58 protein-coding genes, 1 pseudogene and 1 riboswitch are annotated in these 47,906 nt (G+C 40.5%); of the genes and pseudogenes, 27 read left to right on the plus strand and 32 right to left on the minus strand.

What is annotated here, in order from left to right:
• The first annotated feature begins 284 nt into the window (after positions 1-284).
• The 6 genes from H2C83_RS15335 to H2C83_RS17475 all read left to right on the plus strand — a co-directional run bounded on the left by H2C83_RS15335 (position 285) and on the right by H2C83_RS17475 (position 5,689).
• Complete coding sequence (locus tag H2C83_RS15335; RefSeq protein ID WP_181742061.1) at positions 285-824, plus strand: stage II sporulation protein M; 540 nt, start codon at positions 285-287, stop codon at positions 822-824.
• Between the two features lie 14 nt (positions 825-838).
• Positions 839-1,585, plus strand: a complete 747-nt coding sequence (locus tag H2C83_RS15340) for a YIP1 family protein (protein ID WP_181742062.1) — start codon at positions 839-841, stop codon at positions 1,583-1,585.
• Positions 1,586-1,659: 74 nt separating this feature from the next.
• Positions 1,660-2,931, plus strand: a complete 1,272-nt coding sequence (locus tag H2C83_RS15345; protein WP_181742063.1) for an efflux RND transporter periplasmic adaptor subunit — start codon at positions 1,660-1,662, stop codon at positions 2,929-2,931.
• Positions 2,928-3,608: an ABC transporter ATP-binding protein gene (locus H2C83_RS15350; protein ID WP_181742064.1), complete on the plus strand. Its 681-nt coding sequence runs from the start codon at positions 2,928-2,930 to the stop codon at positions 3,606-3,608. Before H2C83_RS15345 ends, H2C83_RS15350 begins: the two co-directional genes overlap by 4 nt.
• Positions 3,605-4,795: an ABC transporter permease gene (locus tag H2C83_RS15355; protein WP_181742065.1), complete on the plus strand. Its 1,191-nt coding sequence runs from the start codon at positions 3,605-3,607 to the stop codon at positions 4,793-4,795. Before H2C83_RS15350 ends, H2C83_RS15355 begins: the two co-directional genes overlap by 4 nt.
• A gap of 738 nt (positions 4,796-5,533) precedes the next feature.
• Positions 5,534-5,689, plus strand: coding sequence for a hypothetical protein (locus tag H2C83_RS17475; RefSeq protein ID WP_220184215.1), 156 nt, complete (start codon positions 5,534-5,536; stop codon positions 5,687-5,689).
• A gap of 213 nt (positions 5,690-5,902) precedes the next feature.
• On the opposite strand, the gene H2C83_RS17930 is transcribed toward H2C83_RS17475, so the two are convergent.
• The 5 genes from H2C83_RS17930 to H2C83_RS15380 form a co-directional block, all read right to left on the minus strand.
• A complete protein-coding gene (locus H2C83_RS17930) occupies positions 5,903-6,067 on the minus strand; it encodes a hypothetical protein (RefSeq protein WP_246333963.1) in 165 nt (54 codons plus the stop codon).
• A 262-nt stretch (positions 6,068-6,329) separates the two neighbouring features.
• On the minus strand, positions 6,330-7,661 hold the full coding sequence (locus H2C83_RS15365) for a 6-phospho-beta-glucosidase (RefSeq protein WP_181742066.1): 1,332 nt from the start codon (positions 7,659-7,661) through the stop codon (positions 6,330-6,332).
• The gene (locus H2C83_RS15370; protein WP_181742067.1) at positions 7,654-7,959 is read right to left on the minus strand and encodes a hypothetical protein; all 306 of its coding nucleotides are present in this window, start codon (positions 7,957-7,959) and stop codon (positions 7,654-7,656) included. The genes H2C83_RS15365 and H2C83_RS15370 overlap by 8 nt, the downstream gene beginning before the upstream one ends.
• 72 nt (positions 7,960-8,031) lie before the next feature.
• On the minus strand, positions 8,032-9,297 hold the full coding sequence (locus tag H2C83_RS15375) for a PTS sugar transporter subunit IIC (protein ID WP_181742105.1): 1,266 nt from the start codon (positions 9,295-9,297) through the stop codon (positions 8,032-8,034).
• A gap of 26 nt (positions 9,298-9,323) precedes the next feature.
• On the minus strand, positions 9,324-9,629 hold the full coding sequence (locus H2C83_RS15380) for a PTS sugar transporter subunit IIB (RefSeq protein WP_181742068.1): 306 nt from the start codon (positions 9,627-9,629) through the stop codon (positions 9,324-9,326).
• Between the two features lie 157 nt (positions 9,630-9,786).
• On the opposite strand from H2C83_RS15380, the gene H2C83_RS15385 reads away from it, so the two are divergent.
• From H2C83_RS15385 to H2C83_RS15395, 3 genes are read left to right on the plus strand one after another with little or no spacing between them, the layout of a single operon-like run.
• Positions 9,787-10,125, plus strand: a complete 339-nt coding sequence (locus tag H2C83_RS15385) for a PTS lactose/cellobiose transporter subunit IIA (protein WP_181742069.1) — start codon at positions 9,787-9,789, stop codon at positions 10,123-10,125.
• Positions 10,126-10,127: 2 nt separating this feature from the next.
• Positions 10,128-11,216 (plus strand): DUF871 domain-containing protein, encoded by a 1,089-nt coding sequence (locus H2C83_RS15390; protein ID WP_181742106.1) that lies wholly within the window; start codon positions 10,128-10,130, stop codon positions 11,214-11,216.
• Between the two features lie 8 nt (positions 11,217-11,224).
• Positions 11,225-12,127: an N-acetylglucosamine kinase gene (locus H2C83_RS15395; protein ID WP_181742070.1), complete on the plus strand. Its 903-nt coding sequence runs from the start codon at positions 11,225-11,227 to the stop codon at positions 12,125-12,127.
• Positions 12,128-12,188: 61 nt separating this feature from the next.
• Here the strand turns inward: H2C83_RS15395 and H2C83_RS15400 are convergent, their stop codons facing one another.
• The 4 genes from H2C83_RS15400 to H2C83_RS15415 all read right to left on the minus strand — a co-directional run bounded on the left by H2C83_RS15400 (position 12,189) and on the right by H2C83_RS15415 (position 14,735).
• Entirely contained in the window at positions 12,189-12,848 is a 660-nt protein-coding gene (locus H2C83_RS15400; RefSeq protein WP_181742071.1) for a hypothetical protein, read from the minus strand.
• 1 nt (position 12,849) lies between these two features.
• Positions 12,850-13,722 carry an ATP-binding cassette domain-containing protein gene (locus tag H2C83_RS15405; protein ID WP_181742072.1) on the minus strand — a complete coding sequence of 291 codons (873 nt, stop codon included), beginning with the start codon at positions 13,720-13,722 and terminating at the stop codon, positions 12,850-12,852.
• Entirely contained in the window at positions 13,719-14,096 is a 378-nt protein-coding gene (locus H2C83_RS15410; protein WP_181742107.1) for a GntR family transcriptional regulator, read from the minus strand. Before H2C83_RS15410 ends, H2C83_RS15405 begins: the two co-directional genes overlap by 4 nt.
• Before the next feature lie 297 nt (positions 14,097-14,393).
• On the minus strand, positions 14,394-14,735 hold the full coding sequence (locus H2C83_RS15415) for a hypothetical protein (RefSeq protein WP_181742073.1): 342 nt from the start codon (positions 14,733-14,735) through the stop codon (positions 14,394-14,396).
• A 426-nt stretch (positions 14,736-15,161) separates the two neighbouring features.
• Here H2C83_RS15415 and H2C83_RS15420 point away from each other — a divergent pair, with 426 nt between their 5' ends.
• A complete protein-coding gene (locus H2C83_RS15420) occupies positions 15,162-15,860 on the plus strand; it encodes a TetR/AcrR family transcriptional regulator (protein ID WP_181742074.1) in 699 nt (232 codons plus the stop codon).
• A gap of 381 nt (positions 15,861-16,241) precedes the next feature.
• Here H2C83_RS15420 and H2C83_RS15425 read toward each other — a convergent pair whose 3' ends face one another.
• Positions 16,242-16,694, minus strand: coding sequence for a DUF4234 domain-containing protein (locus H2C83_RS15425; RefSeq protein WP_181742075.1), 453 nt, complete (start codon positions 16,692-16,694; stop codon positions 16,242-16,244).
• Between the two features lie 382 nt (positions 16,695-17,076).
• On the opposite strand from H2C83_RS15425, the gene H2C83_RS15430 reads away from it, so the two are divergent.
• Positions 17,077-17,700 (plus strand): LysE family translocator, encoded by a 624-nt coding sequence (locus H2C83_RS15430; protein WP_181742076.1) that lies wholly within the window; start codon positions 17,077-17,079, stop codon positions 17,698-17,700.
• Between the two features lie 37 nt (positions 17,701-17,737).
• Here H2C83_RS15430 and asnB read toward each other — a convergent pair whose 3' ends face one another.
• Complete coding sequence (gene asnB / locus H2C83_RS15435; protein WP_181742077.1) at positions 17,738-19,561, minus strand: asparagine synthase (glutamine-hydrolyzing); 1,824 nt, start codon at positions 19,559-19,561, stop codon at positions 17,738-17,740.
• 178 nt (positions 19,562-19,739) lie between these two features.
• Here asnB and H2C83_RS15440 point away from each other — a divergent pair, with 178 nt between their 5' ends.
• Together H2C83_RS15440 and H2C83_RS15445 are read left to right on the plus strand one after the other, a co-directional pair.
• A complete protein-coding gene (locus tag H2C83_RS15440; RefSeq protein ID WP_446697288.1) occupies positions 19,740-20,399 on the plus strand; it encodes a YhbD family protein in 660 nt (219 codons plus the stop codon).
• A complete protein-coding gene (locus H2C83_RS15445; protein ID WP_181742078.1) occupies positions 20,392-21,111 on the plus strand; it encodes a polymer-forming cytoskeletal protein in 720 nt (239 codons plus the stop codon). The genes H2C83_RS15440 and H2C83_RS15445 overlap by 8 nt, the downstream gene beginning before the upstream one ends.
• Positions 21,112-21,148: 37 nt before the next feature.
• On the opposite strand, the gene H2C83_RS15450 is transcribed toward H2C83_RS15445, so the two are convergent.
• On the minus strand, positions 21,149-21,706 hold the full coding sequence (locus H2C83_RS15450; RefSeq protein ID WP_181742079.1) for a thioredoxin family protein: 558 nt from the start codon (positions 21,704-21,706) through the stop codon (positions 21,149-21,151).
• Between the two features lie 207 nt (positions 21,707-21,913).
• Between H2C83_RS15450 and H2C83_RS15455 the strand changes: the two genes are divergently transcribed.
• Positions 21,914-22,399 carry a thermonuclease family protein gene (locus H2C83_RS15455; RefSeq protein ID WP_181742080.1) on the plus strand — a complete coding sequence of 162 codons (486 nt, stop codon included), beginning with the start codon at positions 21,914-21,916 and terminating at the stop codon, positions 22,397-22,399.
• 324 nt (positions 22,400-22,723) lie between these two features.
• Here the strand turns inward: H2C83_RS15455 and H2C83_RS15460 are convergent, their stop codons facing one another.
• The 4 genes from H2C83_RS15460 to H2C83_RS15475 form a co-directional block, all read right to left on the minus strand.
• Complete coding sequence (locus tag H2C83_RS15460; RefSeq protein WP_181742081.1) at positions 22,724-23,350, minus strand: spore coat protein; 627 nt, start codon at positions 23,348-23,350, stop codon at positions 22,724-22,726.
• 97 nt (positions 23,351-23,447) lie between these two features.
• Positions 23,448-23,801, minus strand: a complete 354-nt coding sequence (locus H2C83_RS15465; RefSeq protein WP_181742082.1) for a hypothetical protein — start codon at positions 23,799-23,801, stop codon at positions 23,448-23,450.
• Between the two features lie 161 nt (positions 23,802-23,962).
• Positions 23,963-24,181, minus strand: a complete 219-nt coding sequence (locus tag H2C83_RS15470) for a hypothetical protein (protein ID WP_181742083.1) — start codon at positions 24,179-24,181, stop codon at positions 23,963-23,965.
• 79 nt (positions 24,182-24,260) lie between these two features.
• The gene (locus H2C83_RS15475) at positions 24,261-25,541 is read right to left on the minus strand and encodes an ArsB/NhaD family transporter (RefSeq protein ID WP_181742084.1); all 1,281 of its coding nucleotides are present in this window, start codon (positions 25,539-25,541) and stop codon (positions 24,261-24,263) included.
• Between the two features lie 319 nt (positions 25,542-25,860).
• Between H2C83_RS15475 and H2C83_RS15480 the strand changes: the two genes are divergently transcribed.
• The gene (locus H2C83_RS15480) at positions 25,861-26,637 is read left to right on the plus strand and encodes a MerR family transcriptional regulator (protein WP_181742085.1); all 777 of its coding nucleotides are present in this window, start codon (positions 25,861-25,863) and stop codon (positions 26,635-26,637) included.
• A gap of 209 nt (positions 26,638-26,846) precedes the next feature.
• On the plus strand, positions 26,847-27,575 hold the full coding sequence (gpmA, locus tag H2C83_RS15485; protein WP_181742086.1) for a 2,3-diphosphoglycerate-dependent phosphoglycerate mutase: 729 nt from the start codon (positions 26,847-26,849) through the stop codon (positions 27,573-27,575).
• 180 nt (positions 27,576-27,755) lie between these two features.
• On the opposite strand, the gene lysA is transcribed toward gpmA, so the two are convergent.
• The 3 genes from lysA to H2C83_RS15500 form a co-directional block, all read right to left on the minus strand.
• Entirely contained in the window at positions 27,756-29,069 is a 1,314-nt protein-coding gene (lysA, locus tag H2C83_RS15490) for a diaminopimelate decarboxylase (RefSeq protein WP_181742087.1), read from the minus strand.
• A gap of 94 nt (positions 29,070-29,163) precedes the next feature.
• Positions 29,164-29,355, minus strand: a riboswitch (Lysine riboswitch).
• Between the two features lie 123 nt (positions 29,356-29,478).
• On the minus strand, positions 29,479-30,339 hold the full coding sequence (locus tag H2C83_RS15495; RefSeq protein WP_181742088.1) for a DMT family transporter: 861 nt from the start codon (positions 30,337-30,339) through the stop codon (positions 29,479-29,481).
• Between the two features lie 247 nt (positions 30,340-30,586).
• Positions 30,587-30,769 (minus strand): DUF896 domain-containing protein, encoded by a 183-nt coding sequence (locus tag H2C83_RS15500; RefSeq protein ID WP_181742089.1) that lies wholly within the window; start codon positions 30,767-30,769, stop codon positions 30,587-30,589.
• Positions 30,770-30,852: 83 nt separating this feature from the next.
• On the opposite strand from H2C83_RS15500, the gene H2C83_RS15505 reads away from it, so the two are divergent.
• The 3 genes from H2C83_RS15505 (at position 30,853) to H2C83_RS15515 (ending at position 33,682) form a co-directional block, all read left to right on the plus strand.
• Positions 30,853-31,509 (plus strand): YneB family resolvase-like protein, encoded by a 657-nt coding sequence (locus H2C83_RS15505; protein ID WP_181742090.1) that lies wholly within the window; start codon positions 30,853-30,855, stop codon positions 31,507-31,509.
• Between the two features lie 2 nt (positions 31,510-31,511).
• Positions 31,512-32,582, plus strand: a complete 1,071-nt coding sequence (locus H2C83_RS15510) for a M42 family metallopeptidase (protein ID WP_181742091.1) — start codon at positions 31,512-31,514, stop codon at positions 32,580-32,582.
• Positions 32,583-32,761: 179 nt separating this feature from the next.
• The gene (locus H2C83_RS15515; RefSeq protein WP_181742092.1) at positions 32,762-33,682 is read left to right on the plus strand and encodes a S66 peptidase family protein; all 921 of its coding nucleotides are present in this window, start codon (positions 32,762-32,764) and stop codon (positions 33,680-33,682) included.
• A gap of 1 nt (position 33,683) precedes the next feature.
• Here the strand turns inward: H2C83_RS15515 and H2C83_RS15520 are convergent, their stop codons facing one another.
• The gene (locus H2C83_RS15520) at positions 33,684-34,442 is read right to left on the minus strand and encodes an arylamine N-acetyltransferase family protein (protein ID WP_181742093.1); all 759 of its coding nucleotides are present in this window, start codon (positions 34,440-34,442) and stop codon (positions 33,684-33,686) included.
• A gap of 98 nt (positions 34,443-34,540) precedes the next feature.
• Between H2C83_RS15520 and H2C83_RS15525 the strand changes: the two genes are divergently transcribed.
• The gene (locus H2C83_RS15525) at positions 34,541-35,536 is read left to right on the plus strand and encodes an MDR family oxidoreductase (RefSeq protein WP_181742094.1); all 996 of its coding nucleotides are present in this window, start codon (positions 34,541-34,543) and stop codon (positions 35,534-35,536) included.
• Between the two features lie 140 nt (positions 35,537-35,676).
• Positions 35,677-35,889, plus strand: coding sequence for a hypothetical protein (locus tag H2C83_RS15530; protein WP_181742095.1), 213 nt, complete (start codon positions 35,677-35,679; stop codon positions 35,887-35,889).
• Between the two features lie 293 nt (positions 35,890-36,182).
• Here H2C83_RS15530 and H2C83_RS15535 read toward each other — a convergent pair whose 3' ends face one another.
• From H2C83_RS15535 to H2C83_RS15565, 10 genes and pseudogenes are all read right to left on the minus strand, one after another.
• The gene (locus H2C83_RS15535) at positions 36,183-36,578 is read right to left on the minus strand and encodes a FadR/GntR family transcriptional regulator (protein ID WP_312853940.1); all 396 of its coding nucleotides are present in this window, start codon (positions 36,576-36,578) and stop codon (positions 36,183-36,185) included.
• A gap of 45 nt (positions 36,579-36,623) precedes the next feature.
• Positions 36,624-36,740: pseudogene (locus H2C83_RS18255) on the minus strand (GntR family transcriptional regulator); the annotation flags it as partial.
• Positions 36,741-36,849: 109 nt separating this feature from the next.
• Positions 36,850-37,599 carry a (Fe-S)-binding protein gene (locus tag H2C83_RS17480; protein WP_220184217.1) on the minus strand — a complete coding sequence of 250 codons (750 nt, stop codon included), beginning with the start codon at positions 37,597-37,599 and terminating at the stop codon, positions 36,850-36,852.
• Positions 37,592-37,822 carry a hypothetical protein gene (locus tag H2C83_RS17485; protein WP_220184218.1) on the minus strand — a complete coding sequence of 77 codons (231 nt, stop codon included), beginning with the start codon at positions 37,820-37,822 and terminating at the stop codon, positions 37,592-37,594. Before H2C83_RS17485 ends, H2C83_RS17480 begins: the two co-directional genes overlap by 8 nt.
• Positions 37,819-38,070 carry a hypothetical protein gene (locus H2C83_RS17490; RefSeq protein WP_312853941.1) on the minus strand — a complete coding sequence of 84 codons (252 nt, stop codon included), beginning with the start codon at positions 38,068-38,070 and terminating at the stop codon, positions 37,819-37,821. Before H2C83_RS17490 ends, H2C83_RS17485 begins: the two co-directional genes overlap by 4 nt.
• A gap of 85 nt (positions 38,071-38,155) precedes the next feature.
• The gene (locus H2C83_RS15545; protein WP_312853939.1) at positions 38,156-38,329 is read right to left on the minus strand and encodes an FAD-linked oxidase C-terminal domain-containing protein; all 174 of its coding nucleotides are present in this window, start codon (positions 38,327-38,329) and stop codon (positions 38,156-38,158) included.
• 13 nt (positions 38,330-38,342) lie between these two features.
• Positions 38,343-38,492, minus strand: a complete 150-nt coding sequence (locus H2C83_RS15550) for a hypothetical protein (protein ID WP_181742112.1) — start codon at positions 38,490-38,492, stop codon at positions 38,343-38,345.
• Between the two features lie 577 nt (positions 38,493-39,069).
• A complete protein-coding gene (arsC, locus tag H2C83_RS15555) occupies positions 39,070-39,492 on the minus strand; it encodes an arsenate reductase (thioredoxin) (RefSeq protein ID WP_181742096.1) in 423 nt (140 codons plus the stop codon).
• 44 nt (positions 39,493-39,536) lie between these two features.
• Positions 39,537-40,565, minus strand: coding sequence for an ACR3 family arsenite efflux transporter (arsB, locus tag H2C83_RS15560; protein ID WP_181742110.1), 1,029 nt, complete (start codon positions 40,563-40,565; stop codon positions 39,537-39,539).
• A gap of 41 nt (positions 40,566-40,606) precedes the next feature.
• Complete coding sequence (locus tag H2C83_RS15565) at positions 40,607-40,936, minus strand: ArsR/SmtB family transcription factor (RefSeq protein WP_246333964.1); 330 nt, start codon at positions 40,934-40,936, stop codon at positions 40,607-40,609.
• A 168-nt stretch (positions 40,937-41,104) separates the two neighbouring features.
• Between H2C83_RS15565 and H2C83_RS15570 the strand changes: the two genes are divergently transcribed.
• The 5 genes from H2C83_RS15570 to H2C83_RS15590 all read left to right on the plus strand — a co-directional run bounded on the left by H2C83_RS15570 (position 41,105) and on the right by H2C83_RS15590 (position 43,668).
• Positions 41,105-41,305, plus strand: a complete 201-nt coding sequence (locus H2C83_RS15570) for a thioredoxin family protein (RefSeq protein WP_181742097.1) — start codon at positions 41,105-41,107, stop codon at positions 41,303-41,305.
• Between the two features lie 357 nt (positions 41,306-41,662).
• The gene (locus H2C83_RS15575) at positions 41,663-42,631 is read left to right on the plus strand and encodes a GAF domain-containing protein (protein WP_181742098.1); all 969 of its coding nucleotides are present in this window, start codon (positions 41,663-41,665) and stop codon (positions 42,629-42,631) included.
• On the plus strand, positions 42,615-42,812 hold the full coding sequence (locus H2C83_RS15580) for a hypothetical protein (protein WP_181742099.1): 198 nt from the start codon (positions 42,615-42,617) through the stop codon (positions 42,810-42,812). The genes H2C83_RS15575 and H2C83_RS15580 overlap by 17 nt, the downstream gene beginning before the upstream one ends.
• A gap of 127 nt (positions 42,813-42,939) precedes the next feature.
• On the plus strand, positions 42,940-43,167 hold the full coding sequence (locus H2C83_RS15585) for a sulfurtransferase TusA family protein (protein WP_181742100.1): 228 nt from the start codon (positions 42,940-42,942) through the stop codon (positions 43,165-43,167).
• Positions 43,168-43,185: 18 nt separating this feature from the next.
• The gene (locus H2C83_RS15590; protein WP_181742101.1) at positions 43,186-43,668 is read left to right on the plus strand and encodes a DsrE/DsrF/DrsH-like family protein; all 483 of its coding nucleotides are present in this window, start codon (positions 43,186-43,188) and stop codon (positions 43,666-43,668) included.
• A gap of 635 nt (positions 43,669-44,303) precedes the next feature.
• Here the strand turns inward: H2C83_RS15590 and H2C83_RS15595 are convergent.
• On the minus strand, positions 44,304-44,681 hold the full coding sequence (locus tag H2C83_RS15595) for a hypothetical protein (protein ID WP_181742102.1): 378 nt from the start codon (positions 44,679-44,681) through the stop codon (positions 44,304-44,306).
• A gap of 114 nt (positions 44,682-44,795) precedes the next feature.
• Between H2C83_RS15595 and H2C83_RS15600 the strand changes: the two genes are divergently transcribed.
• On the plus strand, positions 44,796-45,749 hold the full coding sequence (locus H2C83_RS15600; RefSeq protein ID WP_181742103.1) for a DUF2332 domain-containing protein: 954 nt from the start codon (positions 44,796-44,798) through the stop codon (positions 45,747-45,749).
• 429 nt (positions 45,750-46,178) lie between these two features.
• On the opposite strand, the gene H2C83_RS15605 is transcribed toward H2C83_RS15600, so the two are convergent.
• On the minus strand, positions 46,179-47,906 hold a 1,728-nt coding region (locus H2C83_RS15605; RefSeq protein ID WP_181742104.1), incomplete at its 5' end, for a PEP-utilizing enzyme.

The raw sequence follows: 47,906 nt of genomic DNA on the forward strand, positions 1-47,906 counted from the left end.
GGTCTTGCCTAATTCAATCCCACGAAAGTCTACAGCCCTTGCAATGTGCTTGTGTTTAGCAATATCTGCGCCTATGATTAAAGTCGATTCGTTGATTTGCTCAATTTTACGATTTTGCTTATACTTCAATTTGGGTACCTCCTTCGCTATTTAAGGGTCCACTGGCCAGTGGGACACCTCGTATGTTAGCAGGAGGTACTTTTCTTTTTCAACCCCCTTTGTTTTTCAAATACAGGAATGCTCTCTTTATATTTTGAATAAATTTCCGGACTGAAGGTGAGGTTATGGGTTTTTTTTGTTGGATTAAAACTGTACAAATTACCAAGGTTATTTTTTCCATATGTGTATTAATCTATGCTATTTCCTTTCTAGTGGGCTTTGCTTTAGCACCAGAAATTACTGTTATCCCAGATGAAAAAACTGAAATTGAGGTGGATTTTCTAAATATATTTTTTCAAAATACCAAGGTTTCTTTTTTGCTTATCGTACTAACACCCTTAACTTTCGGATTGAATATTCCTATTATATTGGGAATGAATGGAGTGATATTAGGCACTGCCGTAGGTAGTACCCAAAATGTTTCTCAACTAATGGGATTAATTCCTCATGGAATAATAGAAGTTCCATTACATTTATTTTCTGCCGTAGTTGGATTGAAGGTTCTAAAACACTTGATTTTAATGGCCATAAAAAATGAAAAGAAGATAAATTATCTTCTCATAAATAGGCTTATATCTAGTATGTTTGTAATTATTACAGGCTTATTTTTTGCTGCTCTTATCGAAGCTTATATTACACCAGTCATATTCAACTGGTGTAGATAAAGGAGATGGTTATAATGAGTCTAAAACTCAAACAAGAGGAACATACCAAGCTGGACCAAAAAAATGTTCATTCTGATTCAATGTGGAAAAAGATTAGTGGAATTATTGTATCACCTGTGCAAGTATTTTCAAGTTTTTCTAGCAAAAAAGAACCTTTTGTTAAATTATTACTTCTCATTGCTATCCTCAATGTTGTGTTTTCAGTTTTTATAACATTTGAACTCGAATTAGACAAAACCATTATACAATCGCAACAATTGTCATCTGATGAAGTTGAATTAGCTTTAAAATATGCAAAAATTGGAACCTTAATTAGCTCTGTAGTCATGGGTTTTTTTGCTCCCATTATATCTATACTATTTCAAGCATTACTTCTTACACTAATTATGCTATTCGCTTCAAAGGAATCTGGTTCATATAGACAAGTATTAGCTGTAACCACTTATAGCTATATGCCAATATTGATCAATAGCATTCTTAATATGGTAATAATTGGTTTCGGAATAATTGATGCTAATATGTTACTTCAAGAATTTAGCGGCAAATTAGTTAGTTTGCAAATATTATTTGATGATCTAGCTCCAGTTTATTCTCAGATACTATCTAACATTGAACTGTTTTCTATATGGTCTGTCGTCCTTATAGGGTTAGGTTTATCAAAAGTTTATAATATGAAAACCAAAAAAGGATTGTTGATATCTGGATTCCTGTGGTTAGTAACTACAATTGTGTCTGCAGGATTTACTCTAATTGTTACTTAATAAATATTCGTAAAAAAGGGGACAGGGATTCTTTGGGGTTATTCCTTTAATTTGGATGGAGGAAAGTGCACATAATGAACTATAAAAAGATACTGATTATCGTGGGAATTGGATTGGCTATTTGTAGTACAGTTCTAATTGCTGTTTACCGTACTACTAAGGTAAAATTATCTGTTAACACTGTGACCATGCAGAAGACTAATTTTCATGAATCAATCCTAGTCTCGGGTAATCTGGAATCAAGTAATGTTCAAAACGTTTATAAGCCAGTGGCAGGAAATGAAGTTGAGCGTATATATGTGAAACCAGGTGATGCAGTCCAAAAAGGTGAGCCGCTTGTGAAATTTAAACCCTCTAATAAAGAAAATTTTGAGCAGGTAAAATTGGAAGTGGAAAGGGCGCAATTAAACCTTAAAGTCCTAAAGAACCAGCTTAATGCATTGCGTTATAATAATTCCAAAAGCAGAACACAACCGCCCGCTAAAAATGATGATGGCAAAACAGATACACCACAAATACCACCGCCCGCTGAAAATGATGATGGTAAAACAGATACACCAGAAACACTAACCCCTGTTGAACAAGAAGAATATAAACAGCAGACAAACATAAATAAATTAACGTCTTCTCCCTCTAGCATTCAGGAGATTAGTTATAATCCAGCTATGGAACAATCAGAAACTGAGTTGATTGGTCAAATCCAAATGGCCGAGTTGGAATTAAAACAGGCAAAGGAAAAGCTAAAACAGACCAAGTCATTACTAAAAGATTTAACTATACGTAGTGAACAATCCGGTGTTGTTATATTTGTAAATTCCTTAGCACAAAAAGAAGAGGAAACTGATCCGCTTATTACTGTTGCTGACCTCAAAAATTTAATTGTAACTGCACAAGTATCGGAATACGATATCTTGAAAGTTAAGGAAAATCAGAGAGCTATCGTGCGTTCTGATGCCTTACCCGACAAAAAATGGGTTGGCAAGGTAAACGAAATAGGGTTTATTCCAAGAGAAGCTAATACAATAGAGGATTCGCAAAAAATTACTTATCCAATTAAAATTCTCCTTGATGAACCGCCAACTATTAAGTTGAGATCACGACTATTGGTGGAAATTATTTTATCTGAGAAAAATGTACTTTCCCTCCCCGATGAAGCAGTAGTAAAAGAAGGGAAGAAGGATTATGTTTTTATTATTCGAGGAAACAGAGCCTTCAAACGTGAAGTGATCGTGGGGAAAAGGAGGAAAGGGCGGATTGAAATTATTTCCGGTTTGAATATAGATGAAAAGGTAATTGCAGATCCTCCTGCAAATTTAAAGGACGGAGTGGAAGTGACGTTCAGGTGATACAAGTTCATAATCTCTATAAATCATACGGCCTGGGCAAGCTGAGTTTAAAAGTTCTTAGAGCAATTGACCTAGTAGTAGATAAAGGCGAATATGTAGCTATTATGGGGCCTTCTGGTTCAGGAAAATCTACACTCATGAATATATTGGGTTGTTTAGACCGCCCGACAAAAGGCAAGTACTATCTGAAAGGCCTTGATGTTTCTAAAATGAAGGAACCAGAATTAGCTCAAATCCGCAATCGAACAATCGGTTTTATATTTCAGCAATTTCAATTAATCTCTTTCATGAGTGCTAAAAAAAATGTGGAACTCCCTTTAATTTACTCCGACAAACCTGCTAAAGAAATTCACAGACGTGCAATCTCTTCCTTAGAGAGGGTAGGATTAGCCAACTATTTAAATCATAAACCATTTGAATTGTCGGGAGGTCAACAACAAAGAGTTGCAATAGCACGTGCTCTTGTGAACAATCCGGAACTTTTATTGGCTGATGAACCAACTGGATCCTTAGACACAGCATCGGGTCAAGTAGTTCTTGACCTTTTCGATGAATTACATCGGGAAGGAAAAACTATAATCATGATTACTCATGACTTTGAAATAGCTAAGCGAGCGGAGCGTCAAGTTTACATTCGAGACGGACGAATCCTTACAAAGGAGGGATTTGTCCGGTGATTTTTTGGGAGAATATTAGAATGGCCCTCGATGCTATTTTTGCTCATAAAATGCGATCCATCTTAACTATTTTGGGTATTGTTATCGGTGTATCTTCAGTTATTGTTATTGTTGCTATCGGCCAAGGTGGAGCTGCAAAACTGTCTAAATCTTTTACGGGGCGGAGCAATTCTATCATCATTATTCCAAGTAGCGAGATGTTAAAAAAATCAGGTGGAGTTATTTCTCCAGACTTTTTTACACAAGAAGATATTCAAGAATTACAACACATCGATGATGTTGAAAGCGTAGTGATAAAGTATTTCGAAACAGCAACTGTATTTTATCAAAAACAGAATGCAGAAGGGATTATGGTAGTTGGAATTAACAGTAATGATACTCTGGAAGAGGAAAATATTGAGGTGGTAAGGGGCCGGTCCTTTGAAACTTCAGATTATGGAGGTAACTGCGTTGCCTTGATGAGTCTAGAAATGGAAAAACAGCTTTTTAAAGAAAGAAATGGGATTGAAAAAATAATTAGGATTAAAAACCAACCTATAGAAGTGATCGGAATTGTAGAAAAAAAAGATGATTCCTTAATGATGAATACAGCAGGTGTTTACATGCCAGATAAGGCTTGGACAAAAGTCTTTGGTAAATCAAACATTTCCCAACTTACACTAAGAATTAAAAAACCAGATGCGATTAAACGGGCTGGTAATAAAGCCATAGAGATTTTAAATAAGAATCATAACACCCAAGGGGATTACGAAGTACAAAATTTAGAAGAGATTGAAAAGGGTATTGAAGTAGTGACCAATACAATGACAATTGTTATTGGAAGCATTGCTGGTATCTCGCTTTTGGTGGGTGGTGTGGGAATTATGAATATAATGCTAGTTTCTGTAACTGAACGAACCCAAGAGATCGGTATTCGTCTTGCGTTGGGAGCAACTCGCTCGAATATATTAATACAATTTCTAACTGAAGCAATTACCCTATCTCTATTAGGAGGAATAGTCGGTTTACTGATTGGAACCGGAGTTTCCAACTTAATAAATTTGTTCACACCATTTCCAACTCTTGTTTCGTTTCCAGTTGCTGTGGGTACCCTTTTATTTTCAGTGATACTTGGTATTGTATTTGGAATTCTACCTGCAGAAAAAGCTTCTAAATTGGATCCAATTCAATGCTTAAACAGAAACTGAAAATATTTTTATAAATTATACCTTTTCCTGTAACTGTGTTATTACAATATAGTGAGGATACAGCTAGCTGTTTTGAAGACCCAATCCGGGACGTTTTTTTCTGTCGTTCGGGATTTATTCGGTTGAATCCCCTTGCTGACCTCATCGAGTAAGTCACCGATTATAGAATAGAAAGTGGTGACGATCCAAGAAGGAAAGGGTAAAGACTACCGAGTTGAACTCATGAATTCGGACTAAGGCTGTCGAAGAAATGTCATCGGTTTCGGTTATAATTAGATTGACCATCAAAGCGGATGTGCGCAAGCGGAGAATCGCTTTGATGAAAATTAAGTAAGCGAAAATAAAATCCACCTATTCGATGATGGTGAGCTGAAATATGCTACTGCATTAAATACACGACAAGTAAGGGGGATCGAAGGAGACAAAGGAAAGAATGGATCCAGCTCCTTCGGATCTTTCAGATTTTTTAGTCGGTCATTTTCTCAAGAGCCAGGTGAGATAGGCAAAGGGTTTCTTTGGCTGTTTCTACTGTTTCAATTCGGTAGATCTCCCTTCACTAACTTTTTCTTTCAATACCACAGTTGATGCTGGGGTATTCCCTGCCTTTTGCACCACTCTGATCCGTTCCAAAATCGCCCTTGTTTGATATTTCAGGAGGATTGTTTCATGCTTGGAAAGGATTCCTATGTGGAAACAATTTGACACTTACGAAAAACACCAACAGGAACATTTTATAATGTGCAATGCCGGATTATTTATACCGATGTTGGAAGATTATCCTTTATGATAGCAACCGTCACATTAAAAAGATCACTAAGAAAAAGCTGGACAAAATTAACCGAAGAGATGGAAAAAGAGTATGCAATGAGAAAAAATCAGGAGATGGCCATTTGAATAAAAAAGACTTGAGTTCCTTGCAGTTCTCAAGTCTTTTTTACTCCTACTATCCGCTAAAAAATGCAATGACTCCAATTACTGGAAGGATGAAGGCCCAATACTCCATTTTAATTCAAACAGGCTGTGTTGCCGGTTTATTATTACCTCTTCACCTGTTTCTTTATCAATAAATACATTACCTTCAGATCGATTCAAATATTTTCCCAGTTGTCATATCACCAGGGCAGCAGCTAAAAATCCAGCCATGGTAAAAATTCTTCTTGTCATTATACCATCAGCGTCAGTATTCAGCATCTCTATGACCAGTTGTACTAATGCCTGGAACAATGCCGCGATGATAATTACTAAAATGCCCCATCCTCTCCAAACAATCATATGATTTCCTCCTGCTTTATTAAATAAGTATATTTAATAGAGATATACGGGGTATAGGGGCAGAAAGTCAGAAATAAAAATGAAAACCCACTTCTTGTACACGAATCCCCAATTTATTTTTGATTAAGTATTTCTTCCACTGCCAAGAAATTGACTTGAAGTTATCACATGTGTTTTGCCTAGGACTCCGTAGATTCCTGAAGATCATGAGCTTTTCCGTGATGCTGAAAGTGCATGAGCAACAAACACAAACCTTCGAGTTCTATAAACTTTCCTGTTTGAAAAATTGCGGTAAAAATTCTTTATGTGCTTCCAGCATTTCGTCCAAAATGATTTTAGCTTTTTTGTCACTTGTAATAAGTGGATTTATACAAAGAGCTAATAATGCTTTTTCATATGAACCGGTAACAGCAGCTTCAATTGCTGCCAATTCAAAAGACTTGATCTGCTGGATCAGTCCATTTACCGAGTAGGGAAGTTCACCAATCGGAAGCGGAACAGGCCCTTGTCTTGTAACGATACAGTTAATTTCAACGACCGTATCGTGCGGAAGAGAGGTAATGGCTCCTTCATTGCGAGTGTTCAGGGTTTGAACATCACCTTTATCATTGTATATGGAAGAAATTAAATTACAAGCAGCATCACTGTAATAGGCTCCTCCGCGTTTTTCCAGCTGCGGTGGTTTGATATCAAGATCAGGATTTTTATACAGTTCAAATAACTCATCTTCCAATTGTTTCACAACTTCAGCACGGGTCCTGCCATGTTTGAATTCTTCCAATTCGTTTTCAAGTATTTCACTGGTTTTATAATAATAGCGATGATAAGGACTTGGTATTAGCCTTAAAGCTTTAATAAATTCTTTTTCCCAGGGGAGCGGAATAATATTTTTCATAGTTACCTGGTTGTCGGGATCGGCTAATAATTCTATTACCTCCTCCAGTCTTGACTCACCACTTACGTGAACATCAAGTCCATACGACATATGATTTAATCCGCCAAAAATAATTGTTAGCTGATCATATGGAACATCTAATAATTTGGCAACAGTCATCTTCATGTTAATTGGCACATTGCAGACACCGATTACTTTTTTGTGCCGACTGTATTTCATGACAGCTTCAGTTACCATCCCTGCAGGATTTGTAAAATTGATTAACCATGAATCGGGGCATAACTCCGTCATTTCTTCTGCAATATCCAATAATACCGGAATTGTTCGAAGGGCTTTGAACAGACCACCTGCTCCATTTGTCTCTTGACCAATCATGCCATGTTTTAAAGGTATCCGTTCATCTTTAATCCTTGCTTCCAGTAAGCCTACACGCATTTGAGTTGTGATGAAATCTGCATCCTTTAGAGCTTCTTTTCGGTCCAGTGTCATATGGATTTCTATAGGTAAATTGGCCCTTTTTACCATTCGTTTTGCCAAATTCCCGACAATGTTCAGTTTTTCTTTTCCTGCTTCTGTATCAACCAACCATAGTTCCCTGACCGGAAGTTCCTTATATCTTTTTATTAATCCTTCGACAAACTCCGGTGTATAACTTGATCCTCCGCCAATTGTGGCTATTTTAATTCCGTATTTACTCAAGGATATCTCCTCCAAATACAAAAGTCATTAAAGCGCTTGTAGCAAAACCGACCACTATTGATAGCAGTATTCTTTTTTTTAACAACAGCCTGTCATTTGTTTTTCCATCGATTTTTGACAGGACGATGCTCATCCCTATTGAAGAAGATATTCCTGCGGCCAAAAAATAACTCATTGTTTCAGACAGATGAATGTACTTGAGAGGGGCAGGAATAAATAAAATACCTGAAAATAGAATCGTAACAAATACAAAAACACCTTTAAAACTAATGCGCGGTAATATTCTTGGTCGGTTCATAATGACAAACCTCCTGTGCTGAAGAAAAAAGGGGAATCATTGGATTCCCTGATTATTATGATCGTTTATCATTTATGCATTTTCTTGCTCCATAGCAAGCATTTTTTTGTCATATAGTTTTAAGAATGGTAGATAGATAACCATCGATATAGCAATGTTTACAAAAACGAGAATAATAGAACGCCAATCTCCGCCGGTTGCCAAAAATGCGCCAATCGGTGCAGGCAATGTCCACGGTGCCTTGACAAATGTTGGTGTTACCAGTCCGATTGAAGTAGAGATATAGGCGACTGTGGCTGTTACTAATGGTGTAATTATAAACGGTATTATTAAAATTGGGTTTAAAACGATCGGCAGACCAAAAATAACCGGTTCATTAATATTAAAGATGCTTGGTGTAATAACCGTCTTGCCAAGGTTTTTCAAGTATTTTGATCTTGCAAAAATCAACATTACAATAACAAGACCCAGAGTGGCACCAGAACCACCGATCCATATAAACCATTGGTATAAAGGTTCAGGAGCAATATGAGGAAGCTTGCTTGCACCTGAAGCTACAGCCTCGCCATTTTTCAACAAGTAAACTTCCCATAAAGGACGGGCCACAGAACCAACAACCGACACACCGTGAATACCGAAAGACCAGAAGAAAGTAATTAAAAATACAGGCACCAATACTCCGAATAAACTGTCTCCGGCTGTAACAAGTGGTGTTACCAGTTTTTCAACAAGAGCATGTAAATTTATTCCCATTATTACAGTAATAATGGTCATTAAAATCATTACAATTGCAACAGGGATAAGCGCTTCAAAAGATCTGCTGACAGAGGCAGGTACTGCATCAGGAAGTGTGATCGTGATTTCTTTTTGCTTACAAATCCTGAATATTTCTACAGAAAGGATGGATACAATTATTGCCACAAAAAGTCCATTCCCGCCAAGATACTGCATTGGCAGCACAAAACCCAATTCTTCAATAACAGATGGAGTAATTGTCAACAGTAAGGATGCTACTGCTATTTGAGCACCTGATAAGGGGTCAACCTTATAAGATTGTGCCAGATTATATCCAATACCAAACGCGACATACAAGGACATAATAAACATTGTCATCCGGTAAGGAATAAGTATTTCAGCCGCATGGTCAACAGCCCATTGAGTAATCATCCATGTTTCAGGCAAAGGTGGAAATGCAATGATTAAAAAAAATGAACCTACGATGATAAAGGGCAAGGAGGAAATAACACCATCACGAATTGCCAATAGATGTCGTTGTTCGGCTAATCTGGCCATTGGATCGGTTACTTTCTTCTCCAGGAATTCGGTGAATTTCTTCATCAAAGTTAATCCCTCTCATTTCTATGTTATTTGATTAATTCCTTTAGTGTTTTGAATAATTCTGGACCGCCTAATGGGGTATAGGCTTGCGGTGGGATCGGGCCGCATGGTGTACCAAATTCATCCGCCACTTTTTTAATATTGTCAAAACGATGTTTGATTTGCGGCGCAACCATAACTACATCCCATTTATTCTCAAGCTCTGACACAACTTCACTAGACCCTACAGCTTTCACTTCAAGATCTTGACTATGCTTTTCTGCTTCCTTTTTAAGGGCATTAACAACAATTGCACTGGACATGCCGCCAGAACATACAAATAAAACTTTCATGGTATTGCCTCCTTCGTTTTATTTTGTGAAAAGGCTTTCATGAAATATTATAAGTTATTCGAAATATAAGTTCAATATATTAACCAAAAATACTAAAATCTGATTTCGATTTGTGATATCTTTAACTTACAAATAAAGTTTGGGAGGGATTAAAGTAATGGATGCGGAAATGGAAATTTTCAATATTATTTCTAATGGTGGGGATGCAAAGGCAATTGCTTATGAAGCACTTGAATTAGCGCATAAGGGAAGGTTCGACCAAGCTGGAAAGAAAATGGAAGAAGCAAACAAAATCTTGACAAAAGCACATAATACACAGACTAAACTAATTCAAAAAGAAATCAATGGAGAAAAAACAGAAATGTCTTTGTTAATGGTTCATGCACAGGATCACTTAATGTCAGCTATTAGTGAGATATCGTTAATTGAGCAAATGATAAAAATACTGAGAAGAGTAGTTGAATCAGAAGAAAATACAAGAGGGGAGAAAGTATGATTATGCGAAATTTGGGGATATCTGTTTACCCAAACTATTCAACAGTAAAAGATGATAAAAAGTATATCAAACTGGCAAATAAATATGGATTCAGGCGTGTATTTACATGTTTGCTATCTGTTGAGGGAAACACAGATCAAATCTTGATGAATTTTAAGGGAACAATTGGTTATGCGAAACAACTGGGTATGGAAGTAATCTGTGATATCAATCCAAGAGTACTCAGGAAGTTGGGCATTTTATATGATGATTTATCTTTTTTTCATGATCTGGGGGTGGATGGTATTCGTTTGGACCTTGGTTTTACCGGAAATGAAGAATCCATGATGACTTTTAATCCGTATGGATTAACTATAGAAATCAATATGAGTAATTCAACGAAATACCTTGAAAATATTTTAAGTTTCCAACCCAATCGTAATAAACTAACCGGTTGTCACAATTTTTATCCGCATCGATATTCTGGATTGTCATATGATTTCTTTGTAGAGTGCAGTAAAAAATTCAAGAAACATGGATTGAGAACTGCTGCTTTTGTATCTTCAAATGCTGCCACATTTGGACCATGGCCAGTTGTAGAAGGACTGCCTACGTTAGAAATGCATCGCGAATTACCGATTGATGTTCAGGCAAAACACATGTTTGCTACAGGGTTGGTCGATGATGTCATTATTGGTAATGCTTATGCATCTGAAGAGGAAATCAGGCTGCTAAGTGAAATTAACAGAAATAAAGTAACATTTAACATTGAAGTTTTTGACACAACAAGCGATTTGGAAAGAAAAATCATTTTTGATGAACTGCATTTTTATCGGGGTGACGTATCTGACTATATGATTCGTTCTACACAAAGCCGTGTTAAATACAGAAATAAGTCTTTTCCGCCACACAATACGATCGATATAAAAAGAGGTGACATTATTATTGACAATGATTTGTACAAACAATATGCCGGGGAATTACAAATTGCCTTAAAGGATATGAAGAATTCCGGAAAAACAAATGTTGCAGGCAGAATACGGGAAGAGGAAATATTTCTGATTGATTGTCTGAAGCCATGGGATAAATTTGCTTTTTCCGAGTGGAGGTAGGTTTGCAAATGTATCATATTGGTGTTGATGCTGGCGGCACAAAAACTTATGCAGCGATTATGGATCATGATAAAAATATACTTTTTTCGATAAAAAAGGGTCCGGGTAATATGGCAATAAATGCGGAAAAAGCAAGCAATAATATTACAGATGCAATAAAAGCCTGTATAAATAGCAAGTATGGGGGAGTTAGTCAATTTATTGTTTTGGGAATTGCAGGAATCGAAAAAGGCAATTCCAAATGGCAACTCAAACAGTACTTGGAGAAAAAATTCAAATTACCGGCCTTGGTCTTAAATGATGCGGAACTTGCCTTTTACTCTGTTTTGGGGAATCAAAACGGGATATTGGCAATAGCAGGAACAGGATCGATCTTTCTTGGCAAGAACAATTCCTCAATTAAAGTAATTGGTGGTTGGGGTCATCTGCTGGGGGATGAAGGAAGTGCGTATCATTTAGGTATTCAGGCCTTGAAAATATTAATTAAGGAAATTGATCAAGAAAGTGTTCAAACAGAATTTGCAAAAACCTTGGCTAATGAATATAACATACTTGAGGCTTCCAGGTTGAAAGAATTTGTTTATTCCTCTTCCAAAGCGGACATTGCGCATATTTCATTGCTGATTCATCGTCTTGCTCAAACTGGCAATAAACATGCATTAAATCTTTTGGAAAATGCTGGCTGTGAATTGGCCAAGCAGGCTTTCCAACTTGTTAAGAAACTTGAATTTAAATCATCAATAAAAATTGGTTTGAAAGGTAGTTTGTTGGAGAAAAATGAGATTGTTCGGGAATATTTTAAAATGAAATTAAAAGAATACTCGGCTGATATTTCATTTCTATTGAATAATGACCCAGTGGTGATTGGAGCCCTGGACGCATGGAAGAGTAACATGCCCGAATGTGAGTGACTTCAATTAGATTGACAAACAAAGCGGATCCCCGTTCACGGGGATCCGCTTTGGACATTTTTTATACCTTAACCGCCATTCTTTTTGTTATCTGGCGAATAAAGATTAAAATGGTCGCAGTTAAAGCAAGCAATCCTGTAAAGGCTATGGCGGGTTGGCTTTTGAGAAGCGTTTCCGTGAGAATTATAGATAAAATCGCAAAAGCAACGAATGCAAATCCAATGATCCATCCGAATCGGTAGTACCCGATCCCAATCAGATATCCAATCAAGTAAAAAATGAATATATTCATGTTGTAATAAACCGGTTGTAAAAATCCATGGTTGTCAAATAAAGGACTTGTCATCGGGTAATCGATGATCCTGTCCAGAATCATAAATTGCAAGCCTGTTAATATTACTCCGATGATAATAATTGTAATGGAAAGTCCAATGGCAGCCAGGGATGAACCAATAAAATAATCCCGTCTGGTTACACCCTGGGTGACATAAAAAGTCAGAAAACCATAAGAAAAAATTCCGATGATAAGCATATATATTTTTGCCGATCCATAGAGAAATGGTAAGAAGTTTCTTAAGGTACTTTCAATATTCAAAGGCGAAATGACCAATATGATATGTGCAATTTGTGCAACCAATATAAAAACCATGAACCAGAGTGTCCATTTCATTTGTTCTGTATACATGTCAATGGCAACTTTCGAAAACGATGTAGGTCTCAAGTTAATCCTCCTCGCTTGTTAAATAAATAAACAAATCCTGCAGGGAAACTTGGCCGATTTCCAATCCTATCCGCTGTCCTTCCAGCCGCATTTCTTCACTTAGATCCCCGTAAACCATCACAGACTTGGTATTTCCCAATTCCTTTTCATTCAGTTTCTGCATTCCTTTGACAAAGGTGTCGACAGAATTGCTGTCTCCGGTAATGGAAAAACCGCTTGAAACCAGATCTTCGTAATTTTTATGAAGCACAAGGTCACCTTTGTCTATAATGAGAACTTCATCAAACAGATAGTCCATTTCTGAAACCAGATGGGTTGACAGAATCATGGTTCGCGGCTGTCTGGACTGTTCTTCCAGTAACTCCTTGTAAAAGATCTCCCTGTTGGGGGCATCCATTCCCAGATATGCTTCATCAAAAATGATGACAGGCGTTCGGCTTGCGAGCCCAATCGTCACATTCATTGCTGATTGCATCCCTTTGGAAAGCTTGTTGACCGGTTTATTCAAGGGGAGTTTAAATCGATCGACTAACTGTCTTGCATAGTCCATATCAAAATTTAGCCGGTATCTTTCTGCAAATTTCAGCATGACTGAGACTTTATTCCATTCATCTTTGTAATCTTTATCGTAGATAAAAGAAGCATGCTGCATGATATCCGCGTTTTCAAAGGGTGTTTCTCCTCCAATTTTAATATTGCCTGCTGTTGGTTGGCGGAAAGAGGCCAATAATGAAAGAAGGGAGGTTTTTCCGGCACCATTTCGGCCAAGAAGTCCGTAAATTTGTCCGCCTTTCAACTTGAATGAAATATTGTTTAGTGCCGCAAAATCTTTGTATTTTAAGGAGACATTGTTTACTTCTATATCAAATATCACTCGTCATCACTTCCTTTAATCTTTTTTATCAGTTCAAACACCTCATTTTGTGAGATTCCCAGTTTGCCTGCTTCCAGCACCAGGGGAACCACATAATCATCAACAAATGCATCTTTTCGCTTCCGGATCAGTTTTTCTTTCGCCCCTTTGGCCACAAACATGCCTATTCCCCGTTTCTTGTAAAGAATCCCTTCATCAACCAATTGATTTATGCCTTTTGACACGGTAACATGGTTAATTTTATAGAAATTGACCAACTGATTGGTTGAAGGTGCCTGTTCCCCCTCTTGTAACTGCTCGTTTACTATCTGATCTTCTATTTTTTCCCGGACTTGTATAAAAATCGGCTTCTTGTTATCAAAGAGCCTGCTCAGTGTAATCACCCCCCTTTGCCAGTATACTTATATCGTTTTATTGTTATATACTTGTATATATAAGTGTATTGCAAGAGATGCATCCTGTCAAATTAAATTTTTTTATCTGTTGCATTCAACAGTGGTTTTGGAACAAAGGAAAACTGATATCAATCATTTGAGTGGTGGGGAGCAGAATGAGAAGGTCCATGGGGAGTCTGAACAGCGATTGTTTTTTACTTCTGTTTGCTATTAAAAGCAAAAAAGCCATTGACGGAAATCAACAGCTTTTTTGCGGGGGAAAGCCGAGTGCTTATTTTAATGGTACCGAAACCAAACGGTCCAGCCGTCTTTGGTTTTAGCTACAAAAATCTGGCCTTGTGACAGGCTGGCGCTCGGAAGGAACTGCGGAAAGAAAAGTTCAACCAGGAATGATCTGTTTGCTGTCCGTTTGCCGCATTGATGAATGGCTATATTGGAATAAGGGGACGATTTGGGATCTTTCAGGGAAATAATTCTTTTTACTTCCCATTCCTTATAACGGGGATCTTCTCCATATGCTTCCCGGATCAATTCCGGCAAAGCAGCCTGAATTTCATTTTCCGCATTTTTGCCGGGGTAAACCAGTTTGCCTGGTTTCGGGCAATTTTCGGACTTCATTGAGGCGTTCTTTTTGACTGAATCTGAGGGAGGAAGAACAAAACCGGTTGTCACTGCAAATGAGAAAATTAACAGGATACTTAAAAGACATTTGGCTGATACTGGCATCAGCTTCATAATTTCACTCCTCTTTGGAATGGATCGATTGGCCTGAACAGGCGGGTTTACTAAATATTATACCTTTCCAGGGGATTTTCAATTATTGGTTCTTTTACTGAGCAAAGCTTTTTCAAATTCCCTGTTGTTTATTGACTTTTGTTCAGAAGTTGTCATACACTGCAAGAAGTGAGCAGTCACTTTTGGAACGTTTAACAGAGAGTTATTGGGTAACTCCAATTGATTATCACGGATGAAGATCGGACGGATCAAAAAGTGTCACTACTGACATCGTAAAAATAGTTACTATTTGATATCAAGGAGGAGAAAATGTCCAAAAAAAGCTGGGATGAATGGGTATCCTATATTGCAGAGCAGTATAATCTGGATCTGAAAGAGGACAAGCAGACGCAGAAACAGAAAAAAATTCTGGAAGCGGCCATTCATGTATTCGCCAAAAAAGGCTATAGCGGCGCTTCTACGAGTGAAATTGCGGAACGGGCAGGTGTGGCTGAAGCCACCATTTTCAAACATTATCATACGAAGAAAGGGCTTCTTTTGCGCCTGGTCATTCCGGCAATTGCCAAAGTTGCCAGTCCTTACATTATTAATCCTGTGCTTCAGATCCTGGATCAGGATAAGCCAATAGAGGAACTGTTGCGTGATTTGATTATTGACCGCAAGCAACTTTTGGAGAAAAACTGGAAAACCATCCGCGTTATTTTGGTGGAGAGTCTGTTTCATTCGGAGATTCGCGAAGCTCTGGTAGACCATGTTGCCAAAAATATAGTAACAATCGGCTTTGATAAGATTGAAGAACTGAAAAGCAAGGGAAAATTGCGCGCTGATCTTCCCAACCACGTCCTTTTGCGGGGAATCATGTCACAAATCGGGGCTTATATGATCGCCAGGAATGTCCTTCCCGAACTGGCCCAAGGAAAAGAAGATGAGGAAATAGATGCGATTATAGATATGCTGACAAATGGAATTACCCCTGAATCGGACTCCAAATCGCCGCAGGATGAATGAAACAAATCAGATTCTTCGTTTTACCGGGAGAAATTATACTATCTAATTAAATTGATCTTGAAAGAGCGAACTGATCCGACTCTGGAAAACTGTCATGATTAAATATGTAGTCTGAATAGGATTAGATTTTAAACAATAATAATGATAATCGATTCCGTATGGAGCATGATTATATTTTGTTGTTGTTTCCAAACTTCTTCAAGAAGTCCAGGAAGTCAGGACTTAATGATCGAGTGAAGAATGTAGAGAAAATCCTTCGGAAAGTGGAATAGAGGCACATTTTTTCGCTTTGAAAAGTCATGACCATTTCCGCGTGTGAAGGCAAAGGCCAAGGAAACTATTTACTTGGCCTTTTTTCCTGACGAAATGAAACTGATCAGTTCATTTTCGTTCTTTATCAATCAAATACTGAAGATAAAAAATGGTGAAAAGGAATGTTAACATATAGGTTTTCCGGTTATTTGAAAACGATATGTCTTTTCTTTCGTGTTCCAGCATCATTCTACGCAGAATAATATTCAAGCCTATAAAAATTGGTATAAAAAAGAGGAAAGCATATAAGCTGAACATTCCATACCATACTGGCAACATGACAAAAAAGCTGGCAATGGAGATAATAAAGTCAACGAGATAGCAAACAAAAATAACCCAGGCTATCCAGAACGGGAATTTTTGCTGTGTGTTCAGATTCTCAATCGCTTTTTGCCGGGAAACGTACCAGTAGGGAATATACAAGCCGAAGGTGACCAAGGAGAGCACGATCATCAAGGCCACATCGACTTTCTTGAATCCGGCTGTTTGAAAAGTATTTCGGTAACTTGGCTTTGCAGTCATTCAAACGGCGTCCTCTCTGTTTTGGTTGGTTTACTACTATTTTAGAGTAATGATAAACTTCTTTATAAAGCATTTTTATCAGTTTTAGAAAAAGTTCAAAATCATTCTTGTTTTCAATAACATAATTTATACTTATTTTAATCCAAACTTGTTTGTTTCATAAATAAAACCCAACAAATATAAAAACATTAAATTAAATAACCATACCTGCATAAAAAACATCCTGAAATTAACGAAAAATGGCCTTAGTAATATACTGTCTCCCACAGTTCAAAACGATCATAAAGGGAACAGAAACAAATTCAAATTACCAGTAATTTTCATATCTTTGGTCTTCCATTATTATGTTTATCGATGAAGGACGAAAAGAAGGGGGAACATCATGGATTACAGCAATATCATAACCTTTTTGCTGGCATCGATTACACTGACACTGATGCCGGGTCCGGATATTATTTTTGTGACGACGTTAAGCATGACAAAAGGGGTAAAGCGTGGAATGTCAACAGCATTGGGGTTGTGTACAGGCCTTTTTGTCCATACTGCAGCTGCGGCAATCGGGATCTCCGCAATTATCTATCATTCAGCACTGGCCTTTCATATTCTCAAATATGCAGGAGCGCTTTACCTGTTCTACCTGGCTTGGCAGACTGTGAAAAATTCCAGTACGGTACGTGTGGAACAGAACCGTTCCCAACAAAGCTTTTTTTCTCTATATAAACGGGGAATCTGGATGAATCTGCTCAATCCGAAAGTAGCTGTCTTTTTCCTGGCTTTTTTGCCGCAGTTTGTTGATCCGGAGGCAGGAACTGTACCTTTGCAGATGATCGTGCTTGGTGGGCTATTCATTGCCCAGGCACTGGTTGTGTTTGGTTTGGTATCGATCGGATCAGGTTATCTGGGAGAAAAGTTGCTGCATCGCACTTCCCATTCCCGGATCGTTCAATGGATTGAAGCAGCCGTTTATTCCATTGTGGGTTTACGGCTGGTTTTTATGGAGAGGTAGAAAGAAGGCAGAGTCTTTGAACTCTGCCTTCTCGTGTTTATAATTTAATGGAAATGTTGTAATCTTGTATCCATTTATTGACTGTCAAGAAATACTCCATCATTTTTCCAACTTCAAAAGGTGCCTGATTAAACAGGTTTTCCGAGATGTAATTGATTTTTTGTTTATCAACCAGCGGTGCAATCGGGGTTTGTGGGTCTTCTACAGTTTCTCTCAGAAGTTGACGGATATTTTCATAATAAACCGGATCAGTGGTTGACGGATAGGCGCTTTTTTTCCGGGTGCGTACTTCTTCCGGCAAACAACCTTTCAGGGCCCGGCGCAGAATTCCTTTTTCAATATTGTCCACGGTTAACATGGAATAGGGAACATTCCATAAATATTCAACAAGCCGGTAATCACAAAAGGGAACCCTTGCTTCAAATCCTGCATGCATACTCATGCGGTCTTTGCGATCCAGCATAAACGGCAAAAACCGGGTGATAAAAAGGTAAGACATTTCCCGTTGTTTTGCTTCGATTCCAGATTCTCCTTCCAGCCTGGGGACCTCTGAAACAGCTTCCTGGTATCTCCGGTTTCTATGTTCTTCAGGCTTTAAGGTTTGTCGCATTTCTTCATTTAATACAACCGGAAAGTAACGGATACTATCATTCCAGGGAAAAGTGCCGGAGTATAAAAATTCCTCCTGATGGAACCAGGGATAACCGCTGAAAACTTCATCAGCCGATTCCCCGGATAACGTAACCGTTGCGTCCTTTTTCATTTCACGGAAAAGAAGGTACAAAGAGGCTTCCAGTTCACCAATTGCTGGCAAATCACGGGCTTTCATAGGCAGAAAGACATGGTCTGTCAAATCATTATGATCAACAATAACCGTATGGTGATTGGTTTTGACATAATCTGCAACCAGTTTCACAAACGGTTCATCCCGGGTGGAATGCAAAAGGTCTTCGTGGAAATGCTCGTCACTTCCCAAAAAATCAATGGAATAAGTGTGAAGTTGTTCCTTTTTCTCGGCAAAATAACGGGAGGCGATGGATGAAAGGCCACTTGAGTCCAATCCTCCTGATAACATCGACACAACGGGCATGTCCGAGATCAATTGGTGTTTTACAGTATCCTCCAAGATCTCACGAATTTTGGAACTGGTTGTTTCCAGATCGTCTTCGTGAGGTCTGCTTTCCAGTTTCCAATACTGTTCAACACGTTTTCTGTCTTTGGTAAATACAACATAGTGACCGGCGCGGACTTCTTCCATTCCCCGAAACACGCCAAACCCGGGTGTCCGAACAGGTCCAAGCCCGAAAATTTCAGCCAATCCTTCGAGATCTACCTGCGGATCAACTTCCGGATGGGCAAGAATCGCTTTTATTTCTGATCCAAACAGAACGCCGGATTTATGCATCATGTAAAAGAGCGGTTTTACACCGATATGATCTCGTGCCAGCATCAAGGATTGACGGTGTTCATCCCAAATGGCGAAGGCAAAGATTCCGTTTAAATGCTGTAAACAGTTTTCGCCCCATTCCAGATAACTATGTAATAAGACCTCAGTATCCGATTCAGTTTTAAAATTATGACCCAGATTTTCAAGTTCTGTACGAAGTTCTTTAAAATTATAAATTTCTCCATTGTAAGAGAGAACAGTCGAACGGTCGCCGGAGCGGTAAACCATTGGCTGCACTCCTCTTACCGGATCAATAACGATGAGGCGGCGGTGACCGATGGCTGCTCGTTCAGAAAACCAGAATCCTTCAGCATCAGGCCCGCGATGTTTAATAGTATCAGTCATTTTGTGCAGTGTTTCTTTCTGTTCTGATAAGTCTCTTTCCCAGTCAATCCATCCAGCAATTCCACTCATGTTATCATCTCCCGTTAGCGACTTTGCATAAAACTTACCAGTTTATATTTAATTATAGAATAAAAAAATCTAAACTTAAAATATTTTTTTGTAAAGAGACCGGAAAGAGCTGTCATAAAATCGAAGCATTAGGCTTTATATTTGTAACAATGTTATGTTACAATATCTGTGAGGAGGTGTGACTGAGGTGGACAACGATCTGATTTCAAAAAAGGAACTTCTGGAGGAGACTGGCATTTCATATGGCCAATTGTACCGCTGGAAACGAAAAAACCTGATTCCTGAGGAATGGTTTATCCGCAAGTCAACCTACACCGGACAAGAAACTTTTTTTCCTCGCGAAAAGATCCTGACACGTGTCAATAAAATAAAAGACCTGAAAGATGAGCTTTCGCTCGATGAGATCGCTCTGATGTTTTCACCCCAGTTGACCGAAGTTGTTTTAACCAAAGCGGAAATTCAGGAACATCAAATCGTTTCGGATATGTCACTCGACTTGCACCAGTCGGTCAACGGGAAAACCGATGTGTTTTCACTGGAATCGCTTTTTTATCTCTTCATTTTGGATAAGTTTTTACAAAGCGGTGAAATGAGTCTGGATGAAGGAAAACATCTGTTTCATTTCTTAAAATCAAATTACAGCCGTTTTCAGGATAAAAATGCAGAGCTGTTTTTTATTCGCAGCATGGGAGCAGCAGCCTTTTTCCTGGCCAGCGAAACCAGGGACATTTGTTTTGAAGAACATGTCAAAGTTGTTTCACGAATTTTGCTTGTTGATGAATTGGAGAAGTTGAAAAGCAAAATTCAAAAAACACGAAAGGAAGACCAATATGACTGATTCGAAAAGCGACTTGTTAATTAATGGATATGGGAGCTTTTCCGGCGGAGAATACCAGGTGGTTCGGATTAATGGACTGGGGAAAGTAAAAGGAGACATTCATTGCGTGCAATTCACCACCAACGGGGACAGCCTGATTGAAGGAAATGTCCAATCGGAATCATTAAGGGTAACCGGTTCGTCCACGGTTGAAGGTAAGCTGAAAACCAGGGAAACGAAAGTCAATGGACAATTGACGACAGAGGCCCAAATGGATACAAAGGATATAAGTATCAATGGTTCGGCTGTCATTAAAGGAAAATTGAGCGCTGATCAGGCCGATATCCGCGGAGCGATAACCGTGGAAGAAGACCTGGAAGCGGAAGCGGTCAGCATTAAAGGGGTTTTCAACATCAAGGGGTTATTGAACGCCGGAAAGGTCCATATTGAATTGTTGGGCAATGCGAAAGCAAAGGAAATTGGCGGAGAAAAAATTGTTGTAAAGAAAAGCGGAATTGCTCTAAACAAACTGTTAAAGTCATTTTTTGCAGACAAATCCCTGTCTGTGGATGTGATTGAAGGCGATGAAATTGAACTGGAATATACCCGGGCCAAGATAGTTAGAGGCAAAAATGTAAAAATCGGTCCAGGGTGTAAAGTGGATCTGGTAGAATACCAGGATTCTTATGATGCAGACAGCGAAGCGGAAGTAAAAGAAGAAAAACAGGTCTGAGGGGAAGACCGCCCCAGACTGGCCGAGGGCGGTCGCGTTATTCTTTCCACTTGATATTGCAGCCCATGCTCGGTTTTTGCGTAACAGTAACCGGTTCATGATTCAATATTTGATTGAGTGCAGCGCGGATCGATTCACCTGTAACCGGAATATCATTTCCTGGACGTGAATCATCAAGTTGCCCGCGATACACACAAGCCAGATTTTCATCAAAAATATAAAAATCAGGCGTACATGCCGCATGATATGCTTTGGCAACTTCCTGGGTTTCATCAAACAAATACGGGAACGGATATTGAAGCTTCTCTGCAGTTTCTTTCATTTTTGGGAGCGAATCATCGGGATATTGCTCCACATCATTGGAGTTGATGGCTACAAAGGAGATGCCTTTAGGAATATAATCATTGGCCAGTTGCGTAAGTTGTTTTTGGACGTGTTTTACATAGGGGCAATGGTTGCAGATAAACATAATGACGGTTGCTGTGGGCGATTTTACTTCATCCAGGGAAACCTTCTTTTGAGATACAACATCAAACAGATGAAAATCAGGAGCTTTTGCTCCGAGAGGAAACATATTCGATTCTGTTAATGCCATATTATTACCTCCTAATCTCCCCCGTATTATAACATTGCAAGCCAAAGCTCCTCAATGATTTCAAATGAGAACAAAGCCTGCTTCAAAAAATCAAGACAGTTTTTTCCAAAAAAATTAATTACATTAAAAAATTAATAAAATATTTATATCAATTATGCTATAATATTAATATAGGCGATGCGAGTTTCGCAGAAGGGATGGAGTCATTTGCCATCTAAAAGAAAGAAGATACCTATTGAAGATGTACGGGTAATCGATGGGGATACACTTAAAATTAAAAATAATCGAAAGTTGGAGCGGATTCGCCTTTTATATATTGATACTCCTGAAGTGAATTCAACCAACTTGCTGGAGCATTTCAAAGCGCTCGAAGCCAAGAAATATATTTCAAGCCTTCTGCAAAGAGGCAGGGATTTAACCATTGAACAGGGAGTAATCAAACGCGATCATTATGGCAGAATCCTGGCTCATGTTTATATTGATGATATCCATTTACAACCATTGTTATTAAAAAGAGGTTTGGCCCGTTGTGTCATTCCACATCGCGCACGGAAATTCAAGTCAGAACAGAAGTATCTGGAAGAGTTCCTGCGTTTGGAAGCAATGGCCCGCAAGGAAAAACGCGGAATTTGGGAATATGAACATTTTAATGGTGAAATGATAAACCGTGTAAGGAATATTCATCATCAGTAATAACAGGGATGCTTTGTTTGTGGTCCCTGGTTTTGTGAATAGACAAAATATTCCGATATATATTATGATATATTATGCTGTGATTTGGCTTGCTGTGCAAAAGTAGGCTTCCTTCACAAGTCATAAGCTTGTTTCAGGGAAAAGGGAAAAAGGAAATTGAAAATGCTTACTAATTATTTTTTCGTACTTTTACCAGGTTATGCGTTCTGTTGTTGCAAAAGAGAAAAGAGACTATGGAGAATTAAAAACTCTCAGCGAGACTTCTTATGAATTGTATAAACAAAAGCTGCTTCCAGGAAAAGGAGCAGTCTTTTGTTGTTCTTTTCATTGATATAGTTGGGAATTTGTTCCTTGAGTTGGATTCTGATGTTGGGATAAATACTGTTGAATTTGTGGCTGATCTTCAGGGACTACCTGGTAGACAGCGCCAATTTTCCCGGTCATCGTTTGGTCCGCAGGTTCCAATGGATAGTACCCTTTTTTGACCATGTACTGCCACATATCATAAGCATGCGAACAACTCATCAAGAAGGCTGTTTCATGAAAGGAACGAAGTTTGGGATTTGCAGTTTCCATAGCAGTCCAGGCATATTCACGGCCAGCCCTTTTAAGTGTTAAAAGATAAGCGGTTGCCATTTCCCGGTCATTCAGATTGGTTACCACCGTACGCGGTTGTACGGCAGGGTATACACTGGCTGGAGATACAGTAAAGTCATCAAGTTCACCATTAATCTTTAAAATGGGAAGTTCTTCTTCTGCTCCTTGCGTTGCATTGAGAAATTCTACTTTCATGTTGTAGTCACGTACATGTAAAGGAAAATGTCTTTCCAAAATACTTTTAAAATCTGCATCCTGTACATTTTGGAGCATATAGGCCATATTGGTGATCGTGTTCAAACAACTCATAACCAGCTCATGCAAATCATGCAATTCATGTGCTGCCAATTTCATGAAAATCCCTCCCTCTACAGTCATGATTGCCAAACGATTAAAATTTTATACTTCAAAAGCAAAGAAATCCTTAAAGGTCTGGAAGTATAGCTGGGATTTATGGATGATCCAACTTCCCATCCATACAATAAATATCCATGATCAATCCATTGCTGAAAATAATATTAAATTGACAGCAAACAACATTACAACCGGTAATCTGTGAAAGAGTTGATTTCATATAAGTATCATATTCTATTTGTTTCATTTCGTTTAATGCAGGATCTATTCTTCTTCCGCGAATGGTAATTCGGGAAGAGGTTTCAGATTCGTCTTTTGAAATAATAAAAATATGGTTATGATAAATTAACACGTCAACATCCGTACATTTCTTTCCGAATAACCGGTATTGCCCTTCACGATAAGCGTTACTTATCCGTTCCTGGTATGTTTGGCGGTAATTAATTTGCATCTCCCGATCCCTTTCGTCACAAAAAATACAATTTTACAGCATAAGGAGCCTGTCGGTGACAGACTCCTCCAAAAAAGCAAACTCTAAAATTTGTTATTATTATATGCTTTTAATGCAAAATTAATACACGAATTCACTTTGCCTGCTTCAATCAAAGAATCTTAAACGGTCCATTCTACACTTTTCAACAGCCGGTGTTTCATTAACTGAATAATGAAATCATTGTAATAATCTTGCCGTACAATTACCTGGTATTTATGGTTTGTGTAGACATAAAAGAGTACATCCGTATAGACATCATTTTCATCAAAAAAATTGCGTACTTTTCTCAACTCGTTGACATAGGGGGTTTCCTTCAAAATTTGAATGTTAAACTCCACATCTTTATCATTCGGTTTTTCCTCGATTTTAATGATATCCGGGTCATAACGGTACGTCAGTTTCAGAAATATCCCCTCCTTAGATCAGGTAACGCAAGTATACATAGATGCTCGCCAATATGACGGAAAGCAGCATTAATGGAAAGCCGTATTTAAGAAATTGAATAAAGGTAATCGGATATCCTTCTTTTCCTGACATTCCGGCAACAATAACATTTGCGCTGGCCCCGATCAACGTGCCGTTTCCGCCCAGACAGGCTCCCAGCGCGAGGCTCCACCACAAAGGTTCCAGGTTGCTGATGCCCATATTTCCCATTTCCTGAATCATTGGAATCATGGTTGCGACAAACGGGATATTATCAACGAAGGCAGATGCAATGGCACTAAGCCACATGATCAGCATTGAGGTAATAACCAGATCTCCACCCGTCATCGCAATTGCCTGTTCGGCCAATTCTGAGATGACTCCTGTTTCAACAAGACCGGAGACAAGCATAAATAACCCGATAAAGAAGAAGATCGTCATCCATTCTACTTTTTGGAATGCTTCTTCCATCATTTTCTCCCCGGTGAGAAGGAGCAGGATAAATGCGCCGGCCAGTGCAACAGTAGCTGACTCCAAGTGAAGAAGTTGATGCATGAAAAAGCCAAGTATCGTCAGTCCCATGACAAACAAGGATTTGTTCAGCAGTTTGCGGTCCGTAATCAATTCTGTTTCATCCATCTGCATAATGCTCTGCTTCCGTTCTTCAGTCGTTTGAATCTGTTTGCGGAATAGAATGATAAAAATTGGCACAAATACAGCTGTGATTAAAATGGCAATTGGGGCCAAATTCAAGATAAACGCCATAAATGTCAGTTCCTTGACGGCGCTTCCGATCATGATATTGGGCGGATCACCAATCAGCGTTGCCGTTCCGCCTGTGTTGGAAGCAAGAATTTGGGCGATGAGAAAAGGAATGGGATTTACGCCAAGTTGGCGTGTAATGCTAAAGGTGACCGGCACCAAAAGAAGAACGGTTGTTACATTGTCCAGAAAGGCTGATCCAAATGCTGTGATGAGCGCCAGTACAATCAGAATGCGAACGGGATCTCCCTTTACTCTTTTGGCTGCTTTTACTGCAATATATTTAAACAGACCTGTTTCCGCTGTAATGTTAACAATAATCATCATGCCGACAAGCAGGCCAAGTGTATTGAAGTCAATATGGTGTATTGCTGTCTCCTGATCAACAATCCCGAGAACAATCATCAGTCCTCCGCCAATCATGGCGACGATGGTGCGATGAATCTTTTCTGCAATGATTAATCCATAAATAACCACGAAAATGCCAATTGCCAAAATTGCTTGTTGTTCCATAGTACCTCCCAAAAATTTGTGATTTTTTAGTTATATCCAGAGATCGCAAAGATAATCCGAATATTCCCTCCTTTCGTCAACTGTTGTTCATGGCTGGTTTGGAAAAAGATAAAAGGAGCCCGTTAGTGACAGACTCCTCCATAAATAACCATTTAAAATTGTATCCATCCAAAATTATAACGTTAACTACTTGATTATGTAAAGGTCTTTCATTTTGATGCCAGGGAATCGGATTACACTGCATGATCCTAAAATAAAAAAAGGATTGACATTGACGTAACCGTAAAGGTGTATGGTTATGGTGTCAGGAGGTGAATCGATGGAATATACCGTACAGAAACTGGCCCGGTTGGCAGGGGTCAGCGTCAGGACCCTCCGGTATTATGATGAAATCGGGATTCTGAAGCCGGCAAGAATCAATTCGTCAGGGTACCGGATATACGGGCGAGCTGAAGTTGACCGCCTGCAGCAAATCCTGTTTTACAAAGAACTGGGAGTCAGTCTGAACAAGATCAAGGAAATCGTTATTTCTCCCGCTTATGACGGGGCCAGGGCTCTTCGGGAACACCATGAACAACTCCTCGACAAGAGAAAACAGTTGGATGTACTGATTGCCAATGTGGAAAAAACGATTGCTTCTATGGAGGGAAAATTGATTATGACGGATAAAGAAAAGTTTGAAGGGTTCAAGAAACAGTTGATCGAGGAAAACGAGACAAAATACGGAAAAGAAATCCGTACCAAATACGGCGATGACGTCATAGACCGGTCCAATAAAAAGTTCCTTGATATGACGAAGGAAGAGTATGAGGAGTTTACGCGCCTGACTGATGAAGTCCTGGCGACGCTTTCCGAAGCATTTAAAACGGGTGATCCGGCGGGTGAACTCGCTCAGAAAACAGCGGAACTGCACAAAAAATGGCTTTTGTTTACTTGGAGTGACTACAGCAGGGAAGCGCATGCCGGGCTTGCCCAAATGTATGTGGAAGATGAACGGTTCAAGAATTATTACGAAAAAGAGCCGGGGATGACTGAGTTTTTGAGAGACGCTATCCATATTTATACAGGGTTTAGGAACAGTGATGGGCACGTTTGAGAATTTATTCAAAAAAAGGATTATTCGTTAAAGCATTAACAGGTCGATCAGCCGAAATTTGGATCTGGTTGTACGTTTAGTTTAAAATATGATAATCTTTATCTTGAAAAAAGGAGGATAGGGAATCCTTCCTCCTTTTTTAACTTTTTCACATTATTTACCAATTTATGAGGAAAAGTAAAAAGAGGTTGCATGTGGAGGTGTCTGCCATGAAAAAAATTGTACTCATTCGTCATGGTCAAAGTGTATGGAACCTGGAAAACAGGTTTACTGGCTGGACGGATGTAGATTTATCAGAAAAAGGAGTAGAAGAAGCAAGACAAGCGGGAAGAATTCTGAAGAAAAACGGATATATATTTGACATAGCTTTTACTTCCGTCCTTACGAGGGCAATACAAACTTTAGGGATTATTCTTCATGAAATGAATCTTTTATGGATTCCCGTTTATAAATCGTGGATGTTGAATGAAAGACATTATGGTGCTCTGCAAGGATTGAACAAGGCAGAAACGGCAGCAAAATACGGGGAAAAACAAGTCCATTTATGGAGAAGATCCGCAAGCGTAAGACCTCCGGCACTTGACAAGAATGATGAAAGATATGGAGCTTCTGATATGAGGTATAAAAGTTTAAAAGAAGGGGAATTTCCTCTTACAGAAAATCTTGAGGATACAGAAAAAAGGGTTGTTAAATATTGGCAAGAGGCAATTGTACCTGCCATAAAGGACGATAAAAGAGTGATTATTTCGGCTCATGGAAATTCAATAAGAGCGTTGGTGAAATATCTGGATAATATTTCTCCTGACAGGATCTCCAGCTTAAATATTCCTACCGGAATACCTCTTGTTTATGAACTTGATGATGATCTTGAACCAATAAGGCATTACTATCTGGAAAACGGTGATAACAAAGCCTCGAAAACCACAGACGGGGATTGAATGGAAATTAACTTTTTAGAAAGATATATATATAACTGTATTAACATGTAAATAGTCGGTTACATTGTGTCTGAAATGCATTTAAATGTGCCTTTTCCCTGAAGGTAGAAAACCAGCCTTTTTTGTTAAAAACAAAAAAAAGAACACCCGCCGGTTTTGTCAGCCGGTGTTCTTCTGTCATTAATAGGCAAAAACCTGTTTTCTCCGGTCATTTTGTATCAAGTCTTCATAGGTTTCCCGCTTAATCACAATACGAGATTTTCCGTTTTTGACAAAGACTACCGCAGGACGGGGCAGTCGGTTATAATTGCTGGCCATGGAATATCCGTAGGCACCGGTTGAAAAAAGGGCAAGCAGGTCTCCGCTGTTTACTTTAGGCAAATGAATATTTCGCACGAGGATATCACCAGATTCGCAGCATTTCCCGGCAATTGCCACCTCTTCATGCGGAGATTCACCGGCCCGGTTTGCCAACACGGCATGGTATTTTGCCTGGTAAAGGGCCGGACGGATATTGTCAGTCATTCCTCCGTCAACGGATACATATTTTCGGATTCCGGGAATGTCTTTGATCGCTCCGACCCGATAAAGGGTAATGGCTGCGTTTCCAACAAGGCTCCTTCCAGGTTCCACCCATATTTCCGGGAATTTCAATCCTCTTTTTTCCCACTCGCTTTTTACTTCTGATGTAATGGTTTGAATATAGTTTTCAATAGATGCCGGATGATCTTCTTCTGTATATTGAATTCCAAATCCGCCGCCTACGTTTAATACTTCGACTTCATAGCCTGTTTCTTCATGGACGTGATCCAGGTGTTTTCGAATCATTCGAATTGCCTGGACAAATCCATGGACGTCGAAAATTTGCGAACCAATGTGAAAGTGAACTCCTGATAAATGAAAGTAAGGTTTATTTAATGATTCTTTGATCGCGATCAGTGCATGGTTATTTTTTACGTTGAATCCAAATTTCGAGTCATCCTGGCCCGTCGTGATGTACTTATGGGTATGTGCTTCGATCCCGGGGGTCAGCCGCAGCAAAATTTTCACTTCCCGCTGGTACTCTCTGGCCAGATCATGCAGCAATTCAAGTTCAAAAAAATTATCTACCACAAAACAGCCGATTTCCGCATCCAGCGCCATCCGCAGTTCTTTTTCCGATTTATTGTTGCCGTGAAAATGAATGCGCTCAGCAGGGAAACCCGCTTTCAAAGCTGTATACAGTTCACCGCCAGAAACAACATCCAATGACAGGTTTTCCTCTTCAGCCAACTCAGCCATGGCTATACAACTGAATGCCTTGCTGGCATAGGCAACCTGAAAGGAACAACCGCTTTGCTGAAAAGCGAGGAGAAAGCGTCTTGCATTTTGGCGGATTTTCATCTCATCATAAACATATAACGGCGTTCCATACTGTCTTGCCAGTTCGACAGTATCACAATCTCCAATTTCCAAATGCCCTCGGTCATTTATTTTCATCTGGTGCAATGACATATAAAAAACCTCCTAATCAACTGGTGTTAGGAGACAGTGGCAAGGGAAAAAATTTATGGACGGCAATGATTTCATCTCACCATAACCAATTCTCCATAAAGATAGCGCACCACGTATCCCCTGGAAAAGGAATGACGTGACAGTTCCGTCCCTGTTCGGAGACGGCCCCAGCCTGCAGGTTCAGAGAAACATGCAGACTTCGGCGGCTTTTCCTTTCCCTCAGTGTCATTGGTGTCTCTGCACCTCGAATGAAGTACTCTTAAAAGTCGCGACCTCTACCTCATCACTAGTCAGCCAGCTATGATGAGGTTTTTCAACAATATGATCACTTTTTGATTTTAATTATGTTCCAGTATAATGAGATAGCTCATGATTTGCAAGATGGTGGTTAAAAATTTCCTGAAAAAAGTTATCGGTTTGGATGCGAAATGCATATTCTTAACAAAGTACAGGCTTCATCATGGTTTCGCCTGTTTGACGATGGCTTGCTCGTTTTTCTGGTTTGGGGCACAATGGGCTGGAAAAAGAAAAACAATGAACCGGCAGAAGTGTCAATATATTGGAAACCTTTGTTCCAAAAGTAAAAGGCCAGAGCTGTAGAGATGATGCCAAGATAAAGGATCCCCAGCCAGATTTCTCCGTCAACCGGCCACTTTGCATTTTTGGCCTGCCATTCCCACCATGACATGGGGAAAGTAAAGATTACACCGAAAAGGTTAGCCCATAAAGTAACGGTCAGCGATGAATATTTCAATGTTTGAACGCGGCTTAAAACAGTATACAGCGCCCATGTTACAGCTGCACCAAAAAGAATGATGTTGCCAATAAAAGGAGCGGAGCCAGGATCCGAGGGCAAGCCGATTACAATCATTACGCCCAGGGTCGCAATAACGAGAGAAAAAACCTTTTTCCTGTCTGGTTTTTCCCGCAAGAGTTTCCAGGCAAAAAGAGAAATCAGCGCGGGAGAAGCCGAAGTAATCAACGCTCCCAACGAAGCGCCGGACAGGTGGGTGCCTACAAATTGGAACCCGATAGAACCCGTATATCCAATAAGTCCGATCAAAGCCATTGCTTTTAAATCGCGAAAGGCAATTTTCCACTCATTTGCGTACCAGGCCCAAATTCCCAAAACAACCAGGCCGATGACAAAGCGCATCTCCAGCAAAACCCAGGGAGGAACTGTTTCCAAAACCACTTTGCTGACGACATACATTCCTCCCCAGATGGCGGCAGCGGCAATCAGGAAAACGGGACCAAGCCATTTGTTCATGATGTTTTTCCTCCTGCTCGAAATGTCTTTGGACACCTTTTGCATAAAGTCTGTATGATTAATGTGTGGGTTTATTTACTGACGGGTTCGGCAAATGTTGCGATTCCGGTGAGAATCATCAAGTCATAATAAATCGGCGGCTGAACCATTTGTGTCATAATGGGAGGTTTATAACAGATAAATCCGGGCTGGGCTTCGGAGTTTATTTATACGCATACACGGTGTACAATATAATGGAAACAAACAATCAATGTTTGGACTTGTCCACAAATCGGACTCTGGATAACTGTTGTTTTACTTGCCCGCGAATTCCATCAAGATAAATTTCATATAACCTTGCCTGTTCTTTTTGTTCTTCTCTGGTTAATCCGTCCGTTCTTTTTTTGCGAGCAAGCTGGTTGATTCGTTCAATTAGTTGTTTGTTGATCAACAGAATCACTCCTTCTTGTAATAATTTACTTAATCAAACGCAATCTGGCAAGATTTTTGAGAGGATGAGCAGAAAGGTCTCCTATGAAAAAAGCTGTTATTTACGCAAGGGTAAGCACTCGGAAAGAAGAACAAGAGACCAGTTTGGACAGGCAGGTGGAGCTGTTGGCAAACTGGGCAAAAGAACTGAGTTTTGATGTAACTCAGGTGATTACGGAACAACACAGCGGTTTTGATTTAAACCGCATCGGATTGTACCAGTTGTTTGATACGATCAAAAAAGAAAAAGTCCATGCGGTTATAATTCAGGATGATACCCGGCTTGGCCGGGGAGAAGCAAAGCTTGCCATCATTCACCAGCTGGCGCGGTCGGGCTGTCGTATTTATTCCAGACAGAATCAGGGCGAACTGGAGCTGGATGCCGGAGAATCGACGGTGCTTTCGATTATAGCGAAGGTAGAAGAATTGCAGCGCAAAATGATGAACCAGAAAATCAGCTGGGGGATGCAGCGCGCCATTCGCGAAAAGGGATATAACCCGGCCAAAAACTTGAAAAACCGAGGGCTTGGAGGAAGAGACAAAGTAGAGGTGCCTTTGGAGCAGATTATTGCCCTGAGAGAAAAGAAATTGACTTTTGAGGAAATCGCTGCAACACTGAAAGGATTTGGCTATCCCGTATCACGTGCAACAGTCCACCGGAGATATCAGGAGTGGAAAAACAAGCAAAAAATGGAGGAATAACTATGGCTGAAGGTAATTGGGACATTTACAAAAAGTTGATTCAAACTCCCGGGACCTCTGGTTTCGAACATGAAGTGCGGAAAGTGATGCGTTCATACATAACCCCATTGGCTGAAAACGTTGTCCAGGACCGGTTAGGCGGGATCTTCGGGGTAAAAAAAGGTGATTCCAATGGACCAAAAGTACTTGTTGCCGGACATATGGATGAAGTTGGATTCATGATTACAAAAATCACCAGGGAAGGCTTCCTGAAATTTCAAACCATTGGCAGCTGGTGGTCACAGGTGTTGCTATCGCAACGGATAGAGGTGGTTACTCGCTCCGGAAAGCGGATTCCCGGCGTAATCGGTTCAACCCCTCCTCATCTTCTGGACCCGGAACAGCGCAACAAACCGATGGATGTCTCAAAAATGTTTATCGATATTGGCGCGGACAGTGATGAAACTGTTAAAAGCTGGGACGTGCGACTTGGGGATTTTGCCGTTCCATACTGTGATTTTGTCGAGATGGAAGGCGGAAAACGTTTGCTGGGTAAAGCATGGGACAATCGGTTTGGCTGCGGCTTGGCGGTAGAACTTTTACAGTACTTTGAGAATGAGGAACACCCCAACATTTTGTATGCCGGAGCTACCGTTCAGGAGGAAGTGGGTTTGCGCGGAGCGGGCACAGCCGCAAATATGATTGAACCAGATGTCTTTTTTACAGCTGATGTCGGTCCGGCAGGCGATACCCCCGGGATCAAAGATGGTTTTGGGGAACTTGGCAAAGGGGTTTTAATCCGGATTTATGACCGGTCAATGATTCCGCTGCAGGCGATGAGAGATTTTTTGTTGGATACGGCTGAATCAATGCATATTCCTTATCAGTTTTTTGTATCGCAAGGAGGAACGGATGCCGGACGCGTCCACCAGACCGGGATCGGTGTCCCGTCAGCAGCAATCGGGATTTGCGGGAGGTATATCCATTCCAATGTAACTGTTGTGGATAAAGAGGACATTGAGGCAGCCAAAGAATTTGTGATTGCCTTGGTGAAAAAACTGGATCAGACCGCTTATGAAACCATTGTTTCTTAAATCAATCTAAAAAGCTCCTCCCGTGTAATTAACAAGGAGGAGCTTTTTCTCTGCCTGTTCACAGCATTGTGTAAATGGTTTTGATACAAAGGTTTTCGTCATATAATTTATGGAAGTACGATTTTCTTTCTGCAGGTTTACGATTTTTTCTGTTTTGACTTTAAAGGGGGCGCAAAATCTTGGTTATCAAACCAAAATCCTTGTACCATGGAGATGTGATTGGAATCATTTCTCCAGCCAGTCCGGTTAGTGAAGAAAAAATCGATAAGGCGATTGAAATTTTGTGCAGTCAGGGTTATCGTGTAAAATTGGGCAAGTCGGCACAAAGAGAATACGGGTATCTGGCAGGGGGTGATCAGGAAAGGGCCGCAGATCTTGAACATATGTTTCTCGCCTCTGAAGTGAAAGCGATTTTTTGTTTAAGAGGAGGATACGGGAGTTTACGCCTTTTGGACAAGATCGATTATGAGAAAATTCGTCAGTATCCAAAAATCTTCGTCGGTTACAGTGACATTACCGCTTTACACATAGCCATTCATCAAAGTACAGGTCTTGTTACTTTCCACGGACCGATGGCGGCGGAATTGGCAGACCGAGGCGATGATGAAAGTTGGCATACCTTGCAGGCCATATGCTCAGGCGACAGGCAGCCATGCTGTTTTCAGGGGAACGAGAGTTTTTATACGATTGTGCCCGGATCTGCAGAGGGGGAGCTGACAGGTGGCAACTTGAGTTTAATCTGTTCCACGTTAGGTACTCCCTTTGAAATAGATACCAAAGACAAAATATTGTTCATTGAAGAAGTAAATGAAGAAGTTTACCAAATTGACAGAATGCTAACACAGCTAAGGCTGGCTGGAAAGCTGAATGAAGCAAAAGGGATCATTCTGACGGATTTTCATCTTTCTCCCCGAACGAATAAACCCTCGCTTCCCCTGAAAGAAGTGATTCATGATTTGCTCTCCCCGCTGAAGATTCCCTGTTTTTATGGTTTAAGCGCCGGGCACTGTCTGCCTAATATCACTTTGCCGATTGGAGCCAGCGTTGAAATGGATGCCAGTCAGGGAGTGCTTCACATTGAGGAAAGTGTTGTATCGTAAGTTACAGGTCTGTCAGTTGGATGTTAAACAGTTTTTTAATAAGGACCGAAAGTTCTTGTTCACTCACTTCCCTTTTCTTTTTTTGAGACTGGGTCACGCAGACCAGCTTGCGGTCGATTAGGGAAATCCTTCCATCAGAAGTGACTTTGGATAAAAAATAAGATTTGTTAAATAAAGAGCGGGGAGACGTTTCAATCAAATGGCAGGGATGGATAAAGTCCTGCAGTGTTTTCTTTTCTTTGAGAAAGCGATATAAACAATGCCAGTCATGGGTTGGATCTTTCTTCTCCAGGTACAGCCAATTCCCATCCCTGGAAATTCGGTATTCTCCCGTGATGTCCCGCACCGGCTTTCCCGACAAGGGGACAGGTGTACGCGGTTCGTTTCCGCCAAAACCTATATCAACCAAATATTCTCCGCCGTCTGTTTCGACGATATTGGTCAAGTGCGTATCTTCCATTTCCCATTCCTCTGAAGGAAGGCGGACGGTTGCCGAAATCATTTTTATCTCATAACCCAATTCCTTTAACAGGTAATGAAACAATCCATTTAATTCAAAACAAACACCGCCGCGTCCCTGAACAACGATTTTCTGAAAAAGCGGTTCGGTTTGCAGCCGAATGGGGCGATGACAGATAATATCGAGATTTTCAAAATGAATAAACTTCAGGTGTTGCAGTATTAAATGAACCAGATTGGAAAGGTTCGGTTCAAGTGGAAGTGTAACATTGATTCGCTTGAGATAATGGTAAATATTCATCCTGATCCCCTTTGCTTTTTTTCAGTTAACCTTATTGTATCGAAAAAAGTGTTTTTATGTGATAATGAAGTTTAGTAGGCTATGAAGGAGGTATGTAAGTGCGCGATAATGCCAAATTTGAAGCTTTGGTAGTCGACAGGGAGCAAGACAATGTCTTTTATTCTTTTAAAAAACTGTCTCTTCAGGATTTGCCCGCTGAAGATGTCCTCATTCGTGTTCATTATTCCAGTCTTAATTACAAAGATGGTATGGCTGTTTTAAACCGGGGCAAGATCGTGCGCAAATACCCAATGATCCCCGGGATCGATTTGGTTGGAACTGTGGAAAAGTCAAAATCGCCCGCATATCAGCCAGGTGACCCGGTCATTTTAACGGGCTGGGAAACAGGAGAAACGCATTGGGGCGGATATGCCGAATATGCTTCAGCCAAGGCGGAATGGCTTGTTCCGCTTTCTAATGCACTTAGTATGAAACATGCGATGAGCATTGGTACGGCTGGCCTCACGGCGATGCTGGCTATCATGGCACTAAAAAAGCACGGGATCAATCGGGAAAAACCCATCCTGGTTACAGGGGCTTCCGGAGGCGTGGGAAGTTTGGCAGTGGCCATTCTGTCCCGGCTTGGATATCAGGTTGATGCTTCCACAGGCAGTGAAAGTGCCCATTCCTTTTTAAGATCCCTGGGTGCAACGGAGATTATCGACAGGCGGGAACTGGCGGAAAAACCGCGTCCGCTCCAATCGCAGCGCTGGGGTGGAGCTGTCGATGTCGTTGGTGGAAATACATTATCCAACACACTGGCCGGAGTCAGTTACTATGGGACAGTCGCTTCCTGCGGTTTGGCAGGTGACAATAAACTGAATGCAACGGTTTATCCCTTTATTTTGCGGGGAATCAAACTGGTCGGAATCGATTCCAATACTTGTCCGCCAGAGGTGCGTAAAGAAGCCTGGAATCGGCTGGCTGAAGTATTGTCTGCCGAGTTGCTGGATGAGCTTACTGAAGTGCATGGACTGAAAGATGTTCCCGCATTAAGTGAGAAAATCCTGCGTGGTGAAGTGCACGGACGAATCGTTATTGATATTCAACAGTAATTGCTGTTTTACTCTGTATAAACATCATCAATTCATTTTCAGATACGGTTTAATGTTTTTCTTACTTGATGATATGTAAGGCAGATAACAATCACAGAGTGGCGAAACCGGTATATAAAATGCCAGGATTATGAAGAGGTTTGTTACCATGCCTGTTTTATGTGCCATTTCCCATTTTGAAAGCGAACCGACCAGTTCAGGGAAGGAAGCAGGTCGAAGGCAATCCCGCAACTGTTGCTTTTTCAAAATTTGAATCATTTTGGTGCGGTTATGCCGGGGAATCGCTTGAACATGGTCAGTTTGCGAAAACACCGGGCCATGTCGGCGACTATTTTACCCCCATTCCGTTTTGAATGGGGGTATGTGTGTTTGAGGTAGCGACATCTTCGCTGGTACTACTCCATACTGCAGGGAATCGTTAGGCTCCCGACATTTTTAGCCGAGGTCAACCAGCAGGAACAAAATCGTTTTAAAAGTCCGGGACATAATGAGCAATAAACAAACAAGTCATCCACCCTGCGAAGTGCTACAGGACAGAAGCACCCTAGCCATGAAATCAGGTTAGGGTGTTTCTTATTGTTTATGGATTCTTCTTCATATCACAGTCATATACTTTTCTACGCCAACCAGATGGTCGGACATGTATTTACGGGGCTAATTGGGGGTTACGCTGGAAAATAGCGTTGTAAATTTGCTCATGTTCCCGATACAACTTTCCCGGCATTCCCGGAGTAAGATGCAACTGTTCCCGGCTTAACCGCAAAGTCTTTTTCATAGTATCAGAGATAGAATTCATTAAAAGTTGCAGGATTGAATTCCGGGTAGCGTGGGCTATGGAATAGTGAAAGTTTTGATCAGCAGTTTCTCCCAGACGGTTTTGGTCAAGATCACTGCGCATTTGTATCAGGGCGTGTTTAATTGCTTTCAGATCTTCTTGCGAAGCCCTTTCGGCCGCCAGGCCAGCAGCTTCCACTTCGAGAATTTTCCGGGCTTCCAACAACTCAAAGATAGTGTCCTTCTCCATAGACAAAATCAGAGCCATGGGACCAACAATGGAGTCCAAATTGGCTTGCCGGATAAACGTACCGTGCCCCGGCTTGACCTCAATTAACCCCATCAGTTCAAGGACGCTCAGTGCCTCACGCACGGAGGCCCTGCTCACTTTCAGACGTTCAGACAACTCCCGTTCTGATAACAGCTTATCACCCGACTGTAGTCCACTTTTTGAATTAGTTGGCGAATCTGTTCCACAACCTCTTCGTAGATTTTCCTGGTCTTAATGGGTTTCAGGTTCAAGCGTAGCTCACCTTCTATCAGTCAGCATTGTTAAAGGCCTGTTGCCCGTTTTGTTTACTGCGGTAAGCCTCCGCCAGAAGTTGGATCACATGAACTACGTCATTCCCCATTCCGGCATTTTCAACGCCGTCGGAAAGTTGCATTCTGCATGCCGGGCAACTGGTAGCCACCAGATCAACCTTTGTTGCGGCAATATCTTTAACTTTGCGTTTTAAGATTTTCTCCGACAACTCAGGAAAAATTAAGCTAAACGACCCGGCCATCCCGCAGCAACTTCCGGGATTTTTCATTTCTATCAGTTCAATTCCCGGGATGCTCTTAAGAACAGCCCGCGGTTCCTTGGTAATTTCCAGGCTTCTGGCTACATGGCAAGGATCGTGATACGTAACTTTCTTTGACACCGTACCCAGGTTATCCTTCCCAAAACCGGTTACATTGACCAGGAACTCAGATATTTGGTAGGTTCTGGCCGCCCATTTCTCGGCTTTCTCTTTGTAACCTGTGTCATCAAATTCCAGGAGTTCCTTGTAGTCGTGTTTCCAGGAGTCAGTACAAGTACCGCAGTCCAAAACAATGGCATCGGCCCCGGTTTTATCGAAGATGTCCAGATTCGACTTGGCCATGGCTGTAGCAGTCTCCACGTCACCGTTTACATAAACCGGAGTCCCGCAATAATGCTGCTCCTTGGGGATCATAACTTCTACATCATTGGCCTTAAGGACTTCCACCAGGACTCTGCCCATATCGGTGTAAATATAGTTATTCATGCAACCGACAAAGAAAGCAACTTTCATCCTTGGCTTGTTTACTTTGATGACTAGGCATCTGGTCTTTAAAGGGGACTTTAGCTAAAGGCAGTATAATTTTCTTCTGGTCAATGCCAACAGGAAAGCGGATCCGGCCACCTTTATCGTTCACCTTTTTAAAGGCCAGCCCCTGAAAACGGGAACCAACTTTTAATCCCAAGTCAAACAGGTTATTGTGCTTCAAAGCAGTAAAAGCGGTTTTTTGATCGGGGACAATCCTTTTTTGCGAACAGCTTCTGCGCGGGCTCCAAGGATAATCTTGTCGAAACGCACTCCGCAGGGACAGTTCTGTGTGCAAGCACCGTAAGTAGTACAGAGCAAGAGCCGATCAGCTAAACCTTCACTCATCCCGATCTGGCCTTCAAGCAGGGATTCTATCAGCTTGATCTTACCCCGGGCTGTTCCTACCTCTTTACGGTTCTCTTTATAAATCGGGCAAACGGCCTGTCAGTTGCCACATTTCATACATTTATTTATATCTCCTTGTACAGCTTCCAGGGAGTGGAAGATTGACAACTTAATCCCTCCCTACAATTTTACCTGGATTAAGACGGTACTTCGGATCTAAAGCTTCTTTGATGCGGCGCGGCACATCAACTCCAGCCTGGCCGAACTCCAAATCGAGGTATTTTGCTTTAGCCATTCCGATCCCGTGTTTCCCTGAAAGGGTGCCACCCAGCTTTACAGCCACATCAAAGATTTCATCAACTGCCTTTTCTACCCGTTAGGTCATAGATAAAATCAAAGTCAATACAGTCTTCAATCTTGCGGACCATCTGGTCCGCAGGGACTAAATCATCGAGTGCTATGATCTCCAGTTGGTTTCGACCGCTTGTTCCACGTTTAGATAACACCGCAAATCCCCCCCACTTTTCATTTTCTTTCTTATCTTGATTCGACAAAAAAAGCTTGTCGACCTGTTTGAAAACAGACTTTGTCGACAAGCTGAAATGTATCATATACATTCCAAGTCTTGTTTTATTGCAAATCCGATACGGGTTCGAGGTCTGCAAGAGCCTTTATCGTGAACCGTATCTCCGTGGACTTTCCTGTTCTTGTTCTCGCTATGCTGCAAAGCGTACCTCGGTTGGTTTGAGCAAACTGGTCTACCATAACCAGCCTGTAGGTTGAAAGTTATAAAATAACCGAAAAATGACAAGTTGACGATAAAACCTATAGATCATCCAAACGTATCAGATACGGGGTGGGGGTCATCAACATTACCGGATGAAAACATCCATTAGGAAACCTTCCTTCGGAATGTTTTTCATCAAATTCGACAGATTTTGGATGCAAGGATTAGCAGAATTTGTTGGAAATTAGATTAAAAGTAAAAAACAAGCAATCCCTGTCATGTGAATGGTTGAGATTGCCTGTTAAACGTTCTTATCTGACTTTTGTTTTCACTGGGCTTACCTATGCTTTTGTTTTTTACTTGTTTCTTTTTGCAAACTCTATTATTCTGTCCTCAATTTGATCTCTTACCCTGCAGAACACTTCCCATATTTCTTCTTCGGTTCCGTGTGCTTTGGCCGGATCTTCAAATCCCCAATGGTCACGATGGACATGAGGGGGTGTTATCGGGCATTTATCATTGGCGTCACCGCAGAGAGTAATCACATAGTCTGCTTTGTTCAGCAACTGCGGATCTATAAGATCAGATGTTTGTTTGGATATATCGATGCCCTTTTCGGCCATGACTTTCACTGCTTTGGGATTTAAACCGTGTGCTTCGATCCCGGCGCTGTATACTTTAAAAGTATCGCTTAAATACTTTTTTCCAAATCCCTCTGCCATTTGGCTGCGGCAGGAGTTGCCTGTGCAGAGAAAGCAAATGAATTTTTTATCTGACATGATTTTCTCCTTCCGGGAAATTATTGTCTGACTGCATTTGTTTCTTATGCAAAATACTTGCGCTGGAACCAGTATGCCACATTTACCAGGCCAATCATGACAGGAACTTCAACAAGCGGGCCGATTACCGCAGCAAAGGCAGCTCCGGAATTAATGCCAAAAATACCGATAGCGACCGCAATCGCCAGTTCAAAGTTGTTGCTGGCGGCGGTAAAGGACAGGGAAACGGTTTTTGAATAATTGGCTCCCATTTTCTTACCCATATAAAATGAAACAAGGAACATTACGACAAAGTAGATGAGAAGCGGAACAGCGATCCGAAGTACATCCAACGGCAACTGCAAAACCAGTTCGCCTTTTAAAGAAAACATGACGATAATCGTAAATAAGAGCGCAATCAAGGTTAATGGGCTGATGACAGGAATAAATTTGTCTTCATACCATTGGCGACCTTTCGATTTAACCAGCGTAAAGCGGGTAATCATTCCGGCAAAAAAAGGAATGCCAAGGTAAATCAGAACACTTTCGGCAATCTGTCCTATCGTGATATTTACAACAGCGCTTTCCAGCCCCAGCCAGCCGGGCATAATGGTGATGAATACATATGAGTAAAGAGAATAGAAGAGAATTTGGAAAATCGAGTTGAATGCAACCAGACCTGCAGCATATTCTCTGTTGCCATTCGCCAAATCATTCCAAACAATCACCATTGCTATACATCTGGCCAGACCGATCAGAATGAGTCCGATCATGTATTGCGGTTTATCCTGTAAAAACAGGATAGCCAGCAGGGACATCAGAACAGGTCCAATGATCCAGTTTAAAACGAGTGACAAACTCAGGATTCTTACGTTGCGAAACACTTGCCCCAGTTCCTCGTACCGAACTTTGGCCAGGGGTGGATACATCATCAGAATCAATCCAATGGCAATCGGGATGGATGTTGTTCCCGCCTGAAAGCTGGACAATACCTTAACCATGCCAGGAAAAAGATAACCGGAGCCAATTCCAATAGCCATGGCGAGAAAAATCCATAATGTCAAATACCGATCCAAAAGTGAGAGCTTTTTCATCACACCGCTCATCGTGTCACAACCTTTCTTGTCCAAAAGACTTACGAATTGCAGGAAATTCCGGAATCACATATGTTCAGCTTTTCAATCTCTTCTGAGGAATCCGGTAAAGAGTCAACAATCTTTTCAAAGAAGGGGTATATAGAACCGTCCAATGAATAGAAAACCCACTGACCGCTCCGGCGTTCCTTGACCAGCTTTGCATTTTTCAGTTTTCGCATATGCCGGGAAACAGCAGGCTGCGTTATGTTGAGAATTTGAACCAGTTCACACACACATCGTTCTCCTTCTTTGAGGAATGACAAAATTTGCAAGCGGGTTTGATCTCCCAAGGCTTTGTAACATTCTGTCAATTGTTCAAAATCCGGCATATTCATCACCTCATTTGTATATAAGCATATGCTTATATCATTGTTATCATAAAACATTATAAAAAACAAGTTTAGAGTGATAACCTCTAATGCAAAGGAAAGGTTGACCGTTATAAACTATTCACAAATCAAAACTATAGATCAGGTTTCAGAGATCATCAAAAAAGTGTGGAAGTTGGCGAAAATACGAAAGTCGCTCTTGAAGAATCCGGAAGAGAAGCGGAACTTGTTAAAGTAACTGATGTGGAAAAGATTGTGTCATATGGAATTATGTTTACACCCGGCTTGGTAATCGACGAGAAGGTTGTTTCTTATGGAAAGGTTTTAAAACCAAAAGAGATAGTTAAGATACTCAAAGATGCCCGGTGATCAGGATGTTTATTTTTTGTATTGGACCATATAAACCATTGAGTCACTTTTCAAGGTTGTTCGATGGTTTATTTATCGTCAATTATTATTCAATAATAACCATAATAAAATAATAAATTATAAATTTTTAAACATTTTTAAAATATTAATTATAACGTTGTTGTTTTGTTGTATAATGGAACTGGCAGGGGAATAGGGTAAATATGATGATTTTTTCTCCCGTTTCTTTAATAGCTTGTTAAAAACGGACATAACAGCTACTTAGCTATTTTGTCCCGGCTGGTTAATGGCTCGGATCAGATGCCAAAAAGCAGAGAAATAACCCGGACATGACCAAGTGAAATAGGGAGCGGAACGATGACAGAAGATCTTATAAAAATGCTGGAGCTTTTAAACGAAAATTCGGGGTGGTTTTTCGATTTCTTCGTAATTGTTGTAGCTGTAGGAATTTCAGCGACATTACTGGTCCACATCTATCGATTTGCAACAGGAAAAAGTGACTGGTTGGGGCGCAGTCTGGACGGGGGAGACCAAAGCAGCCAAATGGCACTCATTCAATTGGATACTTGCCGGAAAGAAAACGAAGAATTGGAAAAGAAGGTACTCCTTCTGGAAAATGACCGGCAGGAATTAATGGATTTGTTAAAAGAAAAGAAAAATCAGCTGGAACAGAAAAAGGTTCAATTAACAAAATTCAAAGAAGAAATAGAGATGCTGAAAAACCTGTATGAAGAATTGGATCAAAAATATGATGATGAAACATATACCATGTCTCAAATCATGTATACCGCCGAAGAAGTTGCAGCGGCCATCGTGGATCAGGAGAGATTCCGGCAGAACCGTGATGATATTTTCATGAATCTGCTTGATTATTTGGTGAATACATTAAAGAATTTCCGGTACAAAAATCCCAGGGTAATCATTCATGTCAAGTATCCTGAAAAAAATGATGCTCTTGTGCATTTTGCTCATTCCAGCGGACACTCTCACCGCGTAAAAATATATGAACCACCCATTTACGGAAGTGCAGCTGGCCGTGCCTGGAGAACGAACGAGGTTTACTATGTGCCTGATGTTGAAGACCCCTCTTATGAATATGATTTGAAGACACATTCACGAAAAGTATATCGTACCATTTTATGTGTCCCTATTAAAGCCGGCAACTATGAACCGACAAGAATCGGTGTACTTACAATTACCGGTTCTCCCGTGAACGCATATGAAGATATTGAAATTGAACGCGCCACTTTGTTCGCCAGTCTGCTGTATCCGCTGATTTATATTGATTTAAATAAGCGAGGTGATAAAAATGGCACAGGTACGTAAGCCGTCATTTGAAGAAAGAAAAAAATTGAATAAAATGTACCGGGATGGAGAGTTAACCAGAGAAGAACTGATGGAAAAGATGAAAAATGGTTTGTTTGACCATGAACGGCTGAAAGTAAAACAGAAATTTTTAAAACTGATTCGAAATCGGTCATCAGACAAAAACCGCAAATTCAAGTAAATTTCTTGTTTTCTGGCTAGAGTAATGGGATTGTCGAAAAAATTTAATACAATAATGGTGCTAGTTTGATGCTTTTTCGTTATATTCTTTAGTAAAAACATAAATTTAAAAAATGGAGGGGATGCAAGTGGAGGCAGATCAGACTTTGGATGCCAAAGGGTTGCAATGTCCCATGCCATTGGTCAAGGCGCAAAAAGCCATCAAAAAAATGAAATCCGGAGAAATATTGAAGATTGTTACAAATGATTCCGGGTCTTACAGTGATATACCAGCTTGGGCCAAAACAACAGGAAATAAGCTGATTGAAAGGAAAGAAGAAGAAGGCATGTACATTTTTTGGATTCAAAAATCTTAATTGCTATGGGGCGATAACATGAGTGAAAATAATAAGTCAACATTAATTGTTTTTAGTGGAGATTTGGATAAAGCAATTGCCAGTTTTATTATCGCTACAGGTGCTGCGGCAATGGGAAAACAGGTAACCATGTTTTTTACTTTTTGGGGAATCAGCTTGTTGCGTAAAGAAAATTATCATGGAACCGGCAAAAAATCTTTTCTTGAAAAAATGTTTGGCTGGATGCTGCCGAAAGGGCCTGACAAACTTGGTCTGTCTAAAATGAATTTCGGCGGCCTGGGCGCCTGGATGATGAAATATATCATGAAAAAGAAAAATATTGCCACTCTGCAAGAGTTGATGGAAACAGCAAAAGAAATGGATGTAAAACTGGTAGTTTGCTCCATGTCCATGGATGTACTGGGCATTAAGAAAGAAGAATTGATCGACGGTTTGGAATACGCCGGAGTTGCTACATATCTGGCAGAGGCTGATGATGCCAACATCAACTTGTTTGTATAGATTGCAATCATTATCACTGAAGCAATTATGAGACATTATATAGTATTGATCTTTTAAAACAGCAAGGGAATGAAGAACCCTTGCTGTTTTTTGATTCTGTTTTTAGATTACAGGCACGAAAGTCAGCCAGAAGTAGTAACGGGTTATCAACAAATCATTTTATTGATCACAATATTGATTTTGGCTGAGAGTGCATTATAGAAATGAGAAAACTTTCGATTTCTCAAAAATACAGTTAACTGTTCATACTGAGATAAAAGAAAAATAACTGCTATTTTTTGCGTTATAAATTGATTTAATTTCCCCATTCTTTCCACCTTTTATATACCGTTACAAAACAATTCTTTTGTAACCTTATAAAATAATGATAGCCAAACCCTTTAATTTATAAGGGATTTGGCGCACTATCATTTTCTGGTCTTCCAAATTTCCGCTCTTGTCACAAAATGATATCTCGCCAAGTTGATTTGTTTTGAGATTTTATTCAACATTTATTTCCTTTACCATATGCACTTGCTCTGCAAACGTCTTAATTTCCTTTTTCTTTTATACCTTTCCCGGATTTTCACTGCCAATTTCATGTTCAGCAGTCTTGGATTTGATATCCCGGTTTCTCGTATAACATGATTGCCAGCTTAAGACGATACCGTTTCCTGCCAACTTTCCTCTTCGGAAATTCCCTGTTTTTTGAATTGCAAACGGCACCAGAAAGCAGAATTTGCATAATCCCAATGATATTTGCTGAATTTCCCGTTTGGATGAAAATACTTCCATACTTCGGGAAAGTGTTTTTTTATATCTGATAATATTTCCTTTTTCTTTTGACTCATTAAATGTTGATCATGCCGATATTTTGCCCCCAAAGTTTCCAAACAATCTGTCACTTCTGTCGGAACTTGGCGCCAGATCTCCTTCCATTCTTCATAGGAATCTATAAAATAATGAATCTGGAGATCAGAGTCATTGTAAATGTCATGCAACAGATGCCCCGGGATCGTTTCGCGATTTTTCATAATAGCCCTCCCGCCTGTCAGGGATATAAAAAATAATATATTATTGTATTAGGAAACCAATGGCAGTTTCCCTTTATTTTGAAACTATTTTTTATCATCGGTGGAGGGCTGGTAATGAAAAAAGAAAGTTTGTCTCATTTATTTCGGAATTTTGCGTTGAATGAATGCAAAAATTCAAGTATTTTGTATGGACATCTGGCATTAAATATTTCCGAAGATAAAGAATTGCTTGAAATCGCTTTACATGCCCGCTCAGGCCAACCGGTACCCAACCTCTTTCTCGGAGCGGTTCATTATCTTTTGTTAAAAGGAAAAAATCACGAATTGAGAAAATACTATCCCGGCATTGTGGATTATCCACAAAAAGCAGAATATTCCTTTCCTTATTTTCGCGATTTTTGCCTCTCATTTAGGGAAGAAATCATCTCCATCCTTCAGGAGAAACTTGTCCAAACCAATGAAATTGGACGTTGTGCTTATCTTTACCCATGTTTTTGCCTGATTTACAGTCGGGTAAAGAAACCCCTTTCTGATATCCTGATCCACGCAGACATAAAAGGAAAACGCAAACCGTTTTTGCTACCGGAAAGTCCCCCTGTATCCATGCGATTGGGCATTGATTTAAAGGTGAATAATTTATCTGATGAAGAAGATTATTTATGGCTGAGATCATTAATCTGGCCAGAGCATAAAAAGCGAGTGGAACTTTTTGAAAAAGCTGCAAGACTGTTACCATCTTACTCTCTCCGGCTAATTAAAGGAGATGGAGTCTTGCTTCTTCCTCAGTTAGTGAAACAAATACCAAAGGATAGAGCGATTTGTATTTTCCACACACATGTCGCCAATCAAATCAGGGAAAAAGACAAACTTGAGTTGATGAAACAGATTCAATCGCTTGGAAAAACCAAAGAGGTGTTTCATTTATATAACAATATGTGGGATGGCGACCTTCATCTGGATTCCTTTATTGACGGAGAAAAATACCATAGGATTCTGGCCCGGACAGACGGACATGGACGCTGGTTTGAGTGGTACAGTCAAAACAAAGGGAATAGAGATCCGGAATGATTTTCAATTATCGATTTGGGTAATAAAGCCAAATATTGACAGTGTTCCAACAACAACTCTTCATTCCTGTTACAGTTATGCTATACTTGCCTGGGCTATATGATCCTCGATCTGGTTGGCCTCTCTCGAACAAATGCAGAAGAGCCTATGTTTTCGAAATTTTATTAAATACTCGTAAGTTTGAATGAATCGACAAAAAAGAACTGCATAATCTTTATTTTCTCATTAAAACAGATTGACGAACATGAATACGCCTATGATTCAGGATTGGTCGAAGTTACATTAGAACCCAAACAAGTGGACAATGAGCTTTATTATGATAGATAATGGCGGAGGGATGCAGGTTTATAAAAAAACAAACCTTTCGGGGCAGAATATGCCCCGTTTTTTGCCTTTTCAAAAATAAAAGCACGCGCTTTTCAATCTTCCTTACTTACTGCTTTCATCAAGGATAATTTCAACGATCCCCTGGCTGCCATCCACACGAATCATTTGCCCATCCTTTATTATCCTGGTAGCATCATCCACTCCCACCACGGCAGGAATTCCGTATTCCCTGGCCACTACGGAACCGTGTGTCATCAATCCCCCCACTTCCGTTACCAGCGCTTTGGCGGATTGGAACAAGGGCGTCCAGCCGGGATCAGTATGGGGTGCTACCAGAATTTCTCCTTCATGGAAATCGGCTTCTTCCGGCTTGAAGACAACACGCGCTTTTCCCTCAACCATTCCTGCTGAAGCTGGCGTTCCGACAAGCACACCTTCGGGAAGTTCACCTCTTTTGGATGATCCGGTCACAATTTCTCCTTCACTCGTCATCACTTTTGGTGGTTTCAATGTTTGATACCAGGCAAATTTTTCTTTGCGGTCTGCAACAAGGTCAGTGACATTCAGCAGGAATTCCCCTTTAGCCAGTTGGATCAACTCTTCCAAAGTCAGGAAAAACACATCTTCAGCCCGATGCAGAATCCCTTTCTTCACCAGTTCTTCCGCTTTGACCATGATATTTTTTTTGCATTCATACCAAATCAATGTTAGCAGATATTTGGGGTGCTCGCGAAGTCCCCCCATGTAGCGGTATACTTCAATAAGACGTTGAATCCGTCTGGCTTTATATTTGCTGCGTCCCGCCTGTCCGATGATCCGCCGCTCTGCTTCCCGGGCAACCTGTTCACCTTCGGCAAATTTTCGCCGGTGTTCTCCCGGCTTCACACTGCGCATATGCCCCAAAATGGCCGGAACCAGCTGAGTTGGCGCCTCACGCCAGCGAGGTCTGGTCACATCAATTTCTCCCGGGCAACGATGACCGTATTTATCCATAAACTTCTCAAATTCCAGTTTAAACCGCTCGCCCCCTTCAACCTTCAGGAGTCCTTCATAAAAGGTTTTGTCATCGGCCTGTTTCAGATATGCTTCCACTTCCGGCAGTTCACGGACCAGATCCGCCAGATCGCCAATCTCCAGACCCATCTGGCTGGTAATATTGCCAGGAAGCGATTTGTTCAACTGATACAACTCTTTGGTATCTCCCAATTCTTTCTTTAGCAACATGAATGAGATCGGAAAACAGATCACATATGGAAAAAGGACTGGCAATATATCTTTTGCCAGATTATTCAACTGATATTGAACCATTTCCAGCCGTTTATATCCGCTTGTCCCCTGCACCGCTTTCCGGATATCTGCCCATTTATTCTGCATAAAGTCTTCAACTTTTTCCTTTGCCAATTTGGGATCCCGTTTAAACAGATTTTTCCACACATCTTTTACTACAGGGACAATATATTGTCGTTTTGAGCGAATCACACCCGGCTTGGCCGGAACCTTCCGGAACTCCGGCCGCTCAATCACTTCAGTGATAGCATTGGCAAGCTTTTCATCAAAAACATTCTTAAGCACAATAGGAAATACTTTTCTTCCATATTTTGTACGGAGAAATTCCGTGGGATTGACAAACAGGCGCCCGCCCGCTTCCAAAAAAACACTTTTTGGAAAAATGGTTTGCAAGATCGAAATCCCCATCGGCTTCATGGCATCGGTCATCATTTGTGCATGGCCAAATGAGAACATTACCTGAAGCGGTTCCTGCGGAATGTCCGGCAACGGATAGAGTGATGTGACCGGCCGGCTTTGTACAACATAAAACTCCCCGTCTTC

Origin of the sequence: Thermoactinomyces mirandus, assembly GCF_013868055.1 — a bacterium.
GTDB classification, from domain to species: domain Bacteria; phylum Bacillota; class Bacilli; order Thermoactinomycetales; family Thermoactinomycetaceae; genus Thermoactinomyces; species Thermoactinomyces mirandus.

Coding starts and splice junctions, on each gene's coding strand:
- H2C83_RS15595 (WP_181742102.1), bottom strand. CDS start 44,681: ATGAAAAATCGCGAAACGATCCCGGGGCATCTGTTGCATGACATTTAC.
- H2C83_RS15535 (WP_312853940.1), bottom strand. CDS start 36,578: ATGGCTCTGATTTTGTCTATGGAGAAGGACACTATCTTTGAGTTGTTG.
- H2C83_RS15390 (WP_181742106.1), top strand. CDS start 10,128: ATGCGAAATTTGGGGATATCTGTTTACCCAAACTATTCAACAGTAAAA.
- H2C83_RS15495 (WP_181742088.1), bottom strand. CDS start 30,339: ATGAACAAATGGCTTGGTCCCGTTTTCCTGATTGCCGCTGCCGCCATC.
- H2C83_RS15345 (WP_181742063.1), top strand. CDS start 1,660: ATGAACTATAAAAAGATACTGATTATCGTGGGAATTGGATTGGCTATT.
- H2C83_RS15475 (WP_181742084.1), bottom strand. CDS start 25,541: ATGGAACAACAAGCAATTTTGGCAATTGGCATTTTCGTGGTTATTTAT.
- H2C83_RS17480 (WP_220184217.1), bottom strand. CDS start 37,599: ATGAATAACTATATTTACACCGATATGGGCAGAGTCCTGGTGGAAGTC.
- H2C83_RS15415 (WP_181742073.1), bottom strand. CDS start 14,735: ATGAAGTCCGAAAATTGCCCGAAACCAGGCAAACTGGTTTACCCCGGC.
- H2C83_RS15375 (WP_181742105.1), bottom strand. CDS start 9,297: ATGAAGAAATTCACCGAATTCCTGGAGAAGAAAGTAACCGATCCAATG.
- lysA (WP_181742087.1), bottom strand. CDS start 29,069: ATGTCATTGCACCAGATGAAAATAAATGACCGAGGGCATTTGGAAATT.
- H2C83_RS15385 (WP_181742069.1), top strand. CDS start 9,787: ATGGATGCGGAAATGGAAATTTTCAATATTATTTCTAATGGTGGGGAT.
- H2C83_RS15480 (WP_181742085.1), top strand. CDS start 25,861: ATGGAATATACCGTACAGAAACTGGCCCGGTTGGCAGGGGTCAGCGTC.
- H2C83_RS15340 (WP_181742062.1), top strand. CDS start 839: ATGAGTCTAAAACTCAAACAAGAGGAACATACCAAGCTGGACCAAAAA.
- H2C83_RS15580 (WP_181742099.1), top strand. CDS start 42,615: ATGGCACAGGTACGTAAGCCGTCATTTGAAGAAAGAAAAAAATTGAAT.
- H2C83_RS15395 (WP_181742070.1), top strand. CDS start 11,225: ATGTATCATATTGGTGTTGATGCTGGCGGCACAAAAACTTATGCAGCG.
- H2C83_RS15335 (WP_181742061.1), top strand. CDS start 285: ATGGGTTTTTTTTGTTGGATTAAAACTGTACAAATTACCAAGGTTATT.
- H2C83_RS15465 (WP_181742082.1), bottom strand. CDS start 23,801: ATGCAAATTAATTACCGCCAAACATACCAGGAACGGATAAGTAACGCT.
- H2C83_RS17930 (WP_246333963.1), bottom strand. CDS start 6,067: ATGATTGTTTGGAGAGGATGGGGCATTTTAGTAATTATCATCGCGGCA.
- H2C83_RS15430 (WP_181742076.1), top strand. CDS start 17,077: ATGGATTACAGCAATATCATAACCTTTTTGCTGGCATCGATTACACTG.
- H2C83_RS15380 (WP_181742068.1), bottom strand. CDS start 9,629: ATGAAAGTTTTATTTGTATGTTCTGGCGGCATGTCCAGTGCAATTGTT.
- H2C83_RS15460 (WP_181742081.1), bottom strand. CDS start 23,350: ATGAAATTGGCAGCACATGAATTGCATGATTTGCATGAGCTGGTTATG.
- gpmA (WP_181742086.1), top strand. CDS start 26,847: ATGAAAAAAATTGTACTCATTCGTCATGGTCAAAGTGTATGGAACCTG.
- H2C83_RS15575 (WP_181742098.1), top strand. CDS start 41,663: ATGACAGAAGATCTTATAAAAATGCTGGAGCTTTTAAACGAAAATTCG.
- H2C83_RS15600 (WP_181742103.1), top strand. CDS start 44,796: ATGAAAAAAGAAAGTTTGTCTCATTTATTTCGGAATTTTGCGTTGAAT.
- H2C83_RS15520 (WP_181742093.1), bottom strand. CDS start 34,442: ATGAATATTTACCATTATCTCAAGCGAATCAATGTTACACTTCCACTT.
- H2C83_RS15590 (WP_181742101.1), top strand. CDS start 43,186: ATGAGTGAAAATAATAAGTCAACATTAATTGTTTTTAGTGGAGATTTG.
- H2C83_RS15420 (WP_181742074.1), top strand. CDS start 15,162: ATGTCCAAAAAAAGCTGGGATGAATGGGTATCCTATATTGCAGAGCAG.
- arsB (WP_181742110.1), bottom strand. CDS start 40,565: ATGAAAAAGCTCTCACTTTTGGATCGGTATTTGACATTATGGATTTTT.
- H2C83_RS15565 (WP_246333964.1), bottom strand. CDS start 40,936: ATGCCGGATTTTGAACAATTGACAGAATGTTACAAAGCCTTGGGAGAT.
- H2C83_RS15505 (WP_181742090.1), top strand. CDS start 30,853: ATGAAAAAAGCTGTTATTTACGCAAGGGTAAGCACTCGGAAAGAAGAA.
- arsC (WP_181742096.1), bottom strand. CDS start 39,492: ATGTCAGATAAAAAATTCATTTGCTTTCTCTGCACAGGCAACTCCTGC.
- H2C83_RS15445 (WP_181742078.1), top strand. CDS start 20,392: ATGACTGATTCGAAAAGCGACTTGTTAATTAATGGATATGGGAGCTTT.
- H2C83_RS15510 (WP_181742091.1), top strand. CDS start 31,512: ATGGCTGAAGGTAATTGGGACATTTACAAAAAGTTGATTCAAACTCCC.
- asnB (WP_181742077.1), bottom strand. CDS start 19,561: ATGAGTGGAATTGCTGGATGGATTGACTGGGAAAGAGACTTATCAGAA.
- H2C83_RS15425 (WP_181742075.1), bottom strand. CDS start 16,694: ATGACTGCAAAGCCAAGTTACCGAAATACTTTTCAAACAGCCGGATTC.
- H2C83_RS15370 (WP_181742067.1), bottom strand. CDS start 7,959: ATGAACCGACCAAGAATATTACCGCGCATTAGTTTTAAAGGTGTTTTT.
- H2C83_RS15450 (WP_181742079.1), bottom strand. CDS start 21,706: ATGGCATTAACAGAATCGAATATGTTTCCTCTCGGAGCAAAAGCTCCT.